Annotated in this window: 50 protein-coding genes; 29 read left to right on the top strand and 21 right to left on the bottom strand. The window is 62.3% G+C overall.

Going from position 1 to position 54,829, the window contains the following annotated elements; genetic code table 11:
- Window positions 1-31: 31 nt before the first annotated feature.
- The 9 genes from msrQ to mrcB form a co-directional block, all read right to left on the bottom strand.
- Complete coding sequence (gene msrQ / locus H7A76_RS29800; RefSeq protein WP_185701821.1) at window positions 32-652, bottom strand: protein-methionine-sulfoxide reductase heme-binding subunit MsrQ; 621 nt, start codon at window positions 650-652, stop codon at window positions 32-34.
- Window positions 652-1,665, bottom strand: coding sequence for a protein-methionine-sulfoxide reductase catalytic subunit MsrP (gene msrP / locus H7A76_RS29795; protein WP_185701820.1), 1,014 nt, complete (start codon window positions 1,663-1,665; stop codon window positions 652-654). The genes msrQ and msrP overlap by 1 nt, the downstream gene beginning before the upstream one ends.
- Before the next feature lie 63 nt (window positions 1,666-1,728).
- A complete protein-coding gene (gene pssA / locus H7A76_RS29790) occupies window positions 1,729-2,586 on the bottom strand; it encodes a CDP-diacylglycerol--serine O-phosphatidyltransferase (protein ID WP_053138721.1) in 858 nt (285 codons plus the stop codon).
- A 146-nt stretch (window positions 2,587-2,732) separates the two neighbouring features.
- The gene (ilvC, locus tag H7A76_RS29785; protein WP_022641000.1) at window positions 2,733-3,749 is read right to left on the bottom strand and encodes a ketol-acid reductoisomerase; all 1,017 of its coding nucleotides are present in this window, start codon (window positions 3,747-3,749) and stop codon (window positions 2,733-2,735) included.
- A gap of 45 nt (window positions 3,750-3,794) precedes the next feature.
- On the bottom strand, window positions 3,795-4,286 hold the full coding sequence (ilvN, locus tag H7A76_RS29780; protein ID WP_011063488.1) for an acetolactate synthase small subunit: 492 nt from the start codon (window positions 4,284-4,286) through the stop codon (window positions 3,795-3,797).
- A gap of 1 nt (window position 4,287) precedes the next feature.
- Window positions 4,288-6,012 (bottom strand): acetolactate synthase 3 large subunit, encoded by a 1,725-nt coding sequence (locus H7A76_RS29775; protein ID WP_185701819.1) that lies wholly within the window; start codon window positions 6,010-6,012, stop codon window positions 4,288-4,290.
- Between the two features lie 577 nt (window positions 6,013-6,589).
- Complete coding sequence (locus H7A76_RS29770) at window positions 6,590-6,925, bottom strand: YqcC family protein (RefSeq protein WP_185701818.1); 336 nt, start codon at window positions 6,923-6,925, stop codon at window positions 6,590-6,592.
- On the bottom strand, window positions 6,925-7,671 hold the full coding sequence (locus H7A76_RS29765; protein ID WP_185701817.1) for a M48 family metallopeptidase: 747 nt from the start codon (window positions 7,669-7,671) through the stop codon (window positions 6,925-6,927). Before H7A76_RS29765 ends, H7A76_RS29770 begins: the two co-directional genes overlap by 1 nt.
- Before the next feature lie 16 nt (window positions 7,672-7,687).
- Window positions 7,688-10,012, bottom strand: a complete 2,325-nt coding sequence (gene mrcB / locus H7A76_RS29760; RefSeq protein WP_185701816.1) for a penicillin-binding protein 1B — start codon at window positions 10,010-10,012, stop codon at window positions 7,688-7,690.
- 115 nt (window positions 10,013-10,127) lie between these two features.
- Between mrcB and H7A76_RS29755 the strand changes: the two genes are divergently transcribed.
- From H7A76_RS29755 to H7A76_RS29740, 4 genes are all read left to right on the top strand, one after another.
- Entirely contained in the window at window positions 10,128-11,684 is a 1,557-nt protein-coding gene (locus H7A76_RS29755; protein WP_185701815.1) for a bifunctional aminoglycoside phosphotransferase/ATP-binding protein, read from the top strand.
- A gap of 93 nt (window positions 11,685-11,777) precedes the next feature.
- A complete protein-coding gene (locus H7A76_RS29750) occupies window positions 11,778-12,122 on the top strand; it encodes a pentapeptide repeat-containing protein (RefSeq protein WP_185701814.1) in 345 nt (114 codons plus the stop codon).
- 221 nt (window positions 12,123-12,343) lie between these two features.
- On the top strand, window positions 12,344-12,616 hold the full coding sequence (locus tag H7A76_RS29745; RefSeq protein ID WP_022641008.1) for a TfoX/Sxy family protein: 273 nt from the start codon (window positions 12,344-12,346) through the stop codon (window positions 12,614-12,616).
- A gap of 13 nt (window positions 12,617-12,629) precedes the next feature.
- Window positions 12,630-13,430 (top strand): Crp/Fnr family transcriptional regulator, encoded by an 801-nt coding sequence (locus H7A76_RS29740; RefSeq protein WP_185701813.1) that lies wholly within the window; start codon window positions 12,630-12,632, stop codon window positions 13,428-13,430.
- Window positions 13,431-13,662: 232 nt separating this feature from the next.
- On the opposite strand, the gene H7A76_RS29735 is transcribed toward H7A76_RS29740, so the two are convergent.
- Genes H7A76_RS29735 through H7A76_RS29720 form a run of 4 tightly spaced genes read right to left on the bottom strand, consistent with a single transcriptional unit; the run spans window position 13,663 to window position 17,225 of the window.
- A complete protein-coding gene (locus H7A76_RS29735; RefSeq protein ID WP_185701812.1) occupies window positions 13,663-14,526 on the bottom strand; it encodes a ChaN family lipoprotein in 864 nt (287 codons plus the stop codon).
- Between the two features lie 22 nt (window positions 14,527-14,548).
- Window positions 14,549-15,316, bottom strand: coding sequence for a heme ABC transporter ATP-binding protein (locus tag H7A76_RS29730; protein WP_185701811.1), 768 nt, complete (start codon window positions 15,314-15,316; stop codon window positions 14,549-14,551).
- Window positions 15,316-16,299, bottom strand: coding sequence for a FecCD family ABC transporter permease (locus tag H7A76_RS29725; protein WP_185701822.1), 984 nt, complete (start codon window positions 16,297-16,299; stop codon window positions 15,316-15,318). Before H7A76_RS29725 ends, H7A76_RS29730 begins: the two co-directional genes overlap by 1 nt.
- A gap of 50 nt (window positions 16,300-16,349) precedes the next feature.
- Window positions 16,350-17,225: a hemin ABC transporter substrate-binding protein gene (locus H7A76_RS29720; RefSeq protein ID WP_185701810.1), complete on the bottom strand. Its 876-nt coding sequence runs from the start codon at window positions 17,223-17,225 to the stop codon at window positions 16,350-16,352.
- Between the two features lie 217 nt (window positions 17,226-17,442).
- Here H7A76_RS29720 and H7A76_RS29715 point away from each other — a divergent pair, with 217 nt between their 5' ends.
- Complete coding sequence (locus tag H7A76_RS29715; RefSeq protein WP_185701809.1) at window positions 17,443-17,760, top strand: Rieske (2Fe-2S) protein; 318 nt, start codon at window positions 17,443-17,445, stop codon at window positions 17,758-17,760.
- Here H7A76_RS29715 and sfsA read toward each other — a convergent pair.
- Complete coding sequence (gene sfsA, locus H7A76_RS29710; RefSeq protein WP_185701808.1) at window positions 17,757-18,464, bottom strand: DNA/RNA nuclease SfsA; 708 nt, start codon at window positions 18,462-18,464, stop codon at window positions 17,757-17,759. The genes H7A76_RS29715 and sfsA overlap by 4 nt on opposite strands.
- On the bottom strand, window positions 18,464-19,636 hold the full coding sequence (locus H7A76_RS29705) for a pyridoxal phosphate-dependent aminotransferase (protein WP_185701807.1): 1,173 nt from the start codon (window positions 19,634-19,636) through the stop codon (window positions 18,464-18,466). Before H7A76_RS29705 ends, sfsA begins: the two co-directional genes overlap by 1 nt.
- Window positions 19,637-19,972: 336 nt before the next feature.
- Here H7A76_RS29705 and dksA point away from each other — a divergent pair, with 336 nt between their 5' ends.
- From dksA to H7A76_RS29630, 15 genes are all read left to right on the top strand, one after another.
- The gene (gene dksA / locus H7A76_RS29700; protein ID WP_011063504.1) at window positions 19,973-20,413 is read left to right on the top strand and encodes an RNA polymerase-binding protein DksA; all 441 of its coding nucleotides are present in this window, start codon (window positions 19,973-19,975) and stop codon (window positions 20,411-20,413) included.
- A gap of 154 nt (window positions 20,414-20,567) precedes the next feature.
- Window positions 20,568-21,455, top strand: coding sequence for a tRNA glutamyl-Q(34) synthetase GluQRS (gene gluQRS, locus H7A76_RS29695; protein ID WP_185701806.1), 888 nt, complete (start codon window positions 20,568-20,570; stop codon window positions 21,453-21,455).
- A gap of 75 nt (window positions 21,456-21,530) precedes the next feature.
- On the top strand, window positions 21,531-21,707 hold the full coding sequence (locus tag H7A76_RS29690) for a hypothetical protein (protein ID WP_003176118.1): 177 nt from the start codon (window positions 21,531-21,533) through the stop codon (window positions 21,705-21,707).
- Window positions 21,691-24,645, top strand: coding sequence for a sensor histidine kinase (locus H7A76_RS29685; RefSeq protein ID WP_185701805.1), 2,955 nt, complete (start codon window positions 21,691-21,693; stop codon window positions 24,643-24,645). Before H7A76_RS29690 ends, H7A76_RS29685 begins: the two co-directional genes overlap by 17 nt.
- Window positions 24,646-24,667: 22 nt before the next feature.
- Window positions 24,668-26,086: a sigma-54 dependent transcriptional regulator gene (locus H7A76_RS29680; protein WP_185701804.1), complete on the top strand. Its 1,419-nt coding sequence runs from the start codon at window positions 24,668-24,670 to the stop codon at window positions 26,084-26,086.
- 735 nt (window positions 26,087-26,821) lie between these two features.
- Window positions 26,822-28,219: a polynucleotide adenylyltransferase PcnB gene (locus tag H7A76_RS29675; RefSeq protein WP_185701803.1), complete on the top strand. Its 1,398-nt coding sequence runs from the start codon at window positions 26,822-26,824 to the stop codon at window positions 28,217-28,219.
- 3 nt (window positions 28,220-28,222) lie between these two features.
- On the top strand, window positions 28,223-28,702 hold the full coding sequence (gene folK / locus H7A76_RS29670) for a 2-amino-4-hydroxy-6-hydroxymethyldihydropteridine diphosphokinase (protein WP_185701802.1): 480 nt from the start codon (window positions 28,223-28,225) through the stop codon (window positions 28,700-28,702).
- Between the two features lie 390 nt (window positions 28,703-29,092).
- Window positions 29,093-29,893: a 3-methyl-2-oxobutanoate hydroxymethyltransferase gene (panB, locus tag H7A76_RS29665; RefSeq protein ID WP_185701801.1), complete on the top strand. Its 801-nt coding sequence runs from the start codon at window positions 29,093-29,095 to the stop codon at window positions 29,891-29,893.
- Complete coding sequence (gene panC / locus H7A76_RS29660; RefSeq protein ID WP_185701800.1) at window positions 29,890-30,750, top strand: pantoate--beta-alanine ligase; 861 nt, start codon at window positions 29,890-29,892, stop codon at window positions 30,748-30,750. The genes panB and panC overlap by 4 nt, the downstream gene beginning before the upstream one ends.
- 106 nt (window positions 30,751-30,856) lie before the next feature.
- On the top strand, window positions 30,857-31,237 hold the full coding sequence (gene panD / locus H7A76_RS29655) for an aspartate 1-decarboxylase (RefSeq protein WP_058433573.1): 381 nt from the start codon (window positions 30,857-30,859) through the stop codon (window positions 31,235-31,237).
- Between the two features lie 231 nt (window positions 31,238-31,468).
- On the top strand, window positions 31,469-33,133 hold the full coding sequence (gene pgi, locus H7A76_RS29650) for a glucose-6-phosphate isomerase (protein WP_185701799.1): 1,665 nt from the start codon (window positions 31,469-31,471) through the stop codon (window positions 33,131-33,133).
- A 131-nt stretch (window positions 33,134-33,264) separates the two neighbouring features.
- On the top strand, window positions 33,265-35,202 hold the full coding sequence (gene acs / locus H7A76_RS29645; protein WP_185701798.1) for an acetate--CoA ligase: 1,938 nt from the start codon (window positions 33,265-33,267) through the stop codon (window positions 35,200-35,202).
- Between the two features lie 51 nt (window positions 35,203-35,253).
- Complete coding sequence (locus tag H7A76_RS29640; protein WP_185701797.1) at window positions 35,254-36,120, top strand: oxygenase MpaB family protein; 867 nt, start codon at window positions 35,254-35,256, stop codon at window positions 36,118-36,120.
- A gap of 254 nt (window positions 36,121-36,374) precedes the next feature.
- Window positions 36,375-37,391, top strand: coding sequence for a class I SAM-dependent rRNA methyltransferase (locus tag H7A76_RS29635; RefSeq protein ID WP_185701796.1), 1,017 nt, complete (start codon window positions 36,375-36,377; stop codon window positions 37,389-37,391).
- 104 nt (window positions 37,392-37,495) lie between these two features.
- Window positions 37,496-40,414, top strand: coding sequence for a DUF748 domain-containing protein (locus H7A76_RS29630; RefSeq protein ID WP_185701795.1), 2,919 nt, complete (start codon window positions 37,496-37,498; stop codon window positions 40,412-40,414).
- A gap of 202 nt (window positions 40,415-40,616) precedes the next feature.
- Here the strand turns inward: H7A76_RS29630 and H7A76_RS29625 are convergent, their stop codons facing one another.
- Together H7A76_RS29625 and H7A76_RS29620 are read right to left on the bottom strand one after the other, a co-directional pair.
- Window positions 40,617-40,973, bottom strand: a complete 357-nt coding sequence (locus tag H7A76_RS29625; RefSeq protein ID WP_185701794.1) for a BON domain-containing protein — start codon at window positions 40,971-40,973, stop codon at window positions 40,617-40,619.
- Window positions 40,974-41,187: 214 nt separating this feature from the next.
- Window positions 41,188-41,604 carry a pilin gene (locus H7A76_RS29620; protein WP_185701793.1) on the bottom strand — a complete coding sequence of 139 codons (417 nt, stop codon included), beginning with the start codon at window positions 41,602-41,604 and terminating at the stop codon, window positions 41,188-41,190.
- Between the two features lie 286 nt (window positions 41,605-41,890).
- Here H7A76_RS29620 and H7A76_RS29615 point away from each other — a divergent pair, with 286 nt between their 5' ends.
- From H7A76_RS29615 to yacG, 4 genes are read left to right on the top strand one after another with little or no spacing between them, the layout of a single operon-like run.
- The gene (locus H7A76_RS29615; protein ID WP_185701792.1) at window positions 41,891-43,108 is read left to right on the top strand and encodes a type II secretion system F family protein; all 1,218 of its coding nucleotides are present in this window, start codon (window positions 41,891-41,893) and stop codon (window positions 43,106-43,108) included.
- Between the two features lie 2 nt (window positions 43,109-43,110).
- On the top strand, window positions 43,111-43,983 hold the full coding sequence (locus H7A76_RS29610) for an A24 family peptidase (RefSeq protein ID WP_185701791.1): 873 nt from the start codon (window positions 43,111-43,113) through the stop codon (window positions 43,981-43,983).
- A complete protein-coding gene (coaE, locus tag H7A76_RS29605) occupies window positions 43,980-44,603 on the top strand; it encodes a dephospho-CoA kinase (protein ID WP_185701790.1) in 624 nt (207 codons plus the stop codon). Before H7A76_RS29610 ends, coaE begins: the two co-directional genes overlap by 4 nt.
- Complete coding sequence (yacG, locus tag H7A76_RS29600) at window positions 44,600-44,803, top strand: DNA gyrase inhibitor YacG (RefSeq protein WP_085597062.1); 204 nt, start codon at window positions 44,600-44,602, stop codon at window positions 44,801-44,803. The genes coaE and yacG overlap by 4 nt, the downstream gene beginning before the upstream one ends.
- A 19-nt stretch (window positions 44,804-44,822) precedes the next feature.
- Here the strand turns inward: yacG and H7A76_RS29595 are convergent, their stop codons facing one another.
- From H7A76_RS29595 to H7A76_RS29585, 3 genes are all read right to left on the bottom strand, one after another.
- Window positions 44,823-45,038, bottom strand: coding sequence for a hypothetical protein (locus tag H7A76_RS29595; RefSeq protein ID WP_185701789.1), 216 nt, complete (start codon window positions 45,036-45,038; stop codon window positions 44,823-44,825).
- Window positions 45,039-45,101: 63 nt separating this feature from the next.
- Window positions 45,102-45,791 (bottom strand): energy-coupling factor ABC transporter permease, encoded by a 690-nt coding sequence (locus H7A76_RS29590; protein WP_185701788.1) that lies wholly within the window; start codon window positions 45,789-45,791, stop codon window positions 45,102-45,104.
- Window positions 45,788-46,255 (bottom strand): FAD/FMN-containing dehydrogenase, encoded by a 468-nt coding sequence (locus H7A76_RS29585; RefSeq protein ID WP_185701787.1) that lies wholly within the window; start codon window positions 46,253-46,255, stop codon window positions 45,788-45,790. The genes H7A76_RS29590 and H7A76_RS29585 overlap by 4 nt, the downstream gene beginning before the upstream one ends.
- A gap of 141 nt (window positions 46,256-46,396) precedes the next feature.
- Here H7A76_RS29585 and H7A76_RS29580 point away from each other — a divergent pair, with 141 nt between their 5' ends.
- The 3 genes from H7A76_RS29580 to H7A76_RS29570 all read left to right on the top strand — a co-directional run bounded on the left by H7A76_RS29580 (window position 46,397) and on the right by H7A76_RS29570 (window position 48,745).
- A complete protein-coding gene (locus tag H7A76_RS29580; protein ID WP_185701786.1) occupies window positions 46,397-47,026 on the top strand; it encodes a DUF1780 domain-containing protein in 630 nt (209 codons plus the stop codon).
- 186 nt (window positions 47,027-47,212) lie between these two features.
- On the top strand, window positions 47,213-47,386 hold the full coding sequence (locus H7A76_RS29575; RefSeq protein WP_022641066.1) for a DUF3094 family protein: 174 nt from the start codon (window positions 47,213-47,215) through the stop codon (window positions 47,384-47,386).
- Between the two features lie 60 nt (window positions 47,387-47,446).
- Window positions 47,447-48,745, top strand: a complete 1,299-nt coding sequence (locus H7A76_RS29570) for an NAD(P)/FAD-dependent oxidoreductase (protein WP_185701785.1) — start codon at window positions 47,447-47,449, stop codon at window positions 48,743-48,745.
- Between the two features lie 85 nt (window positions 48,746-48,830).
- Here the strand turns inward: H7A76_RS29570 and H7A76_RS29565 are convergent, their stop codons facing one another.
- Entirely contained in the window at window positions 48,831-49,460 is a 630-nt protein-coding gene (locus H7A76_RS29565) for a response regulator transcription factor (protein WP_185701784.1), read from the bottom strand.
- Between the two features lie 315 nt (window positions 49,461-49,775).
- On the opposite strand from H7A76_RS29565, the gene H7A76_RS29560 reads away from it, so the two are divergent.
- Window positions 49,776-50,972: an EAL domain-containing protein gene (locus H7A76_RS29560; protein ID WP_185701783.1), complete on the top strand. Its 1,197-nt coding sequence runs from the start codon at window positions 49,776-49,778 to the stop codon at window positions 50,970-50,972.
- A 105-nt stretch (window positions 50,973-51,077) separates the two neighbouring features.
- A complete protein-coding gene (locus tag H7A76_RS29555; RefSeq protein ID WP_185701782.1) occupies window positions 51,078-54,710 on the top strand; it encodes an ATP-binding protein in 3,633 nt (1,210 codons plus the stop codon).
- The last annotated feature ends 119 nt before the right edge of the window (window positions 54,711-54,829 follow it).

The raw sequence follows: 54,829 nt of genomic DNA, 5'->3' as shown, positions 1-54,829 counted from the left end.
TAGACCTGTAGAATCTGCCGTCAAGCATTAATTACGTTTTTCTTGCAGAAGATGCTTTTCCAATCATAAACCGAGGAATACGCCGAGCTACGGAAGGCAGGCGCAACACCATCAATACGGAGCCCAAAGACGCGTAAACGGCCCACTCTTTCAAATCGGCCCGGACAATCCACAACATATGCAGCAATCCGAGCCCAAGGATGAGATAGACCAAGCGATGCAATTTCTTCCAGCGAGCCCCCAACCGTCGTTGGCTATAGCGATTGGATGTTACCGCCAACGACAGCAGAAGGATGAACCCCAAACTACCGACAATGATATAAGGCCGCTTGCGCAGCTCCACGCCAAGTTGCGACCAGTCCAGCCCCAAGATAAAAACGCCATAGGCAGTCAAATGCAGCGTCACATAAGCAAAGCACCATAATCCCAACTGCCGTCGCACAGTTATCCACCCCGACCAACCTGTCAGCTTCTGCAACGGCGTCATGCTCAACGTGAGCAACAGAAACACCAGGGCTCCCCCCCCCAGCCGATCGACCAGGACCTTGCCTGGGTCGGGCCCCAACAGCGAAGCCCAAGCCTCATACAACCAATACAAGGGCCATATCGCGCCAGCAATGAAGACGCCGATGCGCCAGAACGAATGACGCATCAGTAATCCTTCCCCAGATCCATGCCGCTATATAAATAAGCGACCTCTTCTCCATAGCCATTGAACATCTGGGTCTCGCGGACATTCGGACTGAATAGCCCGCTGGGCAGGCGCCGCTCCCGCGCCTGGGTCCAACGGGGATGGTCGACCGTGGGATTCACATTTGCATAAAAGCCGTATTCGTTGGCGGCGATACTCTGCCAGGTCGTCTTGGGCTGCTCACTGACCAAGCTGATGCGCACGATGGACTTAACGCTCTTGAAGCCATACTTCCAGGGCACGACCAACCGCAGCGGTGCGCCGTTCTGGTTCGGCAACTCCCGTCCATACATTCCCACCGCCAGGATCGCCAACGGGTTCATCGCCTCATCGAGCCGCAACCCTTCGACATAAGGCCAATCGATCAAGGCGAACCCGGAACGCTGCCCCGGCATATGCTCGGGATCACGCAAGGTTTCAAAGCGAATGAACTTGGCCTTGCTGGTGGGCTCGACCTGCTGGAGCAGCGCAGAAACGGGAAAGCCGATCCAGGGGATCACCATCGACCAGGCCTCGACACAACGCAGTCGATAGATACGCTCCTCCAACTGGTAAGGCTTGATGAAGTCCTCGAGCGCGTAACGACCCGGCTTGGCCACCTCGCCATCCACTACCACGCTCCACGGCTCAGTCTTCAGAGCTCCCGCATTGGCAGCGGGATCACCTTTATCAGTACCGAATTCGTAGAAGTTGTTGTAGTGGGTCGCATCCTTGAAGGGAGTGATCGCCTCCCCCCGGGCAACCACCGCTTGCCAGCGGGTGGTCGGCAATTTTTCCGTGAACCAGGAAGAAGTCCGTCCCGGGTCGACATCGGCATAGCGCCCCGCCTCCTCCGCCCTGCCCCAACGAGGCAACGCAGCCGCGGCAAGGCCCGCAACGGTGCCACCCAGCAAGGCCCGGCGCGACAGGTAAAAGGATTCGGGAGTGATCTCCGATGCTTTGCAGTCGGAAGACTTGGGGAATTTGAGCAGCATGGCAACTCCGCAGTATTGGAGGACAGATGCACCAATAGACTGCGGAGTATGGGGGAAATTACATCACTCGATGTGATTGCGTCGACGAAGATGCAGCAGGTACTGGATCGGACCGGAAGCCGCATAGGCCAGGAACACCAGCAGCAGCACCCGGGGCGGATCGCTGAACACCACCGCGAAGACCAGGACCACGGCCAGGATGGCCACGAACGGCACCCGCCCTTTGAGGTCGAGATCCTTGAAACTGTTGTACTTGATGTTGCTGACCATCAGCATGCCGGCGGCCGCCACCATCAGGGCCACCAGGAACGACATCTTCGACCCCTGGATACCATAATCACTGAAGGCCCAGACGATGCCTGCCACCACACCCGCCGCCGCCGGACTGGCCAGGCCGATGAAGTAACGCTTGTCGGCAGTTCCTACTTGAGTATTGAAGCGTGCCAGGCGTAGCGCAGCACCGGCTACATAGATGAAGGCGACCATCCAGCCAACCTTGCCCATGTCACCCAATGCCCAGCCAAAGGCCAGCAATGCCGGGGCAACACCGAACGCCACCATGTCCGACAAGGAATCGTACTCGGCCCCGAACGCACTCTGAGTATTGGTCATCCGGGCTACGCGGCCATCCAGGCCATCAAGCACCATGGCAACGAAAATCGCGATGGCGGCAAAAGCGAAATACTTGCTCGCCCCGGCAGCGTCCCCGGCACTCAAGGCACTCTGAGCACTCATGGAACTGATGATGGAATAGAACCCCGCGAACAGGTTCGCAGTGGTGAACAGATTAGGCAGAAGATAGATACCACGATGCCGGACTTTACGGCCTTCAGCGTCATGCCCTTCTTCGACATGCTCATCGATCGGTAGCAGGCTTTCGGCGTCAGAGGCCTGGTTTGGCTCTTCGGGACGTTCGCTCATGGACATTACCTTGCAACGGTGTGAAAAGTTTCGACAGATGCCCTGGGCCACGGTTTGGCCACAAAGGAGCCTGCTTTATACCAGAACCTATCCCCGCAAACGAAAAAACGCGGCCTAAGCCGCGTTTTCCCTGACAAGACTCAAACTTAGTTCTTGGTTTTGTCGACGATCTTGTTGGCAGAGATCCACGGCATCATCGAACGCAGTTGCTCGCCGATGATCTCGATACCGTGAGCAGCGTTGTTACGACGCTTGGCGGTCATGGATGGGTAACCGGTGGCGCCTTCGCTGATGAACATCTTCGCGTATTCGCCGTCCTGGATGCGCTTCAGAGCGTTGCGCATGGCCTGGCGGGACTCAGCGTTGATAACCTCTGGACCTGTCACGTATTCACCGTACTCGGCGTTGTTGGAGATCGAGTAGTTCATGTTGGCGATACCGCCTTCGTACATGAGGTCAACGATCAGCTTCAGCTCGTGCAGGCATTCGAAGTAGGCCATCTCCGGTGCATAGCCAGCTTCGACCAGGGTTTCGAAACCGGCCTTGACCAGCTCCACGGTACCGCCACACAGAACGGCTTGCTCGCCGAACAGGTCGGTTTCGGTCTCGTCCTTGAAGGTGGTTTCGATGATGCCGGTACGGCCACCACCTACACCTGCGGCATAGGACAGCGCGACGTTCTTGGCATTGCCCGAGGCATCCTGATAGATGGCGATCAGGTCAGGAATACCACCGCCCTTGACGAACTCGGAGCGCACGGTATGGCCCGGGGCCTTCGGCGCGATCATGATCACGTCCAGGTCCGCACGCGGAACAACCTGGTTGTAGTGGATCGAAAAACCGTGGGAAAAGGCCAGGGTGGCGCCTTTCTTGATGTTCGGCTCGATTTCGTTCTTGTACAGGGCACCCTGGAACTCGTCTGGAGTCAGGATCATGACCAGGTCGGCAGCGGCGACCGCAGTAGCCACGTCGGCAACTTTCAAGCCATGGGCTTCGGCCTTGGCAACGGTGGCCGAGCCTTTACGCAGGCCGACGGTCACGTCGACGCCGGAGTCTTTCAGGTTGCAAGCTTGAGCGTGACCCTGGGAACCGTAACCGATGATGGCAACCTTCTTGCCCTGGATGATCGACAGGTCGCAGTCTTTATCGTAGAAAACTTTCATGAACTTCCCCTATGTCAGGCCGTTCCGGCCATTCGCTAATTTGAATTAGATGCTCAGTACTTTGTCGCCACGGGCAATCCCGGTGACGCCACTGCGTACGGTTTCCAGAATCGATGCGGTACCGATCGATTGAATGAAGCTGTCGAGCTTGTCGCTGGTACCAGTCAGTTGAACGGTATACACGCTAGCGCTGACATCAACGATCTGCCCACGGTAGATATCGGTGGTGCGCTTGACCTCGGCGCGCTGGGCACCGGTTGCCTTGATCTTGACCAACATCAGCTCACGCTCGATGTGGGCACTTTCCGACAGATCCACCAGCTTGACCACCTCGACCAGCTTGTTCAGGTTCTTGGTGATCTGCTCGATGATCTCGTCATGACCGACGGTAGTCAGGGTCAAACGCGACAAGGTCGGGTCTTCGGTCGGCGCCACAGTCAGGCTTTCGATGTTGTAGTTGCGCTGCGAGAACAGGCCGACAACACGAGACAGGGCGCCCGGTTCGTTTTCCAGAAGCAAGGAGATGATGTGCCGCATATTAAGTACGCTCCGTCTTGCTCAGCCACATATCGCGCATGGAGCCGTCTTTGATCTGCATCGGATAGACGTGCTCGCTGGTATCGACCTGGATATCGAGGAACACCAGGCGATCCTTCATGGCGAACGCTTCCTCCATCTTCGGCTTCAAGTCCTTCAGGTCGGTGATGCGGATACCCACATGACCGTAGGCCTCGACCAATCGGACGAAATCAGGCAGCGATTCCATGTAGGAGTGCGAATGACGGCTGCCATAGCTCATGTCCTGCCATTGGCGAACCATACCCAGCACGCCGTTGTTCAGGTTGACGATCTTGACTGGCAGGTCGTACTGCAGGCAGGTGGACAGCTCCTGGATATTCATCTGGATACTGCCTTCACCCGTGACGCAGGCGACATCATGATCAGGGAAGCTCAACTTGACCCCCATGGCCGCCGGGAAACCGAAGCCCATGGTGCCCAGGCCACCGGAGTTGATCCAGCGGTTGGGTTTGTTGAACTTGTAGTACTGCGCCGCGAACATCTGGTGCTGGCCCACGTCGGAGGTCACAAAGGCGTCGCCCTTGGTCACTTCGCAGAGGGTCTCGATCACGGTCTGTGGCTTGATGATGCTGCCGTCGCCCTTGTCGTAAGGGAACAGGCCGCGATCACCGCGCCACTCGTCGATCTGCTTCCACCAACTGGCGACCGTATCCTTGTTCGGGGTATCGCCGATTTCCTTGAGGGCCGCGACCATTTCGGTCAGGACGCTCTCCACTGGTCCCACGATCGGCACGTCGGCCTTGATGGTCTTGGAAATCGAAGCCGGGTCGATATCGACATGGATGATCTTGGCGTTCGGGCAGAACTTCGGCGCACCGTTGATGACCCGGTCGTCGAAGCGCGCGCCCACGGCCAGGATCACATCGGCATGATGCATGGCCAGGTTGGCGGTATAGCTGCCATGCATGCCGAGCATGCCGACGAACTGCCGATCGGTCCCCGGATAGGCACCCAGGCCCATCAAGGTGTTGGTCACGGGCAGGTTGAGCATCTTGGCCAGTTCGGTCAACGCGGCGGAACCACCGCCGAGAATCACGCCACCGCCGGAATACAGCACGGGACGCTTGGCCGACAGGAGCATCTCCGCCGCCTTGCGAATCTGTCCGGAGTGACCACGAACGGCTGGGCTGTAGGAGCGCAGCTTGGCCTTCTTGGGAAAAACGTATTCGAACTTTTCAGCCGGGTTGGTCATGTCCTTGGGGATATCGACCACCACCGGGCCAGGACGACCCGATTGCGCCAGATAGAAGGCCTTCTTCATGACTTCCGGAATTTCCGAAGCGTGCTTGATCATGAAGCTGTGCTTCACGATCGGCCGGGAGATACCGATCATGTCGGTTTCCTGGAACGCGTCGGTACCGACCATGGTGCTAGGCACCTGGCCAGAAATGACCACCATCGGAATCGAGTCCATGTAGGCGGTGGCAATACCGGTGATGGCATTGGTCGCGCCCGGGCCGGACGTCACCAGTACCACACCGGCCTTGCCGGTGGCACGGGCGTAACCGTCAGCCATATGGGTAGCCGCTTGTTCGTGACGAACCAGGATGTGGGTAACTTCCGGTTCCTTGAACAGGGCATCGTAAACATGAAGGAGAGCACCACCTGGGTACCCGTAGATATATTTGACGCCTTCGTCACGCAAGAAGCGGACGAGCATCTCACCGCCAGATAAAAGCTCCACGTTGTTCACCTCTAAAACGCCAGAATACCGCCCTCAAAAGGGAGCGGGTCTTAATAGGTTTACTTCTCAGCAGAGCATGAGCGACGGTGGTCGCCGACTACGTCAGCACTGACTGAGCAAGCATTGGGAATGCCCCAAAGTGTTGCGGGGTTTTCCCACCCAGCGCGAGGTAACGCGTTGCGGGTGTAGCACTTCGGCGCGGATGTGCACCTCATGATCTGCTGAGCGGGTCTGCTTCTGGCAGTCCCTCTACAGCGGACTTTGGATTCTTCTGTTTCGCCCTCGGCAAGTCAAGCTGTCTATATAGCTAATTCGAACTACGCTCATTAAAACGCAATAAATAGCCCAAAACCAGGGTAAATTTACGCTCCAATTGCGCGTTTTTCCGCAAGAATCTCAGAAATACGAACCTTGACTTTGCCGTTCGAGCACCATCCAAGTCGGACTAGGCAGAGGCTTTGGCTACGGCAGGAACAGAGATCGGGAGCAAGCGACCCAATCATGGGTCGACCCGGCACGGGAATGCACGCAGAAGCGGCGGGCTAGAGGCTGCGAGGAGGTTCCTGGCAGCCTTGTTTCAGCGGGTGGCGGCGATCAGTTGATCGAACTCTTTGAGCAGCACTTGCAACTGCAGATCACGCCCTTGCATCGAGCGATTGGAGAACACCATCTCGGCCATCTCCTGGATCCCGGAAGCATTGGGCAGCGGCAGGTCCTGTTCCAGGATCATCTTCATGCGCGGCAGGAAGATCCATTGCAGCCACTGCTCGAACTCCAGCGTATCCACGGCGAACGGCTGGGTGCTGGCCAGGGCTTCGGCGCTGGGAGACACATCGCCCCATAGCCCCTGAAGCCGCAGTTCACGCTCGATCAGCAGCAACTGTTCGGCGATTTGGGGAAAACGTACGTCCATCACAGCGACACCCGAGCCTTCTGGCGAGCCTGGGCAGCACCCGCGGCATCCCCCTGCTTTTCGCGCGCCTGGGCGATCAATTCCCACAGGCTGGCCTGCAGGTCAGGACGGCCATTGGCGAAGCTCAGGCCGCGGCGGGCGAACTGTTCGGCTTGCGGGGCATCGCCCTGGGCCATGCGCACCTGGGCCAGGCGATACAGCACTTGCGGCTCCCGGGGAGCGACTCGCTGAGCGCGCTCGAGACTGGAAGAAGCGCCGTTCAGGTCGCCACTGGACTGTTGCTGCTGAGCGGTCGTAAGCAAAGCCAGTACCGGTCCATCCAGTTGCTCGTCCGCCGACAGGCCACCGGAACGGGCCGAAGGCATGCCACTTGGAGCGGCTGGCATGTCGTAGCTGCCCTGGTTGCTCGGTGCCGGCTGGTAACTCGAACCATCCACAGGCCCAGGCGTAATGGGGCCGGAAGAAACCGGGCCCGGGGTGATTGGCGAAGTGCTGATCGGGGTCGAAGTGGTCGCGCCACCACCCGGCACCATGACCACCACGCCCGAATCCTGGGGAATGGTCTGGGCTTGGGCCTGCGCTGGACGCTTGATCGTCGTCTGGCGGAAGCCTCCGGAAGCGGAAATCCGCTCATTGTTGGACACTGCGGTACCCGAGTCCACGACGGGAATGGAGCCGCGCTGCACGCTGGCACAACCATTGAGCAACGCCAGAGCTGTAATAGCTGGAACCCACCACTTGTTCACGTCAAATCCTCATCGCTTAGTTCATCCAGCCCTTGACCCAATCCATCACCGACTCGCCACCTGCCGGGCTTTCGCCACCGCAGGAAGCGCCGGGAGGCGGTTCGCTGCCGCGAATATACGGCATCTGCACAGCCCCCGGACAGTTGGCATCGGAGCCCTGTCCGGTGCGTGAATCGACCCAGGCCCGGACCACGTTGTCCGGTTGCGGCATGTCCAGCGGCAGCGGATCGGCCTTGCGCATGAAACTGGTCCAGACCTGCAGGGCGCCGGTGGCTCCCGTGAACGGCGTCTTGCCGTTGTCGTCGCGGCCGAGCCAGATCACCGCCAGCAGGTCCTGGCTGAACCCGGCGAACCAGCTGTCACGGGAATCGTTACTGGTACCGGTCTTGCCGGCGAGCGTCAGGCTGCTGGGCAGCACGCTGTACACCGAACGCCCGGTACCCTCGCGCATCACTCGCTGCATGGCGCTCTGGATCAGGTAGATCGAGCCCGCATCGAAACGCTGTTGGATCTGGAACGGATAACGCTTGAGCGGCTCGCCCTCAGCGGTCAGCACGCTGCGGATCCCGCGCATCGGCGTATTGAAACCGCCATTGGCCAGGGTCTGGTACATGGTGGCCACTTCCATCGGGCTCATGCCCCCCGCGCCCAGCAGCATGGATGGGAATGCCGGGAACTCCCGGGTTACCCCCAGGCGCCCGAGCGTCTTCAAGACATTCGGCACGCCCACTTCCAGGCCGAGCCGGGCCGTGGAAAGGTTGTAGGAATGCGCCAGCCCCTGGTACAGGAAGACCGTGCCATGGCTGCGGCGATCATAGTTCTGTGGCTTCCATACCTGGCCATCCGCGCCCTTGACCGAGAAGGCCTCATCCGAAAGCCAGCTGGTCAGCGTGTATTGGCTGGGTTTCTCCAGGGCCGTGAGATAGACCGCCGGCTTGATCAGCGAACCGATCGGACGCACGGCATCCAGGGCTCGGTTGAACCCGGCGAAGCCGGCCTGGCGACTACCGATCATCGCCTGAACTTCACCGGTTTCCGGGTTGGTCACCACCATCGCCGCCTCGACCTCATCCGAACCCTTGCGTCCGGCCAGGCGCTTGAAGGTGTCGTTGACGGACGCCTCGGCCTTCATCTGCAAGATCGGATCGAAGCTGGTGAAGATCCGTAGTCCTTCCTCGGTCAAGTCTTCGTCACGATAGTCTTCGCGCAGTTGGCGCTTGACCAAATCAAGGAAACCGGGGAACGAGCTGTCTGCCAGGCTGCCACGCTTGGTCACGCCGAGGGGCATCTTCTTCGCGGCCTCGACCTGCTCTGGCGTAGCGACGCCCTGTTGGGCCAGCAGATCGAGCACCAGGTTGCGCCGCTCCAGGGCACGTTCCGGGTAACGCCGCGGGTTGTAATAGGAAGGCCCCTTGACCATGCCCACCAACAGCGCCACTTGATGCAGCTTGAGCTCGGACAGCGGCTGGCTGAAGAAGAACTGGCTGGCCAGGCCGAAACCATGCACCGCGCGCTGGCCATCCTGGCCGACGAACACTTCGTTGAGGTAGGCCTCGAGGATCTCGCGCTTGTCGTAATGCAGTTCCAGCAACAAGGCCATCACCGCCTCGGTGAGCTTGCGCGACAGGCTGCGCTCGTTGGTCAGGAAGAAGTTCTTCACCAATTGCTGGGTCAGGGTACTACCGCCCTGGCGCATCTGGCCCGACGAAGTGTTGACCCAGACCGCCCGGGCGATGGACTTGGGCGAAACCCCGAAGTGCGAGTAGAAGTCCCGGTCCTCGACGGTCACCAGGGTTTCCAGCAAGTACGGCGGAACCTGGTCGATCTTGATCAGGATCCGGTCTTCGAGGTTCTTGGGATACAGGCCGCCAATCAACAGCGGCTCGAGACGCACCACCGCCAGCTTCGCGCCCTTGCTCCCGGACAGTTCGGCCACGTAATCGCCGGAGAAACGTACGCGCACCGGCTGCGCCTGCTCCAGTCCTTCATAGAACTGGAAGCCCCGGGTATTCAAGTCAACGGTATTGCCGCTGACCGAAGCCGCGCCGGGGCCATTGGCAACGCTTTCACGGCGATAGCCCAGGGCGTCGAGTTCCGTGAGGAAATCGTCCTTGCTGAGCTTCTGTCCGACGAACAGCTCCAGCGGACGCGCATAGACCTTGGCCGGGATGGTCCAGCGCTTGCCGGAAAACTTCTCCTGGACCACGGCGTCGAGGTAGACGGCAAAGCCGGCGAGCACCACCAGGCCCACCAGGCTGAGCTTGAGCGCCCAGCCCAGCCAGGGCCGCAGGCCGCCAGAGGTGGTTTTTTTTGCAGAACGGGGGGATCGGGTACGAGTCATGGCGGCGGATTATACGCACTTTGATTCATCATCAACATGCGCCAACCGAGGTTTGCCATGACGCCCGCAGCGGCCATAATGACGCCCTCGATTTTCCGACCCTGAAGGACCGCCTGTGAGCCAGTCACTGATCGCCGCTTTGCAAAACCCAGCTCTGTACCCGCATCCGGTAGACGGATTCCAGGTCATCGAAACCCATATTTCCTGGGTTATCCTCACCGGTCCCTTTGCCTATAAAGTGAAGAAGCCGGTCAACTTCGGTTTCCTGGACTTCACCAGCCTGGAAGCACGCGAGCATTTCTGCGGCGAGGAGCTGCGCCTGAACCAGCGCCTGACCCAGGATCTGTACCTGGAAGTCCTGCCGATTACTGGCAGCGCCGAGACCCCGGAACTGGGCGGTAGCGGCCCAGTGGTCGACTATGTGCTGAAAATGCGCCAGTTCCCCCAGAGCCAGTTGTTGAGCACCCTGCAAGCCAACGGTGAACTCACCACCGCGCACATTGACCAAATGGCCCGGCAGATCGCTCAATTCCACCTCAGCGCTCCCAAGGTTCCCGCCGATCATGAGGCCGGAACCCCGGACAGCGTGATGGCGCCAGTGCGCCAGAACTTCGAGCAGATCCGTCCATTCCTCAGCGAAAAGGCCGATCTGCAGCAACTCGAGGCCCTGCAAGCCTGGGCCGAAACCAGCTTCGAACGCCTCAAGCACCTGCTGGCCCAGCGCAAGAAAGACGGTTTCATTCGTGAATGCCACGGCGACATCCACCTGGGCAATGCCACCCTCATCGAGGGTGAGGTGGTGATCTTCGACTGCATCGAATTCAACGAGCCTTTCCGTTTCACCGATGTGTACGCCGATACCGGCTTCCTGGCCATGGACCTGGAAGACCGTGGCCTGAAGAGCCTGGCGCGGCGCTTCGTCAGTCAGTACCTGGAACTGACCGGCGACTACCAGGGCCTGGAACTGCTCAATTTCTACAAGGCCTACCGCGCCCTGGTGCGGGCCAAGGTCAGCCTGTTCAGCATGCCGGCCGATGCCACCGCCGTGCAGCGTGCTACCACCCTGCGCCAGTACCGCAACTACGCCAACCTGGCGGAAAGCTATAGCACCATTCCATCGCGTTTCCTGGCCATCACCTCCGGTGTCTCGGCAGTAGGCAAGAGCCATGTGGCGATGCGCCTGGTCGATGCCCTGGGCGCCGTTCGGCTGCGCTCCGACGTCGAACGCAAGCGCCTGTTCGGCGAGCAGCAGGGAGCCAACGACCTGCATGCCGGCATCTATAGCAACGAAGCCAGCAACGCGACCTATGACCGCCTGCATGAAATCGCCGAGGTCGTCCTGCGTGCCGGCTTCCCGGTGGTCATCGACGCCACCTACCTCAAGCGTGCCCAGCGTGACGCCGCCGCCAAGGTTGCCGAAGCCACCGGTACGCCATGCCTGATCATCGACTGCAATGCTCCGCAGGCGGTCATCGCCAGTTGGCTCGCCCAGCGTCAGGCCAATCAGGACGATCCGTCGGACGCTACCCTGGCGGTCATCGCCGAGCAACAAGCCACGCGCGAGGCGCTCACGGAAGAGGAACTGCTACGCAGCAAGCGCGTCGAGACCAACGAAAGCGGTAGCCTGGACGTCCTGGTCGCCAACATTCGCCAGCGCCTGCCGGGTCTCTGAGTCAGTATTTCAGCCGTGAAGTGGCAAAGACTTCACGGCTGAAAAACAGTGGCACTATACTGGCGTCATAAATCCATCGCTGGTGACGTCGCCATGAGCCAACCCAAACTTCTCGACACTGCGCTTTATGCTCTGCTGCACAAAGACGACATCACGGGCTTCAACCGTGAGCGCCCCAAGGATCAATCCATCGACATGCGTGGCGGCGACTTCCGCGGTCTCGACCTGCGCGAACTGAACGCCGCCGGCATCGACTTCACCGATGCCTATTTCCGCTCTGCCGACCTGCGCGGCCTGGATCTTCGAAACGCCTCGATGGAAGGCGCAAGCCTCGCCCACGCGCAAATTTCCGGAGCCTATTTCCCCGTGGAGCTGACTGCCGACGAGATCCTCATGTCGGTCAATTTCGGCACCCGCCTGCGTTACAACACCCGCTGAAGCTCCCTTCCGCCTGTCCGGCGCGTCGTCCTGCGTCGGACACTGACCATCCCCGCTCTTCCCCTTCCGTACTGCATCGCGAACTCCCTCGCTCCAATGATGAACTGACCCGCCTTAGAAGCATTTGCGTCGAACCCGACCAACGCACAGCGCGTTTTCTGCTGAGCGCTACACTCCTTTGAGGCTGCCCACTCACCATTCGGCCATCGCCAGGAGGCTTGATGAATGATGAACTGCAACACCTGAAGAACCTCGGCAAGACATCCGCGCAGTGGCTGCATGCAGTGGGCATCCATAGTGCTTCGGACCTGCGTCGCCTGGGAGCGGTGGACGCATACCGGGCCGTACGCACCCGGGGTTTTCGCGCCTCGAAGGTCTTGCTCTATGCCATCGAGGGCGCACTGATGGACATGCACTGGAACGACCTCCCCGCCGAACGCAAGGAAGCCCTGAACAAGCAGCTGGATGCCATTTCCACTCGTCAAAAAAACTGACTGGCACACCTCTATGTATCTATTGGGAGAACAGCCGGCCTACGCCGATGCCTTGATCAATCGCCTGCAGAACATTCCGCCGCAACTGCTCGAAGGCCTGGCGCCCTGCGGCCCGACACTGGAGCTACCGGCCATGGCGGATCTTTCAGGTACCCTGCCCGGCCATCAGATCTACCTGCTGGAAAGTGGCGTGATCCAGGCGAGCGTCGAGGATCGTCCGCTGTTCTACCTGCACGAAGGCGACCTGGTGGGCCTGCGCCGTGGCCTCGAGCAACCCCGCTGGCGGCTTGGCTGCGACGCGCCCTTGCAACTGATTCCGTACCTGAGAGCAGATGTGTTCCGGCACATCCATGCCGATGAACAGCGCTCGGAGTTGCTGCTGCAGTACCTGATCGGCCAGACCGCCCTGCTCTCGGATGCCATTGCCCGCCTGAAACCGCCGGAACTGCGCAGTCACAACGGCTTCAAGCGCGTACAGCAAGGCGAGGTGCTGATTGCCCAGGGCGATGAGGCGGACCATGTCTTCGTGATAATCGAGGGGCATGCCCAGGCCTTCGTCGACGGACACAAGGTCGGCGATGTGCCCAAGGACGAGATCTTCGGCGCCATGTCGGTGTTCACCGGAGAAAAGCGCAGCGCCAGCGTGATCGCCAGCGAACCGACCACCGTCATGCTGATCCCCAGGGATCAATTCCTCAGCCTGACCCAGAGCAATCCGCGAGTGGCCCACAGCCTGATCGAAAGCATGGCCCGGCGCATCGATCTATTGAACCGGGAAGTGATCCGGCTCAAGGCACTCTGCGATCGAGAATAACCCCGAACCCAGAGGCCGATTCAAACGAGCGTTTAGCGAAATATGCAAAAACTGGAAATCACTACGTTGACATCGAAATGAGAATCGTTATGATTAACACAACTGGTCGCGAGATCAGTCGATAACCTGGAAGACCAGTGGTTCGGACTCTCAGATTATCTCCTCATCAGGCTAATCACGGTTATTTGACCCGGCTCTGCCGGGTCTTTTTTTGCCTGCGAAAAGCCTTCGCTCAGCGCCTCAACGGTGCACAGTAATCGCGCTCGGGCCGGGGCGGGGTAAACCAGACCAGGTCGGCGTTGGCCAAGCTCACCGGGTTGCCGCGCTCCGCCAGCATCAACACCAGCACTTCCTGCGGATGCCCGAGGTCAGCCAAGTGCAAGGGCACGCCCAGATCCTTGCGGGCATGGAACGCACCAGCAAACAACCAGGCGGGAGCCGGTGCCGCCAGCAGGCGCTCGGCCATGCGCAGATCACGCTGCTGCTGTACGGCCAGCATCGCCGGTACCTGGCTTTGTGGCAGCAGACCGCAATGGGATTCGCGAATCTGCGCAGCCAAGGCCGTGATTACCCTATCGTCGTTGACCCGGGTGCCGGACAAGGATGGCGCCTTGGCATAGATCTCACGCACTTCCTGGCGATCCAGGTTGGCGCAGAGCAGCGGATAAGGCTGCTTCAAGGCATACCCCACTAACGGGCCATAGAGGCTCCAGTCCCAACCCGGCTGCCAGGCCAGCGCAGCAGGCAGGTCATCGGGTACACGCCCTGCTCCAACCGCCACCTTGCTGGCATCGACCCGGGACTGCTGATCGGGGTTGAGCATTTCCAGCAGCAAGCTGCCCTGGGGCCGTTGCACGGCCATCGAACGCAGCAACCACAACTGTACGGCGTGGTGCTCGGGGTTGTCGTGCTGCTCGCCGACGATCACCCGTGGTGCCTGGCCCAACAGCACCATCAGTTCCTCGGGAGCAAGTATTCGACCATTGCGCAGGTCGACGATGCTGCCCACAGGCGTCGCCACGGGAGGCGACAGGATCGGGGCCGAGGTCTGGCAGCCCGCCAGTGACAACACCAGCAGAAGTAGCAACGAACGCATCGGAACGCCTCCAGGTTGCCCGTCAGCGGGCGATGATCAACGGATGCCCGCGCTCCGGATGCTCCTGCACCAGCACCTCCAGGCCAAATACCGTCTTAAGCGGTTCGGCACGCAGCACGGCGGCCGGAACGCCCATGGAATGCGGTCGTCCACCTTCGAGCAACAGCACCCGGTCACAATAACGAGCGGCCAGGTTCAGGTCATGGAGGATGACCAGCACCGCCACGCCACGATCGGCGAACGCGCGGATGGCCTGCAAGGTGACGTGCTGGTGCAACGGATCGAGGGCCGAGGTAGGTTCGTCGAGCAACAGGATGTGCCCTGGCTCGCCCGGCCACAATTGCGCCAGGACCCTGGCCAGGTGCACCCGCTGGCGCTCCCCGCCCGACAGGGCCAGGTAGCTGCGCCCTCCAAGATGCGCGACATCGGCTGCCTCCAGGGCTGCGGTCACTATCTCCTGGTCACGCAGCAGACCACTCTGGTGAGGCAGGCGCCCCAGGCCCACCACCTCTTCGACCCGGAAGGCGAAATCCAGGCTCGATGCCTGCGGCAACACCGCCAGGCGCCGGGCACGCTGGACACCGTCCCACTGCGCCAGCTCGCGCTCGTCCAGCAATACCCGCCCCTGATGAGGCGCCAGCTCACCGCTCAAGGCGCCAAGCAGGCTGCTCTTGCCCGCGCCATTGGGCCCCAGCACTCCCAGCACTTCACCGGGCGCCAGCCGCAGGTCGATACCGGCCAGCACATCCTTGCCGCCGCGCCGTATATGCAGGTTCTCAGCTCGCAACATCAGGCGCGCCCTCGCAGCAACAGATATAGAAAGAAGGGGGCGCCGAGAAAGGCGGTGACAATCCCGATGGGCAGCTCCGCCGGAGCCAATGCCAGGCGCGCGACCAGATCGGCCAGCAGCAACAGGCTGGCCCCCGCGAGGATAGACGCAGGCAGCAAGATCCGATGGTCCGGCCCCGCCAGCAGGCGCACCAGGTGCGGCACCACCAGGCCGACGAAACCGATCATCCCCGCCGCCGCGACGGCAGCCCCCACGCCCAGGGCAGTGCAGAACACCAGCTCACGCTTGAGCCCTTCGACATCGACCCCCAGGTGCTTGGCTTCCGACTCTCCCAGCAATAGGGCGTTCAGGGCCTGGGCCCGGCGCGGCAACCACAGTGCGACGGCCAGGGTCACCAGCAACAACGGCCACAGGCGCTGATAGCTGGCACCGTTGAGGCTGCCCAGGTTCCAGAAGGTCAAGGTGCGCAAGGTGGCGTCATCGGCCAGGTAGGTGAACAGCCCCACCGCGGAACCGGCCAGGGCGGTCAGGGCGATCCCCGCCAGGAGCATGGTCGCCACGTGAGTCTGGCCATTGCGGCGGCCCAGGCGATAGACCAGCGCCGTCACCCCCAGGCCGCCAAGGAAGGCACACAACGACAGGAGATAAGGACCGACGACCTCCGGCAAGCCTCCGAACATCGAGCCACCGACAATGGCGACGGCCGCGCCCAGCGCCGCGCCGCTGGAGACGCCCACCAGCCCGGGGTCGGCCAGGGGATTGCGGAACAGGCCCTGCATGGCCACGCCGGACAAGGCCAGGACACCTCCGACCGCCAGGCCGAGCAAGGTCCGGGGCAGGCGGATCTGGCCAAGAATCAGCTCCGCCTGCTCCAGGCCCTGCCCGTCGATCGGCAGGCCGAGCATCCGCAGGGCCGCACGCAAGGTATCGAACAGCGGCAGGCTCACCGGCCCCAGGGCCAGGGACAGCCAGGTGGTCACCAGGCAAAGGCACCCGAGGCCGAGAAACAGCGTGCGCGGTTGGACCAGGCGCCTCATTGGGCCGGCTTGGCCTGTGGATAAAAGGTCGCCGACAGTTGCTTCAGGCTGTCAGGCAGGCGTGGGCCGAGCCCCCCCACCAGGAGGGTCGGGTCCAACTCCACCACTCGTCCGGCCTTGACCGCCCTGGTGGCCGCCAGTGCCGGGTTTTCCTTGAACAGCGCGGCGCGCGCCGCTTCACCGCTCAGGCTGCGATCGGAGAACACCAGCACGTCCGGGCTCAGTCCCGCCAGGGACTCCACCGAGAACGGCCTGTAGCCGCTGTGGGTCGCCAGGTTACGCCCGCCAGCCTGTTGCAGCAGCCAGTCTGCCGCGGTGTCCTTGCCAGCGATCAAAGGCTTGCCGCCGGCATGTCCGAGTACCAGCAAGACGCCAGGCGCGGGTTGTTGGGCCTGGGCCTGGGCGATCCAGGCCCGTTGCTGGTCCAGTCGCTGCTGATAACGCTGGAACAGCTGCCCGGCCTGCTCTTCACGCCCGAGTAGCTGCCCCAGGTGTTGCAGGGTGTCCTGCAAGGTGGGCAGGTCCGCCTGAGCGGAAAACATCTCGACCCGGACGCCCGAACTGCGAATCTGCGAGATCACCGGCGGCGGCCCCATTTCCTCGGTTCCCACCAGCACCTGGGGCCGCAGGCTCAAGACGCCTTCCGCCGACAGCTGGCGCTGGTAGCCAATGCTGGGCAGCGCCTTGAGCGAAGCCGGATGCTGGCTGGTAGTGTCGACACCGACCAGCTTCGACTCCGCGCCCAGGGCACTCACCCACTCGGACAAGGCGCCCCCGGCACTGACCCAACGCTGCGGCAACTCCTCGGCGGCGGCCCAGTGGCTCACCAGCAATCCGGCACAGAGCGCAAAGGCGCTGGCAGTCAGGCGCATAGAACGTTTCCTTTATAGAAGTGGGGCCCGGGAAGCGGCTGTCCATGTGACACGCCTGGCTGGCCAGGCATCGAAATGAGCAAGCGCCCCTTAGCGAGCGAGATGGCCATTTGATAATTGTTTTCATTTGACCGTCAAGCGCCGGCGCATTCGCTCCTGTAACCGCAGCAAACCCGTGACAGGCCGCTGCCAGGGCCTTCGGAGCCAGAGGATGAGCATGAAATTTCTTTGCACCGGCAGCGACCTGCCCGAGGCCGGCAGCCGGGGATTCCAGATCGGGGACGTGAAGCTCCTGGCCGTACGCCGTAACCGCCAGGCTTATGTCTACAGCAACCGCTGTCCACATCGCGGGGTCCCCCTGGAGTGGCAACCCGACCAGTTCCTGGACCCCAGCCGCAGCCTGATCCAGTGCGCCACCCATGGCGCACTGTTCCTGATCGAAAATGGCGAATGCGTGGCCGGCCCCTGCGCCGGCCAGTTCTTGCAAGCCATCGACTGCCGCGAGGACAGCCAGGGGATCTGGGTCGATCTCTAGAGCAGCACCTCGAGGCGCCGGTCGATGCAGACTTGCTCGGCCGTCAGGCTGACGCCATAGGCCAGCACCTCGACCCCGGCCGCCACTGCCTCGCGCAGCGCCGCGGCATAACCCGGATCGATTTCCTCGGCCGGGCGCACCGCGTCGATGCCCGACAGGTTGACGCAATACAACTGCACCGCCCGGACACCGTCGCGAGCCAGGGTCGCCAGCTCCCTCAGGTGCTTGGCGCCACGCTGGGTCACCGCGTCGGGAAAGGCCGCGACCGACGAACCATCGAAGCCCAGGGTGACGCTCTTGACCTCGACGAAGGCCGAGCCATGGAGGTAGTCGAGGCGAAAATCGACACGGCTGTTTTCCTGCCCATAGGCCACCTCGCGCTTGAGCCCGGTGAAACCGCGCAACTCCTCGATCACCCCGGCCTGCAACGCTTGCTCCACCAGGCGGTTGGCCCGCCCGGTATTCACGCAGGCCAACCGCCCCTGCGGGGTTTCACTGATTTCCCAGGTCCCCGCAAGCTTGCGCTTGGGGTCGTTGGAGCGGCTGAACCATACCTGTCCGCCTTCGACCATGCAGTTGAGCATCGAGCCGGTATTGGGACAATGGATGGTCATCTGCTCGCCGTCGAGCGTCTCGATATCGGCCAGGAAGCGCTTGTAGCGGCGCAGCAGGCGCCCCTCTTCCAGCGGAGGATCGAAACGCATCAGCCTTGCCAGCTCTGCAGGCCACGGGCGATTCGCTCCACCGCTTCCTGCAGGCGCTCCAGGCTCTGGGTGTAGGCGAAACGCACATGGTGCCCGGCCTGGTAACGCCCGAAGTCCAGGCCTGGGGTGAAGGCCAGGTGTTCGGTCTCCAGGAAGTGCCGGCAAAAGGCGAAGGCATCGCCACCAAAGGCACTGATATCGGCATACAGGTAGAACGCGCCTTCTGGCTCCACGGCGATGCCGAAGCCCAGCTCACGCAGCGCCGGTAGCAGGAAGTCGCGACGCCGCCCGAACTCGGCGCGCCGTTGTTCCAGGATGTCGATGGTCGCGGGCTCGAAACAGGCCAGGGCGGCATGCTGGGCCACGCTGGGGGCGCTGATGTAGAGGTTCTGCGCCAGCTTCTCCAGCTCACCGATGGCAGCCTCTGGCGCTACCAGCCAGCCCAGGCGCCAGCCGGTCATGCCGAAATACTTGGAAAAACTATTCAGGACGAAAGCGCTGTCATCCACCTCCAGGACGCTGGCCGCATCGGTGCCGTAGGTCAGGCCGTGGTAGATCTCATCCACCACCAGATGCCCGTTGCGCGCCTTGACCGCGGCGGACAGGCCCGCCAATTCGTCGCGGCTGAGCACGGTGCCGGTGGGGTTCGCCGGGGACGCCACCAGGGCGCCGACGCTGTCCTGGTCCCAGTAGCGCTCCACCAGGTCCGGAGTCAGCTGGTAACGCACATCGGGGCCGACCGGGACCAGTTGCGCGGCGCCTTCCACCAGGCGCAGGAAATGCCGGTTGCAAGGATAGCCGGGGTCCGCCAGCAACCAGTGCTTGCCGGGGTCCACCAGCAGGCTGCTGGCCAGCAGCAGGGCACCGGAACCACCGGGAGTGATCATGATCCGCTCGGGATCGATGTCCAGGCCATAACGCTGCCGGTAGAAACCGGAGATCGCCATGCGCAGCTCGGGAATGCCACGAGCCGCGGTGTAGCGGGTCTTGCCGGCACCCAGGGCCGCCTGGCCGGCCTGGACGATCGGTGCTGCGGTGGTGAAGTCCGGTTCGCCGATCTCCAGGTGGATCACATCGTGTCCGGCGGCTTGCAGTTCGTTGGCCCGGGCCAGCAAGGCCATGACATGGAAAGGTTCGATAGCGCGACTGCGCGCACTGTAGGGCAGAGCCATTGGCCTTCCTTCATCCAAGGGGAGCAAAAACCCGATTCTACCCATGCTCTCAAGATAGGGAGAACCCAGGCTTGCCCAAGCGCCTTGTTCCTGGCTTAGCACGTAATCAACGGAACCCGCAGCATTGGCTAAAATCAATGATTGAACGCGGCAGCCAGAGAGCCCTGTAGGACTTTTCCTACCCCTGTAGACCAGGCAGGACAGGGGTTCGACAACCGGGAGTAGCGCGCTCTGATTTGATCTGGTAAGTTCGCCGGCTTGCAGTCGCAGGGCCGGCAACTGTCGGAGATGGAGCAATCCTGCGCAATGGATTACAAGAGTAGAGGCGGTCCATTCATGCCCACCCAAGCAAAGCAACAGATTCAATCGATCAGCGGTTTTGAACCTTATGTTGAGACTGCGGGCGAAGAGTACATGGGCAAGCCCATGCGCGAGCACTTCACCAAGATCCTGAACAAGTGGAAGCAGGACTTGATGCAGGAAGTCGACCGCACTGTTGATCACATGAAGGACGAGGCAGCCAACTTCCCCGACCCGGCCGACCGTGCCAGCCAGGAAGAAGAATTCAGCCTCGAACTGCGCGCCCGCGACCGTGAGCGCAAGCTGATCAAGAAGATCGACAAGACCCTGCAACTGATCGAAGACGAAGAATACGGCTGGTGCGAATCCTGCGGCGTCGAGATCGGTATCCGGCGCCTGGAAGCCCGCCCTACCGCCGACATGTGCGTAGACTGCAAGACCCTGGCGGAAATCAAGGAAAAACAGGTCGGCAAGTAAGCGCCAACCTGGCCCAGAAACGGAGCGTACATACGCTCCGTTTTCGTTTCTGCACTCTCCTTTCGCCTCCCCCCGCACGAGCGATCCCGCTCGCGATGGTGCTCCCCGCCGGCTCCATCGCCATCGTGGGGCCAGACCAAGTAACATCCGCACCATGACTGCCTCTCCCTACATCGGGCGCTTCGCCCCCACGCCCAGCGGCTACCTGCACTTCGGCTCGCTGGTCGCTGCCCTCGCCTCCTACCTGGATGCCCGCGCCGTCGGCGGTCGCTGGCTGCTGCGCATGGAAGACCTGGACCCACCCCGCGAAGAGCCGGGCGCCCAGGCGGCGATCCTCAAGGCCCTGGAAAGCTACGGCTTCGAATGGGACGGCGAAATGATCCGCCAGAGCGAACGCCACGACGCCTACGCCCAGGTCCTGGATCGCCTGTTCAACCAGGGGCTGGCCTACGCCTGCACCTGTTCGCGCAAGCAACTGGAGCCCTACCAGGGCATCTACCCGGGGCTGTGCCGCAACCTTGGGCACGCCCGGGATGACGCGGCGATCCGCCTGCGGGTACCGGAACTCGAATACCACTTCATCGACCGGGTCCAGGGCCAGTTCCGCCAGCACCTGGGCCGGGAGGTGGGAGACTTCGTGATTCGCCGTCGCGACGGGCTCTATGCCTACCAGCTGGCCGTGGTGCTCGACGATGCCTGGCAGGGGATCACCGATATCGTGCGCGGCGCCGACCTGCTGGACTCCACCCCGCGCCAACTCTATCTGCAGGAACTCCTGGGCCTGCCCCAGCCGCGCTACCTGCACGTACCGCTGATCACCCAGCCCGACGGCCACAAGCTCGGTAAATCCTATCGTTCGCCGCCATTGGCCGAGGACCGGGCGCCACCACTGCTCCTGCGCGCCCTGCGGGCCCTGGGGCAGAATCCGCCAGCCGAACTGGACGGCGCCAGCGTGGCCGAGATCATGCGGTGGGGAACCCACCACTGGGACGCAACGCTGATTCCGCGCACACTGAACGTGCCGGAAGCGCAATTGACCTGACGCCACTTGCAGCCTGGCACCCATCCGTTACCATCGCCGCACGTTTTCGGGCACGCACAATAAAGAGAGGCCGGGATGTACATCTATCGCTTGGTCCTGCTCCTGGTAGTGGGGATCTATCTGTTTTCCCCCGCCATCATGGATTGGTGGATCGATGCTACTGGCGCCTGGTATCGCCCGTACCTGCTCTGGCTGATTCTGATCGTCGTGACCTTCATCCTGCAGAGTCAAAAAGATGCCGATGAGCTTTAGCCTGACCCAGATGATCCTGATCAGCGCCGCCTACCTGCTGGTGCTGTTCGGGGTGGCCTGGATCAGCGAGCGTGGCATGATCCCGCGCTCGATCATCCGCCACCCGCTGACCTACACCCTGTCGCTGGGGGTCTATGCCAGTGCCTGGGCGTTCTACGGCACCGTGGGCCTGGCCTACCAGTACGGCTACGGCTTCCTCTCCAGCTACCTGGGAGTGTCCGGGGCCTTCCTGTTGGCGCCGGTGCTGCTCTACCCGATCCTGAAGATCACCCGCACCTACCAACTGTCGTCACTGGCCGACCTGTTCGCCTTCCGCTTCCGCAGCACCTGGGCCGGAGCCCTGACCACCATCTTCATGCTGCTCGGGGTCCTGCCGCTGCTGGCCCTGCAGATCCAGGCGGTGGCCGACTCCATCGGCATCCTGACCCACGAACCGGTACAGCATCGGGTGGCCCTGAGCTTCTGTGCGCTGATCACCCTGTTCACTATCTTCTTCGGCTCGCGGCACATCGCCACCCGGGAAAAACACGAGGGCCTGGTGTTCGCCATCGCCTTCGAGTCGGTGATCAAGCTGATCGCCATCGGTGGCGTCGGCCTGTATGCGCTGTATGGGGTGTTCGACGGACCGCAGCAGCTGGAGCTCTGGCTGTTGCAGAACCAGACGGCCCTCGCCGCCCTGCACACGCCATTGCAGGAAGGTCCGTGGCGCACGTTGCTGCTGGTGTTCTTCGCCTCGGCGATCGTCATGCCGCACATGTACCACATGACCTTCACCGAGAACCTCAACCCCCGGGCGCTGGTCAGCGCCAGCTGGGGATTGCCGCTGTTCCTGCTGTTGATGAGCCTGGCGGTGCCATTGATCCTCTGGGCCGGCCTCAAGCTCGGCGCCACTACCAACCCCGAGTACTTCACCCTGGGCATCGGTATCGCCGCCGACAATCCCGCTCTGGCGCTGATGGCCTATGTCGGCGGGCTATCGGCCGCCAGCGGCCTGATCATCGTCACTACGCTGGCGCTGTCGGGGATGGCCCTGAACCACTTGGTACTGCCGCTTTACCAACCGCCAGCGGAAGGCAACATCTATCGCTGGCTGAAGTGGACCCGACGGGCCCTGATCGTCGCCATCATCATGGCCGGCTACGCCTTCTACCTGCTGCTGGGGGCCGAGCAAGACCTGGCCAACCTGGGGATCGTGGCCTTCGTCGCCACCTTGCAGTTCCTCCCCGGGGTGCTCTCGGTCCTGTACTGGCCGACCGCCAACCGCCGTGGCTTCATCGCCGGCCTGCTGGCGGGCATCCTGGTCTGGATGGTGACCATGCTGCTGCCGCTGGTGGGCAACCTGCAGGGCTTCTACATTCCCCTGCTGAACATGATCTACGTCCTCGACGACACCAGTTGGCACATGGCGGCCATCGCTTCGCTGGCAGCCAACGTCCTGATGTTCACCTTGATCTCGCTATTCACCAACGCCAGCTCAGAGGAGGCCAGTGCCGCCGAAGCTTGCGCGGTGGACAACGTACGCCGGCCGCAGCGCCGGGAGCTGCATGCGGCCTCGCCCCAGGAATTCGCCACCCAGCTGGCCAAGCCACTGGGGGCCAAGGCCGCGCAGAAGGAAGTGGAACAGGCCCTGCGCGACCTCTACCTGCCCTTCGACGAACGCCGCCCCTATGCGCTGCGACGCCTGCGGGACCGCATCGAGGCCAACCTGTCCGGGCTGATGGGCCCTAGCGTGGCCCAGGATATGGTGGAGACCTTCCTGCCCTACAAGGCCGGCGGCGAGAACTACGTGACCGAGGACATCCACTTCATCGAAAGCCGGCTCGAGGACTACCACTCGCGCCTCACCGGCCTGGCCGCCGAGCTCGACGCCCTGCGTCGCTACCACCGGCAGACCCTGCAAGAGCTGCCGATGGGCGTCTGCTCCCTGGCCAAGGACCAGGAGATCCTGATGTGGAACAAGGCCATGGAGGAACTCACCGGGATTCCCGCCCAGCACGTAGTGGGGTCGCGCCTGGGTACCATCGCCAACCCGTGGAGGGACCTGCTCCAGGGCTTCATCGACCTGCCCGACGAGCACTTGCACAAGCAGCATCTGGCCCTGGACGGCCAGACTCGCTGGCTGAACCTGCACAAGGCGGCCATCGACGAGCCCTTGGCGCCGGGCAACAGCGGCCTGGTGCTGCTGGTGGAGGACCTGACCGAGACCCAGACCCTGGAAGACAAGTTGGTGCACTCCGAGCGCCTGGCCAGTATCGGCCGCCTGGCCGCCGGGGTCGCCCATGAAATCGGCAACCCGGTCACCGGTATCGCCTGCCTGGCGCAGAACCTGCGCGAGGAACGCGAGGAAGATGGCGAACTGACCGAGATCAGCGAGCAGATTCTGGAGCAGACCAAGCGCATCTCGCGCATTGTCCAGTCGCTGATGAGTTTCGCCCATGCCGGCAGCCACCAGCACAACGACGAAGCCGTATGCCTGGCCGAAGTGGCCCAGGACGCCATCGGCCTGCTGGCACTGAACCGGCGAAATTTCGAGGTGCAGTTCTTCAATTTATGCGATCCCGACCACTGGGTGGATGGCGATCCCCAACGCCTGGCCCAGGTACTGATCAACCTGCTGTCCAACGCTCGCGACGCCTCCCCTGCCGGGAGCGCGGTACGCGTCAAGAGCGAGGCTTTCGAGCATACGGTCGACCTGATCGTGGAAGACGAAGGCAGCGGCATTCCCAAGAACATCATGGACCGATTGTTCGAACCGTTTTTCACCACCAAGGACCCAGGGGAAGGCACCGGTCTGGGCCTTGCACTGGTCTATTCCATCGTTGAAGAGCATTATGGACAAATCACCATCGACAGCCCGGCCGATCCACAGAGCCAGCGCGGCACCCGTATTCGAGTGACCTTACCGCGCCATGTCGAAGCGACGTCCGCTGTGAACTGAGACCGTCGAGAGAATTGAATCAATGCCGCATATTCTGATCGTCGAAGACGAAACCATCATCCGCTCCGCCTTGCGACGCCTGCTGGAACGCAACCAGTATCAGGTCAGCGAAGCCGGTTCGGTGCAGGAAGCACAGGAACGCTTCAGTATTCCCACGTTCGACCTGATCGTCAGCGACCTGCGCCTGCCAGGCGCCCCGGGCACCGAGCTGATCAAGCTTGGCCAGGGCAAGCCGGTGCTGATCATGACCAGCTACGCCAGCCTGCGCTCGGCCGTGGACTCGATGAAAATGGGCGCGGTGGACTACATCGCCAAGCCATTCGACCACGACGAGATGCTCCAGGCCGTAGCGCGTATCCTGCGTGATCGGCAGAGCGCCGACCAGGCGCCGGCCGAGCGACCAGCCGGCAAGGCCGCCAGTCCCGACAAGAGCGCGGCCGGCAACGGCGAGATCGGCATCATCGGCTCCTGCGCGCCCATGCAGGACCTGTACGGCAAGATCCGCAAGGTCGCGCCCACCGATTCCAATGTCTTGATCCAGGGCGAGTCCGGAACCGGCAAGGAACTGGTGGCGCGGGCGCTGCACAACCTGTCCAAGCGGGCCAAGGCACCGATGATTTCGGTGAACTGTGCGGCCATTCCGGAAACCCTGATCGAATCCGAACTGTTCGGCCATGAAAAAGGCGCATTCACCGGCGCCAGTGCCGGACGTGCCGGCCTGGTTGAGGCGGCCGACGGCGGCACGCTGTTCCTCGACGAAATTGGCGAGCTGCCGCTGGAAGCCCAGGCGCGCTTGCTGCGGGTCTTGCAGGAAGGCGAGATCCGCCGCGTGGGTTCGGTACAGTCGCAGAAAGTCGACGTCCGCCTGATCGCCGCGACCCACCGCGACCTCAAGAGCCTGTCGAAGATCGGCCAGTTCCGTGAAGACTTGTATTACCGCCTGCATGTGATCGCATTGAAGCTGCCGGCCTTGCGTGAGCGCGGCGCCGACGTCAACGAGATCGCCAACGCCTTCCTCGCCCGCCAGAGTGCGCGTATCGGCCGCACGGACCTGAAGTTCGCCGCCGATGCCGAACAAGCGATCCGCCATTATTCCTGGCCCGGTAACGTGCGTGAGCTGGAGAACGCCGTCGAGCGCGCGGTGATCCTGTGCGAAAGCCCGGAAATCTCCGCGGACCTGCTGGGCATCGACATCGAGCTGAGCGACCTGGAAGACGAGGACTTCGACAGCCTGGCACCGCAATCGGCGCCAACCAGCCATGAGCCCACCGAAGACCTCTCCCTGGAAGACTACTTCCAGCACTTCGTCCTCGAGCACCAGGACCACATGACCGAGACCGAGCTGGCGCGCAAGCTGGGCGTTAGCCGCAAATGCCTGTGGGAACGCCGCCAGCGCCTGGGCATCCCCCGGCGCAAGAGCGGGGTGACCAGCGAAAACTGACACGTGTGGCGGCCTGGTGGGGTAACAACGGGTTTGTGAAAAAAACTGTTACCCCTGTAAGTGGACGTAACAGAAGCCGGGGCTAAAGGTAACGAAGCCCCGGTTTTTTTTGCCTTGAGAAAAGCCGTATATCCCGCCTAACCCCTTGTTTTAGTGGGCTTTGCAAAAGTTGGCACGGCACCTGCTATATGTTTGGTACAAGAACAATAACAAGCAATGCACAAGACAATAAAAATAAGACGAATCGACTCACGCATAACAAAAACAACACGGCGGAGGCGCAGCTAACTGATTCTTTTGAAGAGGCGTTGTATTGGGGGCTTGCCCCACAACCAGGCTGAGAACAACAAAAACTGCCCTAAAGCAGAGCCTGAACTGGTTGGATCGAAAGATCATTGCAACTCAGCGATCAAAGCAATCCGTTTGCTCTTGGCTCCCGATTGGGAGGGTCACGCTGGGCAAACCAGGTGACAAGGGCGTTAAACAAAAACAAGAAGCCCGAAACCAATAATAAAAATAGAGCACGCAACTATTCTGGGGGAGCTTCGGCTCCCCTTGTGGTTCCTGGCGTTCAGCCATCGCTTCACTTCCATCCCTACTACTCATCCTGATGGGATGTCCTGTGCATAAGTCGCGGCAGCTTCCTACACCATCCTTCGACTAAATGCTAGAATCCCCGCCCATCATGCGGTCATTCTTCGTTTTGGCCGAACATTCCTTCAAACAGTGCATCCCATGCTGAAGAAGCTGTTCCAGTCATTCCGTTCTCCCTTGCGTCGTACGCAACATAAACGCAGCACCCCTGAAGTGCTCAACAGCAGCCAGCATTCGCTGCAGCGCGCCCAGTTCAGCCGGTATGCGGTCAATATCGTCGAACGCCTGCAGAACGCCGGCTACCAGGCCTACCTGGTGGGTGGCTGCGTGCGCGACATGCTGCTCAACATCTCTCCCAAGGATTTCGACGTCGCCACCAGCGCCACGCCGGAACAGGTCCGGGCCGAGTTCCGCAATGCGCGGATCATTGGCCGGCGGTTCAAGCTGGTGCACATCCACTTCGGCCGCGAAATCATCGAGGTGGCGACCTTCCGCGCCAATCACCCGCAGAACGAAGACGAAGAGGACAGCAACCAATCCTCGCGCAACGAAAGCGGGCGAATCCTGCGGGACAACGTCTACGGCACCCTGGAGGATGACGCGCAACGCCGCGACTTCACCATCAATGCCCTGTACTACGACCCGGTCAGCGAACGCATCCTCGACTATGCCAATGGCGTCCACGACATTCGCAACAACCTGGTGCGCCTGATCGGCGATCCGCGCAAGCGCTACCAGGAAGATCCGGTGCGCATGCTGCGAGCGGTGCGTTTCGCCGCCAAGCTGAACTTCGGGATCGAGAAGCACACCGCCGCGCCGATCCGCGAACTGGCGCCGATGCTGCGGGAAATCCCCTCGGCACGCCTGTTCGAGGAAGTGCTCAAGCTGTTCCTCTCCGGCCATGCCGCCGACACCTTCGAGATGCTGGTGGACCTGCAACTGTTCGATCCGCTGTTCCCGGCCAGCGCCGAAGCCCTGGAATACAACCCGACCTACACCCATACGCTGATCAGCGAGGCACTGGCCAATACCGATCTGCGGATCAAGCAGAACAAACCGGTGACCCCGGCCTTCCTGTTCGCGGCCCTGCTCTGGCCAGCCCTGCCGGCCCGGGTCCTGCACCTGCAGGAGCGCGGCATGCCGCCGATCCCGGCCATGCAGGAGGCCGCCCACGAACTGATCGCCGAACAGTGCCAGCGCATCGCCATCCCCAAGCGTTTCACCATGCCGATCCGCGAGATCTGGGACATGCAGGAGCGCCTGCCGCGCCGCAGTGGCAAGCGGGCCGACCAGTTGCTGGACAACCCACGCTTTCGCGCCGGCTACGACTTCCTGCTGCTACGCGAAAGCGCCGGCGAACAAACCGACGGCCTCGGTGAATGGTGGACCGACTACCAGGACGCCAATGATGCCGAACGTCGCGACATGATCCGTGACCTCAGCGGCAAGGACGATGCCAGTGGCGCGCCACGCAAACGCCGGCGCAGCGGTGGTGCCAAGCGCAAGCGGGCCGGCAGTGCCGGCGCGTCGGGCGAATAACCGATGGAGCGCATCTATATCGGCCTGGGCAGCAACCTGGCCGATCCCGAGGAGCAACTGCGCAGCGCCATCGAGGCCCTGGGGAAAATCCCCGAAAGCCTTCTGCATGGTGTCTCGGCGTTCTACCAGAGCGATTCGCTGCTGCCCGGCCAACCGCGCTTCACCAACGCCGTGGCGGCGCTGGACAGCACCCTCGAGCCGCTGCAATTGCTCGATGCGCTGCAAGCCATCGAGCAACAGCAAGGCCGGGAGCGCCACGAACGCTGGGGACCAAGGACCCTGGACCTGGACATCCTGCTGTTTGGCGAGCGACTGATCGACGAACCCCGCCTCAAAGTCCCGCACTATCATATGCAGGCCCGCCCCTTCGTCCTCTATCCCCTGGCGGAGCTGGCTCCGGCCGACCTGCAGTTGGCCGATGGCCGCAGCCTGCGGGAACTGCTCGCCGCCTGCCCATTTGTCGGCCTGGAACGCCAGGCCTGACAGCTGAAACGCATCAGTAACGGCGGTAACACTACCGCCGTAACAATGCGGTAACACATCTAATTGACTTCCAGAGTTCTCCTCACGACTATAGGCGTCCCGTTGCCGCCATCACGGCGTTAAAGGGCGCAATTCAAGTGAAGCTTGTTCGCGGCGAACCCGGGAAACGCCAGGCAGAGGCAGTGATGCAAGGGCGGAATACCCGCCGGCACGCGAGTTCTTTCAACCATGGCAAGCTGTACAAGACGCCCGAGGGGGCGTCTCCGGGATCGTTCAAATCGCTTGGAAGCAGGCTGTATAAGCACGACAAAAGACCGTGCGCCTGAACAACGAAGAATCACGCGCGTTACTCGCAGTAGTTTCCAAAGCGCCTGAATGAGGACCCCTTTCATGCCAGACATCACCCTGACCACCCTGCAAAGCCTCAAGCAGAAAGGTGAGAAAATCACCATGCTGACCTGCTATGACGCCACCTTCGCCCACACCTGCAACGAAGCCGGCATCGAAGTCCTGTTGGTCGGCGATTCCCTGGGCATGGTCTTGCAAGGGCACGACAGCACATTGCCAGTCACCATCGACGACATGGCCTACCATGTCGCAGCGGTGAAACGCGGCAACAGCGGGGCCCTGATCCTCGCCGACCTGCCTTTCATGTCCTACGCCACCACTGAACAGGCCCTGAGCAGTTCGGCGCAACTGATGCAGGCCGGTGCGCATATGGTCAAGATCGAAGGCGCGGCCTGGCTGGCCGAGCCGGTACGCCTGCTGAACGAGCGCGGCGTGCCGGTCTGCGTGCACATGGGGCTGACCCCACAGACCGTGAACGTCCTGGGCGGCTACAAGGTCCAGGGACGCAACGAGAGCCAGGCCCGGCAGATGCGTGCCGATGCCATCGCCCTGGAGCAGGCCGGTGCGGCCATGCTGCTGCTCGAATGCGTGCCCAGCGAGCTGGCGGCGGAAATCACCCAGGCGGTGAAGATCCCGGTGATCGGCATCGGCGCCGGCAGCGCCACCGATGGCCAGGTGCTGGTGCTCCACGACATGCTGGGCCTGTCCCTCACCGGACGCTCCCCCAAGTTCGTGAAGAACTTCATGGCCGGCAAGGACAGCATCCAGGCGGCGCTGAGCGCCTACGTGCAGGAAGTCAAGGCCGTCACCTTTCCTGGCGTCGAACACGGGTTCTGCGCATGAATACTGTCAAGACCGTGCGTGAATTGCGCGCCGCGGTTGCTCGCGCTCGCAGCGAAGGCAAGCGTATCGGCTTCGTGCCGACCATGGGTAACCTGCACAGCGGGCACGCTGCACTGGTAGCCAAGGCCGCCCAGCGAGTGGACTTCGTGGTCGCGAGCATCTTCGTCAACCCGCTGCAGTTCGGCGCCGGCGAAGACCTGGACAAATATCCCCGCACCCTCGCCGCCGACCAGGAAAAACTGCTCCAGGCCGGCTGCCACCTGCTGTTCGCGCCCAGTGTCGAGGAAATGTACCCCGACGGCATGGCCGGACAGACCCGGGTCAGCGTCCCCCAGTTGTCCGAAGGCCTGTGCGGCGGCAGCCGCCCCGGGCACTTCGAAGGGGTAGCCACGGTGGTCAGCAAGCTGTTCAACATGGTGCAACCCGACCTCGCGGTGTTCGGCCAGAAGGACTACCAGCAGCTGGCCGTCATCCGCGCCCTGGTGCATGACCTGAACATGCCGATCCAGATCATCGGCGAACCCACGGTGCGGGCCGAGGATGGCCTGGCGTTGTCCTCGCGCAACGGCTACCTGAGCGCAGAACAGCGGGCCATTGCGCCGGTGCTGTATCGCAGCCTGAGCCAGATCGCCGCGTCCATTCGCAGTGGCGCGCGCGACTATCCGCAGTTGCTGGCCGAACAGCAGCGCCTGCTGGAGGCCGCCGGCCTGCGCCAGGATTACCTGGAAATCCGCCACGCCCGGAACCTGCGCCCGGCCACCGCCGAGGACCGAGACCTGGTGATCCTGGTGGCGGCCTACCTGGGTACTACCCGCCTGATCGACAACCTGCACCTGGACCTCGACGCGCCGGCCTGATCAGCCGATTGCCCGAACCCCAACCTTCGGGCAAACTGCCGCCCGCCGGGGCCTGCAGCCAAAACTGCAGGCCCCTTTTCGAGGATCCGACCAAGGGAAACCCCCCATGCACGCCATCATGCTCAAGGCCAAGCTGCATCGCGCAGAAGTCACCCACGCCGTGCTTGATTACGAAGGCTCTTGCGCCATCGACGGCGACTGGCTGGACCTCTCCGGCATTCGCGAGTACGAGCAGATCCAGATCTACAACGTCGACAATGGCGAGCGCTTCACCACCTACGCCATCCGCGGCGAATCCGGTTCGCGCATGATCTCGGTGAACGGCGCGGCCGCACACAAGGCCAAGGTCGGCGATCGGGTGATCATCTGCGCCTACGCCCACTACAGCGAAGCCGAATTGCTCAACTTCAAGCCCCGCATGCTGTACATGGCCCCCGGCAACGAGCTGAGCCACACCAGCCACGCGATTCCGGTTCAGGTCGCCTGACCCCTTAGTTTCTTCACACCGCAAGCCCATGCCGCGCGGTCGGTGCAAAATAGTACCGACCGCAAGTCGCAGAAGGCCGAGACAGGAGCCCAGGCTGGAGTTACTGTTGTCGCCCCGGGTGATTAATCGAATCAGCACAGGGCCGAACGCACCAAGTCCGTGAATCCAGAATGGACGTTCCGGGCTTTTCAGTGTCCAAAAGGCAGTTCAAGCAAAAGGAAAACCGCAGCGATGGCGTACTACCGCACTCCTCACGACGTTACCGCTCTGCCCGCCTGGCAAGCGTTGAAAGAACACCGCCAAGCCATGCAGGATTTCAGCATGCGCGAGGCGTTCAATGCCGACCCTCAGCGCTTCAGCCAGTTCACCCTGAGCAGCTGCGGGCTGTTTCTCGACTATTCCAAGAACCTGATCACTGGTCAGACTCGCGACCTGCTGGTCAACCTGGCCAAGGAAGTCGGGCTGGCCGACGCGATCAAGTCGATGATGACCGGCGAACTGGTCAACGCTTCCGAAGGCCGTCCGGCCCTGCACACCGCCCTGCGCCGCCCGGTAGGCGACAAGCTGTCGGTCAATGGCGTGAACGTCATGCCGGAAGTGCACAAGGTGCTGAACCAGATCACCGAACTGGTGGGCCGCATCCACGACGGCCTGTGGCGCGGCTATACCGAGAAGCCCATCACCGACGTGGTGAACATCGGTATCGGCGGCTCCTTCCTAGGCCCGGAACTGGTCTCCGAAGCCCTGCTGTCGTACACCCACAAAGGCGTGCGCTGCCACTACCTGGCCAATATCGACGGCAGCGAATTCCATGAGCTTTCGGCGAAGATCCGTGCAGAAACCACGCTGTTCATCGTCTCGTCGAAATCCTTCAATACCCTCGAGACCCTGAAGAACGCCCAGGCCGCACGCGCCTGGTACCTGGCCCAGGGCGGCTCCGAGGCCGAACTGCACCGCCACTTCATCGCGGTGTCGAGCAACAACGCCGCCGCCGTGGCCTTCGGTATCCGCGAAGAGAACATCTTCCCGATGTGGGACTGGGTCGGCGGGCGCTACTCGCTGTGGTCCGCCATCGGCCTGCCGATCGCCCTGGCCATCGGCATGTCCAACTTCAAGGAACTGCTGTCCGGCGCCTACACCATGGACCAGCACTTCCAGAGCGCTCCGTTCGAGCAGAACATGCCGGTGCTGCTGGCGCTGCTGGGCGTGTGGTACGGCAACTTCTGGGGCGCGCAGAGCCACGCGATCCTGCCGTACGACCACTACCTGCGCAACATCACCAAGCACCTGCAGCAGCTGGATATGGAATCCAACGGCAAGAGCGTGCGCCAGGACGGCACCCCTGTGGGCACCGATACCGGCCCGGTGATCTGGGGCGGCGTGGGCTGCAACGGCCAGCACGCCTACCACCAGTTGCTGCACCAGGGCACCCAGCTGATCCCGGCCGACTTCATCGTGCCGATCGTCAGCTTCAACCCGGTGGCCGACCACCACCAGTGGCTGTACGCCAACTGCCTGTCCCAGAGCCAGGCGCTGATGCTCGGCAAGACCCGCGCCGAAGCCGAGAGCGAACTGCGCAGCAAGGGCCTGAACGAAGCCGAGGTGCAACGGCTCGCACCGCACAAGGTGATCCCAGGCAACCGGCCGAGCAACACCCTGGTGGTCGAGCGCATCAGCCCACGGCGTCTTGGCGCGCTGGTGGCACTGTACGAGCACAAGGTGTTCGTGCAAAGCGTGATCTGGGGCATCAACGCCTTCGACCAATGGGGCGTGGAGCTGGGCAAGGAGCTGGGCAAGGGCGTCTACGGCCGCCTGGTGGGCAGTGACGAAACCAGCGCCGAGGATGCCTCGACCCAGGGGCTGATCAATTACTTCCGCGGTCGTCATCGCGGCTGATCGCCTGCATCCGCGGGGGCCGGCTCGCCGGCTCCCGCTCGCCGGCTCCCGTTCGGGCCCTGGCCCTTGAACCTTGCCCTCACATGCGCGCACCCTTGAGTCTTGTCGCCAAACAAGCACAAGGAGCCGTCATGTTCGATATCAGCATTTTTCCGAAAGCCGATGCCGTCCGCCAGGCAGCCCAACTGAGCCAGGACGACTACCTCCATCTCTATCGCCAGTCCATCGAGCAGCCAGAACTGTTCTGGGCCGGGCAAGCCAAGCGTTTTTTGCACTGGAGCCACCCCTGGGCCGAGGTGCGTCGCCATGACAGCCGCACCGGCCAGGCCAGCTGGTTTGGCGGCGGCCAGCTCAATGTCAGCTACAACTGCATCGACCGCCACCTGGAAACACGCGGTGACCAGACCGCGATCATCTGGGAAGGCGACGATCCCGCCGAGTCCCTGCGCATCACCTATCGCACCTTGCACCAACAAGTCTGCCGCCTGGCCAACCTGCTCAAGAGCCGTGGCGTGAAGAAAGGCGACCGGGTGTGCATCTACATGCCGATGATCCCCGAGGCCGTCTACGCCATGCTCGCCTGCACGCGCATCGGTGCCGTGCATTCGGTGGTGTTCGCCGGCTTCTCCCCGGAGGCGCTGCGCGACCGGATCCTCAATGCCGATTGCCACACCCTGATCACCGCCGACGAAGGCCTGCGCGGCGGCAAGCGGGTGCCACTGAAAAACAATGTCGACAAGGCGTTGCTCAACTGCCCGGATGTCAGCAACGTGATCATGGTGCAGCGCACCGGCGCCGCGGTGAACTGGGTCGACGGCCGCGACATTCACTATGAACAGGCCATGGCCGCCAGCAGCGACCAGTGCGCGCCCGAGCCGATGGACGCCGAGGATCCGCTGTTCATCCTCTACACCTCAGGCAGCACCGGCAAACCCAAGGGCGTGCTGCATACCACCGGCGGCTACCTGCTGCACGTGGCCATGACCTTCAAGTACGTCATGGACTACCGCGACGGCGAGGTTTTCTGGTGCACCGCCGATGTCGGCTGGGTCACCGGCCACAGCTACATCCTCTACGGCCCGCTGGCCAACGGCGCCACCACGCTGATCTTCGAAGGAGTCCCCAACCACCCCAGCACTTCGCGCTTCTGGGAAGTGGTGGACAAGCATCGGGTGAACATCTTCTACACCGCGCCCACCGCCTTGCGTGCATTGATGCGCGAAGGTGCCGGACCGTTGCGCAACAGTTCGCGCGCCAGCCTGCGCCTGCTCGGCAGCGTCGGTGAGCCGATCAATCCGCAGGCCTGGGAATGGTATTTCAACGAGGTGGGCGAACAGCGCTGCCCCATCATCGATACCTGGTGGCAGACCGAGACCGGCGGCATCATGCTCAGCCCGCTGGCCAGCACCCGACAGATCAAGCCCGGTTGCGCCATGACGCCGATGTTCGGCGTGCAACCGGTGTTACTGGATGACCAGGGCCAGGAGATCCAGGGCGCCGGCAGCGGCATCCTGGTGCTCAAGGGCAGTTGGCCCGGGCAGATCCGTACCGTCTATGGCGATCCGCAGCGCATGGTCGAGACCTACTTCGCGCCTTACCCGGGCTACTACTTCACCGGTGACGGCGCCCGACGCGATGAAGACGGCAGCTACTGGATCACCGGGCGCATCGATGACGTGATCAACGTCTCCGGACACCGCATCGGTACCGCGGAGGTGGAGAGCGCCCTGGTGCTCCACGACAGCATCGCCGAAGCCGCCGTGGTGGGTTACCCCCATGACCTCAAGGGCCAGGGCATCTATGCCTTCGTCACGCCGATGCAGGGGATAGAGCCCGACGCTGCCCTCAAGCAGGAACTCCTGGCCCTGGTCAGCCGCGAGATCGGCAGCTTCGCCAAGCCGGAGCTGATCCAGTGGGCACCGGTCCTGCCCAAGACTCGCTCGGGCAAGATCATGCGGCGTATCCTGCGCAAGATAGCCTGCAACGAGCTGGACAGCCTGGGCGATACCTCGACCCTGGCCGACCCTGGCGTGGTGCAGGGCCTGATCGACCAACGCTTGAACCGCTGAAAGCGACGCGGCCTGGGCCGCGCCATTGTTTCCCTATCGTAGCGAGCCGTCATGGAGTTCATCCGCAGCCGTATCGAAAGCCAGGTCATGAGCCTCACCGGCCTGTCCCTGGGCCAGCTCGACCTGGAAAACCCCAAGGGCGATCCCGGTCTATTCGGTCCAGGGGCCGTTTGCTGGCAAGTGCATGCCGACTTCAGCAGCATGCTGATCGGCGGCATCAGCGCCCTGTTGCTGCAAGCCCTGCATCCCCTGGCGCTGGCCGGGGTGTGGGACCACTCCAACTTTCGCCAGGACCTGATCGGCCGCCTGCGCCGCACCGGGCAGTTCATTTCCGGGACCACCTTCGGCTCGCGCCAGGACGCCCAATGGCTGATCGAGAAAGTCCGTGGCATCCACCTGCACATCACCGGCACCGCCCCCGATGGCCGGCCCTACGCGGCCAGCGATCCAGACCTGCTGACCTGGGTCCACGTAGCTGAGGTCAGCAGTTTCCTGGCGGCCCACCTGCGCTACTTCAATCCGCGCTTGCCAGGTGCCGACCAGGATCGCTACTACGATGAAATCGCCTTGGTGGCCGAGCGCCTGGGCGCCCGGGATGTACCCCGTTCACGACAGGCTGTGGCCGATTACCTGCAAGCCATGCGCCCGCAATTGTTGTGCGACCAGCGCAGCCGCGAAGTCTTGCGCCTGCTGCGGGCCGCGCCAGCCCCCAGCCGCCTGGCCAAGCCCTTGGGTTCATTGATGATGCAAGCCGGGATCGACCTGCTGCCGGACTGGGCCGGCGAGCTGCTGGGGGTCGAGCAGAGCCCGCTGCAACGCCAACTGATCCGCGCCAGCATCAGGCGCAGCGCGCCGCTGCTGCGCTGGGCGGTACGCGACAGCTCGGCCCATCGCGCCAGGCGACGCATGGGCCTGTAGAAACCGACCGACCAAGGGCAACGTCAACGACCTGGCCATCGAGCGCTAACCCCGTACACCCATAGGAGCGAGGCTCGCCCGCGAGACAAACGTCATGACACCGCCGTGCATCAGGCACAGCGCGTGTTCGTAGAAGATTTATCGCGGGCAAGCCTCGCTCCTACAGACAACGGAAGCCCCTCACCGCGCGCCCGCCTACAAGCACTAAACGAAGCTGGTAAACTGCCCCGCCCAATCATTCGCAAGGCGCCCGCATGTCTTCCTTGAACCAGGCGCTGCGCGCCGCCCTCGATCATCGCCAGGACCTGCTCGCCGAGCTGCACCAGCAAGGCACCGATTGCTATCGCCTGTTCCATGGCAGCCAGGAGGGCTCCGGCGGCCTGACCGTCGACCGCTACGGCCCGCAGTTGCTGGTGCAGAGCTTTCACCAACCGCTGGAACGCGATGCCTTGCTGCAACTGCAGGAAATCGTCGACCAGCGACTGCAACTGCCCACCCTGCTGGTCTACAACGATCGCTCCCAGGGCAACTCGCGCATTGCCCGCGAGGATTCGGTATACCGCGCCGAAGACGCTGCCCTGCAAGACCTGGTCGGGCATGAATGGGGCCTGAACTATCGGGTCCGTGGACGCCACGCCGGGCAAGACCCGCTGCTGTTCCTGGACCTGCGCAACGCCCGCGGCTGGGTCAAGCGCCACAGCGCCGGCAAGCGCGTGCTCAACCTTTTCGCCTACACCTGCGGTGTGGGCCTTTGCGCCGCGGCCGGCGGTGCCCGGGAGGTCTGCAACCTGGACTTCGCCGAAGGCAACCTGGCGGTCGGCCGGGAGAACGGCCAGCTCAACCCGCAACTGCCAGCGATGCAATTCGTGCAGTCGGACTACTTCCCGGCGATCCGCCAGTTGGCGGGCTTGCCGATCAGCCAGCGGCGAGGCCAGAAGCTACCCAGCTATCCGCGCCTGGAACAGCGCCAGTACGACCTGGTGCTGCTGGACCCACCCGCCTGGGCCAAGAGCGCCTTCGGCACCGTCGACCTGCTGCGCGACTACCAGAGCCTGCTCAAGCCCGCCCTGCTGGCCACCGCCGAGGATGGGGTGCTGATCTGCTGTAACAACCTGGCCAAGGTCTCGCTGCAGGACTGGCGCGAGCAGGTGCTGCGTTGCGCCGAGAAAGCCGGGCGCCCGGTACGCGACTGCCAGGTGCTGAAACCGGCTGCGGATTTTCCCTCCCTGGATGGCCAGCCACCACTGAAAACCCTGATCCTGCAACTCTAAGGACAGCTACAAAATCTGAACAATCCTGAAAACAGGGCTGGTTTCGGAACCGTAAACGCGTGCCATACTCCAAGGCACATTTGATTCAAAAGATGAAGCCTCGCATGACCAAAGGATTGATTCGCGCTATCGGCGCCTTGTTGACCGCTCTGGCCCTTTACAGTCTGCTGGGTTTCCTGATCCTGCCAGGCGTCGCCCTGCGCGTGGCCAACCAACAGCTGGCCAACTACGCCACCACGCCGGCCCATATCCAGCGCATCGAACTCAACCCCTTCAGCCTGGAGCTGACCGTCTGGGGCCTGAACATCGGCGAGCCGGGCAAGGAACAGATCGCCTTCGAGCGCCTCTACGCCAACCTGCAACTGGATAGCCTGTGGACCCGGGCACTGCATCTGGCGGACGTCGAGCTGGACCGGCCCAAGACCCAGATCCTGTTCGACAAGGACGGCCAGCTCAACCTGCTGGGCCTGTTCAAGCTGCCCGCCAGCGAACCTACCCCCAGCGATCCCGAGGCCAAGCCGTTTCCGGTCCGCATCGAGCGCATCAAGCTGGCCGGCGGCTACGTGCATTTCCAGGACCTGCGCCCCAGCGAACCGATCGAGTTCCTCTACGACAAGCTCGAGTTCGAGCTGAAGAACCTCAGCACCCTGCCCGACGACAGCGCCGACATGACCCTGGTGGCCACCGGCCCCGAAGGTGGGCAGATCGACTGGAGCGGTAACTTCAGCATGACCCCGCTGACCTCCGAAGGCACCTTGAAAGTCACCGGCGGCAAGATGAAGGCCTGGTGGCCCTACGTCCGCGATGCGGTGCCGCTGGTACTGGAAGATGGCCTGCTGAACCTCGATACCCACTACAAGTTCAGCCTGGCCAAGGGCACCGAACTGCTACTGGACAACGCTTCGCTCAGCGTCGCGCCATTCGCCATCAAGGCCCCGGATGGCCGCCCGCTGGCGCGCCTGGAACGCCTGGATCTCAGCGAGACCACGGTGGACCTGGCCAAGCAGCAAGTGGTGGTCGGCAAGATCCGCAGCCAGAAGCTCGAGACCTGGGCCGCCCGCGAGGCCGATGGCCAGCTGGACTGGCAGAAGCTGTTCGCCAGCCAACCGCCCAAGCCGGCCCCCAAGCATGAACCGGCCACCGCCGAAGCGCCCAAGGAGCCGGCGGCACCGAGCAAGCCCTGGCAGGTACTGCTCAAGGACGTCGAGCTGCGCAACTACCAGGTGCACCTGGCAGACCGCCAGGTCAAGCCGGCAGTGGCCCTGGAAGTCGGGCCGCTGAACCTGGACCTGAAGAATTTCGACAGCCTCAACCAGTCGCCCTTCACCCTCAAGCTCGACACCGGGCTGGGCAAGCAAGGCCGGATCAATGCCAGCGGCGAGGTCAACCTCAACCCCATCACCGCCAAGCTCAAGGTCCAGACCAAGGACATCGATCTGCGCGTCGCCCAGTCCTACATCAGCCCCTTCATCCGTCTGGAATTGCGTAGCGGCATGCTCGGCAGCGACCTGGCGGTGGACCTGAGCAAAGTCGAGCCACTGGCCTTCAGCATCACCGGGCGGGCCAACGTGGATCAACTGCACACCCTCGACACCCTCAAGAGCCGCGATTTCGTGAAGTGGCAGCAGGTGGTGGTCGAGGGCCTGAACTACCAGCATGGCGACAGCCTGAGCATTAGCCGCATCAACCTGATGCAGCCCTATGCCCGCTTCATCATCAACGATGACCGCACCACCAACGTCGACGACCTGCTGATCCCGCAACCGCCGAGCAGCTCTGGCAAGCCCGCGGCCAAGCCGACCGCCGGTTCGAGCAAGCCACTGGGCATCCGCATCGGCGAAATCGCCATCAACGACGGTTCGGCCAATTTCGCCGACCTGACCCTGACCCCCAACTTCGCCACCGCCGTCCAGCAGCTCAACGGCAGGATCGGCACCATCGACAGCCGCCAGGCCAAGCCGGCGGACGTCGACGTCAAGGGCAAGGTCGACCGCTATGCGCCGGTGACCATCAAGGGCAGCGTCAATCCTTTCGACCCGATGGCGGCCCTGGACATCGCCACCAGCTTCAAACGAGTCGAACTGACCACCCTCACCCCCTACTCCGGCAAGTTCGCGGGCTTCCGCATTCGCAAGGGCCGGCTCAACCTCGACCTGCACTACATGATCACCAAGGGCCAACTCAAGGCCGAGAACAAGTTGGTGGTCGAGCAGTTGCAACTGGGGGAAAAGGTCGACAGCCCGGACGCCGTGGATCTGCCGATCCGTCTTGCGGTGGCCCTGCTCAAGGACACCGACGGCAAGATCTCCATCGAGTTGCCCATCTCCGGCGACCTGAACAACCCGCAGTTCAGCGTCATGCCGATCGTCTGGCAGACCCTGCGCAACCTGGTGCTGCGTGCGGCCCAGGCGCCGTTCAAGTTCATCGGCGGCCTGATCACCGGCGGTGGCTCGGAGGACCTGGGCAGCGTCAGTTTCGCCCCCGGCTCCAGCGAATTGAGCAAGGAATCCGAATCGGCCCTTACCACCCTGGCCAAGGCCCTCCAGGAGCGCCCGACCCTGCGCCTGGAGATCGAGGGCACCAGTGCCAAGAGCAGCGATGGACCACTGATCGCCGAACAGCGCCTGGAACGCGAATACCAATACAACTACTACAAGATCCTCCAGCGTCGCGGCGACAAGGTCCCGGCACAGGCATCCTTGTTGAAGGTCCCAGAAGATGAGAAGGCGCCACTGCTGGAGGGTATCTACCGCACCCGCCTGAAGCAGCAGCCGCCAGCAGAATGGAGCCAGCTCAGCCGTGACGAACGCAGCGCCAAGCTGCGCGAGGGCCTGATCCAGTTCTGGAGCGGCAGCGAAGTATTGCTGCGCCAGCTGGGCCAGGAGCGGGCCAGCAGCATCAAGGACTTCCTGGTGGACAAGGCCCAGCTGGCCGATGACCGGGTCTACTTCATCGATGCCAACCTGGGCGAAGCCGAAAGCAACGGCAACGTCATCACCCCGATGCACCTGGACAGCGAATAATCAGGTTTGCGCCGGGCCCACGCCCGGCGCCCTTCGCTTAAGCCACAGCGACATTGAATCCCGCCCAAATAGAACAGGCCCCGACACAAGTGCCGGGGCCTGTAATGATCACGTCCTTGTGATCTTCCGCATGAACCCTTGGAGGAAGCGGCAGATCAAGTGCCCGCCACATCCTCCACCTGTCCAGGCAAAAGGCTGGGTCTTACTCGGCCTTCAGGCCGTCAGCGGAGACTGCCTTCACGCCCTTGATCTTCTTGGTGATCGCCACCGCGGTGGCTTTCTGCGCCTCGGTAATGGCCACGGTGGACGACAGCGAAACTACGCCCTTGTTGGTCTCGACCTTGATATCGGTACCAGGAATGCCTTTCTCGGTGACCAGATCGCTTTTCACTTTGGTGGTGATCCAAGTGTCGGAGGTGGCCTCTTTGGCCTTGGTCACTTCACCGGCGGCCACGACCATCGGCGACTGAGTGCCTTGGGCGGGCTGCGCAAGGGCTGCGTTGGCCATGGTCAGGGTCAAAGCGGTAGCGGTTGCAGCAGCGATAGCGAACTTCTTCATACGAGTAACTCCTGTTTTTCTGGAAAGCCTGCGCCGTGTCCTGGCCGCAGGGTTGTCAGAGATATTGCAGGGGCTGTGCCAAATTCATAACTACAAAAATAACTATTAAAATCAATAAGTTATATAAATATGAAAAAATCAGGACCATGCAAAATGCATGATATTCCCTCTCCCTGCATGCAAGTTGCGAGTTTTGCCGGGGGCTGGCCAGGGCTCACGCCCCCTCGGTCGCGCAGCCCTTGGGAGCATAGTCGGCCTCCACCGTGGTGATGCAGTTCCAACCGGTGGTTGCCGAGCGAATCAGGGTCAGGCTCTTGTCCAGCACCGGGCCCGGGGCGTTGAGGATGGTGCAGCCGATACTCCCCTCCCCCGTGGCGGCCGTGCCGCTCGCGGTCATCCGGCAATGGGCTGTCTGGGCCGTGCCTCCGGCCAGTGCCAGGGTCGGGTCGGTGCCCTGGCCCAGCAGATCCTCGACACCGGCCTTGAGCGCCGAGACCTCCGCCAGCGCTGCAATGACCTTGGCTCGCGCTTGATACTGGGCATACAGCGGCATCGCCACCATGGCGAGCACGCCAATGATCGCTACCACCACCAGCAATTCGATCAGGGTGAAACCAGACTGTCGTTTCATGGGTCGCCTCCTGGCTTGAACGAAAGTTACAAGAAAGGCCACAAGGGCCATCAGCTTCGAAGCACGCCCTGTGCCAGGGAACAGAACCCATGAAATACGCGACCTGTGGACCAGACAGACCAGGCCCGGGGAATCAACAGTCGCATTAACTGACAAATCTGGTCAGCACCTGACACTACCCGGCAGTTCACCACGGCTAGGCTTGGCTAGGCGTGGACACGTCCTGCCGCTGGTTCTGCGGCACGGCGACGTCCGCCTCGACCTGCGTCTGCTCAAGGACCGAACCATGACGGTACAACCACCCGCCACCCGCACCTATGTCTGGCAGGGCACCGATAACCAGGGCCACACCCTGCAAGGCGAACTGGCTGCCACCAGCCCGGCATTGGCCAGGGCCCGCCTGCGCCGACAGGGCATAGTTCCGAGCCGGATCCGGCGCAAGCCCCACGGCCTGCCGCGCCTGGGACAGCGGATCAGGCCCCGGGACATCGCCCTGTTCGCCCGGCAACTGGCGACCTTGTGCCAGGCCGGCGTACCCCTGCTGCAATCCCTGGACATAATCGCCGAAAGCTTCGAACAGCCGCCTATGCACCAACTGCTGGCCAGCCTCAAGCGCGATATCGAGGCTGGCTCCAGCCTGGCCAGCGCATTGCGCCGGCACCCGCGCCATTTCGACCCGCTGTACTGCAACCTGGTGGAAGCCGGTGAACAGGCCGGGGCCCTGGACACCCTGCTGGACCGGGTCGCCACCTACCAGGAACAGAGCGAACGCCTCAAGGCCCGGTTGTACAAGGCCATGGTCTATCCCCTGGCGGTGATCGGAGTGGCGATCCTCGTCAGCAGCATCCTGCTGCTCAAGGTCATCCCGCAATTCCAGAGTCTGTTCGCCGGTTTCAACGCCGAACTCCCGCTGCTGACCCGCTGGGTCATCGGCCTCTCGCACTTTCTTCAGGAACATGGCGCAAGCCTGCTGACTGCCGGCCTGGGGCTGGGTTTCGGCGCGCGCATGGCCTATCGCCGCTCGCCCCGCCTGCGCGATGCCCTGGATATCATCCTGCTGCGCCTCCCCTTGACCGGCACTTTGTTGAACAAGGCCGCCGTGGCCCGCCTGGCCCGGACCCTGGCCACCACCTTCGCCGCCGGCGTGCCGCTGGTACAGGCGCTGGAGTCGGTGGCGGGAGCCAGCGGCAACAACGTGCATCGCCGGGCGGTGGAACGGATCCGGGTACAAGTCGCCAGCGGCATGCAATTGAACTTCGCCATGCGCGCCAGCGGCGTCTTCCCCGGGATGGCGATCCAGATGACCGCCATCGGCGAAGAATCCGGGACCCTCGATCATTTGCTGGAAAAAATCGCCATGCATTATGAGAACGAGGTGGACAACCTGGTGGACAGCCTGACCAGCCTCATGGAGCCTTTGATCATGGTGGTGCTGGGCAGTATCGTCGGAGCCCTGGTGCTGGCCATGTACCTGCCCATCTTTCAACTCGGTACAGCGATCTGAACATGTCCTTGACTGAAGTCTTGAGCCTTTACCCCCTGGCGTTCGTGCTGGCGTCCCTGGTATTGGGATTGATCGTCGGCAGCTTCCTCAACGTGCTGGCCTGGCGCCTGCCGCGGATGCTCGAGCGCGATTGGCGGGCCCAGGCCCATGAAATCCTGGGGCTGCCCACGGAGCCCGTGGCCGCGCCCTACAACCTGTTGCTCCCCCACTCCCACTGCCCGCATTGCGCACAGCCCATAAGCCCCCGGCATAACGTCCCGTTGCTCGGCTACCTGTGGCTGGGCGGCCGCTGTGCCCACTGCAAGGCTCGGATCAGCGTGCGCTACCCGCTGGTCGAATTGGCCTGCGGTGTGCTTTCAGCGTTCGTGGCCTGGCATTTCGGCTTCGGCTGGACGGCCGGTCTGCTGTTGTTGTTGAGCTGGGGCCTGCTGGGCATGAGCCTGATCGATGCCGAGCACCAGTTGCTGCCTGATGTGCTGGTGTTGCCACTACTGTGGCTGGGCTTGATCGTCAACAGCTTCGGCCTGCTGGCGAACCTGGAGGACGCCCTCTGGGGTGCGGTGGCCGGTTATCTATTGCTGTGGTCGGTGTTCTGGCTGTTCAAGCTGCTGACTGGCAAGGACGGCATGGGCCATGGCGACTTCAAGCTGCTGGCAATGCTAGGGGCCTGGGGCGGCTGGCAGGTCCTGCCGCTGACCTTGCTGCTGGCCTCCCTGGCCGGTGCGCTGATTGGCAGCCTATTATTGCGCCTGCGCCAGGCCAAGGGCTCGACACCGATCCCCTTCGGCCCCTTTCTGGCCATTGCCGGCTGGATTGCCTTGCTCTGGGGTGGTCAAATAACCGACTTCTATTTGCAGTTTGTCGGTTTCCAATGACTCGCTCCGTTAACACCCCCTGGATCCTCGGCCTCACCGGCGGGATCGGTAGCGGCAAGAGCGCCGCTGCCCAGCACTTCATCGACCTGGGTATCCATGTGATCGATGCCGATCATGCCGCCCGCTGGGTGGTAGAGCCCGGACGCCCGGCCCTGGAACAGATCGCCCGGCATTTTGGCGAGGGCGTGCTGCAGGCTGACGGCCAACTGGACCGTGCCGCCCTGCGCAAGCTGATCTTCGAGGACCCACAACAGCGACGCTGGCTGGAGGCCCTGCTGCATCCGCTGATCGCCGAGGAAATCGCCAGCCACCTGGCCCGGGCGCAATCGCCCTATGCCATCCTGGTTTCGCCGTTGCTGGTGGAATCGGGACAGGCCCGGATGACCCAGCGCATCCTGGTGATCGATGCGCCCCAACCGTTACAGATCGAACGCACCCTGTTGCGCGACCGGGTCAGCGAACAGCAGGTCCAGGCGATTCTCCAGGCCCAGGCCAGCCGCGAGGAGCGCCTACGACATGCCGACGACGTCCTGGTCAACGACCGCGACCGTGCCTGGCTGCACAGCGAAGTCGAACGCCTGCATCACTTTTACCTAACCTTGCGTGGAGGCCAGCCATGAGCCAACCCTTGACCGTCGAATGCCCGACCTGTGGCGCCCCTGTGGAATGGACCCCGGCCAACGTCAACCGACCGTTCTGTTCCGATCGTTGCAAACTGATCGACCTGGGAGCCTGGGCGGCGGAGGAGCACAAGATCCCGGTGAGCCCGGACGCCGAGGACGACCTGTTCTCCGAAGAACTGCCGCCCCGCGCCCACTGAAGATTCGCGTGAAGGCCGATCAGGGCCGCATGAAGCTGTAGTCCTGATCGTCGTCGAGGTTTTCCGCGAGGAACTGCAATTCATCCGCCAGGTCCTCGATGCTGCGCACATGCTTGCTCTGCTGTACCACCGCGCTGAGCAGCGCCCGCAGGCTCAGCCCGGGCTCAAAGCCCTCCTGCAGGGCGTTTTGCAGGCTGTCGCGTACTTCCTGCCGGGCCCACTGATAGACACTCATGACCGCACTCCTGGAATTTTTGCCGAGCATGCAGCGCGGCCAGGCGTGCGCAATTGATATGGATCAAGGGCGCGGATCCTCGTCTTTCCAGGGCGCCGAGAGGTAACGGGTGCGGTTGAAAGTCTCCAGCCACTCGGGGCAGAACACCACCAGCGCACTGACCAGCATGCCGTTGATGAAGGCCTCGGGAAAGATGATCAGCCACAGGTAGCCGATGAAGTCTTCCAGCCATTCGGGCATGGCGAAACGCTCGTCGAACCACAAGAGGCCCAATCCGCACAGCAGGCACAACAATGCCGAGAGCGCGGCGGCAAAAAAACCCGAGCAGAAAATATAGACGAACAGGTTGCGCGGCTGGGCCCGCTCCACCAGCCAGGCGCAGGTCTCGGTCACTGCCACCGGCAGCAGCACCAGCAATATCCCGTTGACACCCAGGGCCGCCAGGTCCTGGCGTCCCAACACCAGCAATCCCAACTGCGCGACCAGGCCCCCGATCATGGCCAGGGGCCAATCCAGCAACAAGGTCACCGCGGTCATGCCGATGAAGTGATAGGACACGCCGGTATCGAAATCCCGCCGGACCAACCACAACAGGAACAGAGCGAAGACCGTGCCGAACAGCAGGTGCTGGCGGCGACTGTCGGTGAACAGCTCGACCCAGGGCGCTCGCCATATGGCCCAGAGCAGCAGCGGCACATACAGCAGCCACCCCAGGACCAGCGTCTGCGGCGCCAGCAGGGCCGCGCTGATCATGGCCGGGATTGCTCCAGGGCCGCAGCTAGCTGCTCGGCACTGGCGTATTCATGGCGCTCGACCAGTTGCCCATCCCGCAATTGCAGCCACAGCACCTTGTCCTCGCTTGCCGGGTAGCGCGGCGCCACTCGCCCCTCACGATCGAGCATCACCCGGTAGGGATAGTCGCGCATGGCCGGTACGGCGAACATCCTGGCGATCAGCGCGGGCATGCGCTGGATATCGGCGACAAAGACGCCACCCCGCTCCTGCAGATAGCCCTTGGGCTGGTCCTTGAGCGCCGCGTTCACCAGCTTGGCCGCGTCCATGCTGCGCGCCACCAGCAGGATCCGGGCCTGGCCGTCGAGGCTGTAGGCCTCGTCGAACTGGTCCAGCAGGGTCCAGGGCGCCAACCGCTCCCCGATCTCGAGGGCCTGGGCCCACAACGGCAACAGGACCAGCAACAACATTGACCAGCGCTTCACGGCACACTCCTTATCGTTCGACGGGACGCGCAACAGTCTACACCGCCCCTGGGCAGGCTCCAGCTTGGGCGATCCAGGGCCCGGGGGCTTTTTCCGCGCGGCTGGTTCTTAAGGTCACATTTGGGCGCTAAGCTTGAGGGTATGGATGACTCAGATTTCTTGCGCCTGCTAACCATCCAGGCCGAGCAAGCCAATGCGTTCCTGTCCAATGCCCGCAAATGGGAGCGCGAGCGTTGGGTCTGCCAGCGCCTGCTGCAGGGCTTGAACATTCCCTACCGCAATGAAGAATTCTCCGCCCCTGGGCAAGAGCCGCCGGACGTGCTGTTTCGCGAGGCCAGCTTCGAGGTGTTCTTCGTCCTCGACGAGGGACGTCGGCTCAACGATGAATGGCGCGACGAACTGCAACGTCGGCGCAGCGCATTTTCCCTGAGCCAGTTGGTGCGGCGTGAAGCCAAGCCCAAGCGCATCCCGGCCAACGAGCTACTGCTGCGGCTGGGACCGACCTTGCGCAAGAAGGCCCGCAATTATCAGGAGCGCGGAATGAACCTGGGGGAGCTGGATATCATTGCCTTTGCCGCCCTCAAGCGCGAAGTGCTGGACCTCAATAGCCATTTCCCGCCGCCTACCGAATACCTGCGCCAAGGCTGGCGCTCGTTATCCCTGGTAGGGCCGACCTTCGCCCGGGTACTGTTCGCCCACCCGGATGCTCCGGAGTTCCTGCGCAGCAACCTGGGACGCAGCATCGTCTTCGATGTCGGTATCAGTTTGTGAGGCTCGTCAATCCACCATCGGTGGGCATGGCGCAATCCTCCCCGCAATGGTAAAAAGCGCTCATGCTTGCCGGCCCCGGGGTGCCATGGATCTCCACATGGCAGCATGTGATGCTCCTTTTCATGCCGGATTACACTGCGCTGTAACATTCCTCTCTGTTGCGACGTCTAGCCGACGAGGCCTTTTATGAGCAGCCGCCTGAACCCCGACGACCAACGCCATGTCGAAGAATACCTGCACCTGCCCCAGCACCGAGTCGAGCGCCGGCCCTTCCGGCCGTGGATGCTCCTCGTGGTGGTGGTCGTGGTGACCGTGGCCCTCGGCTTGTTGAGCCGTCTTATCAGTTACCTGACGCTATGAGCCGCATCGCGCTCGCTCGGTCGACTGTCCCGATTTCTTTTAGCCTTGCGAGATATCCCCATGAACCATCGTATTGTCATCGTCGGCGGCGGCGCCGGCGGCCTGGAGTTGGCGACCCGCCTGGGTAAGACCCTGGGCAAACGCGGTACGGCCAGCATAACGCTGGTCGACGCCAACCTGACCCATATCTGGAAACCCTTGCTGCACGAAGTGGCTGCCGGATCGCTGAACTCCTCCGCGGACGAACTCAACTACGTTGCCCAAGCAAAATGGAACCACTTCGAGTTCCAGCTGGGCCGCATGAGTGGGCTCGACCGAGAGCAGAAAAAAATCCAGCTGGCGGCCACCTATGACGAAGAAGGGGCCGAGCTGCTGCCTGCTCGTGAACTCGGCTACGACACCCTGGTGCTCGCAGTGGGCAGTACCACCAACGACTTCGGCACCCAGGGCGCGGCCCAGCATTGCCTGTTCCTCGACACACGCAAACAGGCCGAGCGCTTCCATCAACAATTGCTCAACCACTACTTGCGAGCCCACGCCGGACAGAGCGAGGAGCTGGAGCAGATCAGCGTGGCCATCGTCGGCGCCGGCGCCACGGGTGTCGAGCTGGCGGCCGAACTGCACAATGCCGCCCACGAATTGGCAGCCTACGGCCTGGACCGGATCCGCCCGGAGAACATGCACATCACTCTGATCGAAGCCGGTCCGAGAGTCCTGCCAGCCCTGCCCGAACGCATCAGCGGACCGGTGCACAAGACCCTGGAGAAACTCGGGGTGCGGGTCATGACCAACGCCTCGGTCAGCGAAGTGACCGCCCAAAGCCTGCTCACCGCCGACGGCCAGGTCATTCCTGCCAGCCTCAAGGTGTGGGCTGCGGGGATTCGCGCCCCGGGTTTCCTCAAGGACATCGATGGCCTGGAGACCAACCGCATCAACCAGCTTCAGGTGTTGCCGACCCTTCAGACCTCCCGCGATCCGAACATCTTCGCCTTCGGCGATTGCGCCGCCTGCCCGCAACCTGGCAGTGATCGCAACGTTCCACCACGGGCCCAGGCGGCGCACCAACAAGCATCGTTGCTGGCCAAGTCGTTGAAGCTGCGCCTGGAAGGCAAAGAGTTGCCAACCTACAAGTACACCGACTACGGCTCGCTGATCTCGCTCTCGCGCTTCTCGGCGGTCGGCAACCTGATGGGCAACCTCACCGGCAGCGTGATGCTCGAGGGCTGGTTGGCGCGGATGTTCTACATCTCGTTGTATCGCATGCACCAGATGGCCCTGTACGGAATGTTCCGCACGGCGATGATGATGCTTGGTAGCCGGATCGGACGCGGTACAGATCCGCGCCTGAAGCTGCATTGATCGCCTGGGCCCCGCTATGCAATAGCGGGGCCCAAGTCATCGAGATGGCGCAAATGCACCGGCAGAGCCAGCCCGCAATTTCTCGTCAGGGAATCAACGCATTGCGCTTGGCGAACTCCGCCAGGCTGACCTGGGAACCCAGCCCTAGTTTCTGCAACAGGCGGGTCTTGTAGGTACTTACCGTCTTGTTGCTCAAGAACAGTTTTTCTCCGATAGCCTTGTTCGAATGCCCCTGTGCCAGGTGCTGCAGGACGATCATTTCCCGATCGGTCAGCAAGCCGATCTGCTCGGCCTCGGAACGCTGCTCCACCGTCGAGGCGGACACATCCAGAGCCAGCGACGGGTAGAAGGTGTAGCCTGCCAGTACAGCATTCAGGGCAACCACCAGGTTGCCCAGGTCCTCTTCCTTGTTGACGAATCCCCGGGCTCCCAGCTGGATGCAACGCCGGCAGAAACCTTCCACCGACTGCGAGGTGAGCACCAGCACTTCGGTGGGCAGGCCCAGGGCCTTGATACGCGACAGCACCTTGAGGCCATCGAGCTTGGGAATCCCGATATCGAGGATCACAGCGTCGGGCACATGCTCACGAACCAGCTCCAACGCATCCAGGCCATTATCTGTCTCGGCCACCACGCGCATGTTGTGCTTTTCCAACAACACCTTGACGGCAAGCCGCACGACAGGATGGTCATCCACTATCAATACGCTATGCATATTGTCATTTCACCTTAAGAACTCAAACGTCGGTCAACCATGACCATTGGAAAATACGCCATCGCACTTTGCTCAAGCGCCATTGACTACCGCGCGAAACCATGGCTTCGCGTGAGAAACCTCTTGCTGGTTCAGCGGAAAATTCAGGTTCCAGTCAAATAACCGGCGATACAAGGGATTAAGGAGCAGGTCCTACGGAATCAGATAATTCAATTATCCTTGAGGAAAATTCCTACAAACCATAGAGATACAGCTAGTGGACCCTGCTCTGGAATCTTAAGCAAGATGCTTGGCGATCAATGACTCGAGCCGGCAATGCAACATTTGAACGTCCTGGTTCTGGATGACGAACCACTCCAACGACTGATCACCATCGCTGCCTTGAACAAGGCTATGCCCGGACAGGTGCACGAAGCCGGTAATGGCGACGAGGCCCTGGCCCTGCTGAGCAGTTGCGAAAAAATCGATATCGTCATCTGCGACCTGAAGATGCCCGGCATGGACGGCCTGGCTTTCCTGCGCCATGCCAGCCAGAGCGGCAAGCTGCGTTCAGTGATCCTGTGCAGTCAGGCCGATCCGATCCTGCGGCAAACCACCATCGCCATGATCAAGCGCCTGGGCCTGCACTTTCTCGGCGATCTGGGCAAACCGTTCCGTCTGGAACGTCTGGTAGCTATGCTGACGCGCCACCAGAGCTGGCGCCACGGCGGCCCCCTGTCCCAGCCCCTGGCCAGGTCCGGCCTGCCGACATTGGCCGAAGTGGTTCGCGGGTTGGACAACGGCGAGTTCGAGCCCTATTACCAGCCCAGGGTAGCGCTCGAGGACGCCTCGCTGCTCGGCGTGGAGTCCCTGGCACGCTGGAATCATCCCAGGCTGGGTGTACTCCCGCCATCGCACTTCCTGCCACTCATGGAACAGCACAAGCTCCTGGACCGCCTGTTCTGGCAACTGCTCGAACAAGGGCTGGCGCTGCGCAGGAACCTTGCCGGCCAGGACCGCCCCCTGGACTTTTCCTTTAACCTGCATCCGGCGCAACTGTCCTGCCAGGCCTTGAGCGGTGCTATCGCCAACTGGCTCACGCGGTTCCAGGCACCAGCCGCCAGCATCATCTTCGAAATCACCGAAACCAGCCTGATCACCGCACCCGCCTGCAGCCTGGAGAATCTGGTGCGCTTGCGCTTGATGGGTTGTGGCCTGGCCATGGATGACTTCGGTGCTGGCCACTCTTCATTGCAGCGCCTGTGCGAACTGCCCTTCAGCCAGATCAAGCTCGACGGTACCTTCGTGCGCAAGATGAAGTACCAACCCAGGAGCTGCGCAATCATCAGTTACACAGTGGCCCTTGCTCGCTCACTGGGCATGTCACTGATCATTGAGGGGGTCGAGAATATCGAACAGCAAATGCGCCTGCGGGACCTCGGGTGCCAAGCCGCCCAAGGATTCCTGTTCGCGCGACCGATGCCCGAACATCATTTCATAGCCTATTGCCGCGCAGATCCGCCGCCAGGATGACTCAATCGATCGCTCACCAGCCTCCCACGTCCCTGTTCCACATGCCGATGCCGTCCCCTCCAGTCCATCGACCACTTCCTGGCCCCCTATTTTTCTGAAGCAATCATGCATTCCCGACTTTTCTTGCTTTTCATCTGTTTGGCGATCATGGGGCCCCAACCGGCCGTAGCCCAGGTTATCCCCCATACGCTGTACAGCACCGCACGCCTAGACCACCACGAGCTCGCGCTCGAGGACGAGGATTGGCACTGGCTACGGCACAAGTTGGAATTGAAGATCGGAGCGGTCGCACAAGAGTCGGCGCCTTTCAGCGTCAGCTATAACGATGGCCGCTACGAAGGCATCACCGCCGACATCAGCGCCCTGCTCGGGCAGTTGCTGGGAGTGCGTATCAAGCTCCTGCCCTTCCAGACCCACGAAGAGGCCGAGCAGGCGCTGCAAGCCGGCACTATCGATTTCATGGGCAGCTACAACTCCGGGCACCCCGATGCCAGTATCAGGCGCACTCGGCCGTTCGCCGAAGGGCGCCTGGCATTGTTCAAGCGCAGCGATGAACTGCGCACCCCGCCCCGGGATCTTGCCGGTCTGCGGGTGGCCGTACCCGAACAACACGCCGCTGAACTGCGAACCCACTTCCCCCTCGCCCAGTTGCTGGTACAGACCAGCCATGAGAACGCTATAGCCGCGACCGCCTTCGGCGATGCCGACGTTTATGTCGACGACGTGCTCAGCGCCTACTTCCAGATCAACCGTTCCTATTACGGTTTTCTGCGGTTCGAGCGTTTCGCCGACCATCCCAAGGGCGACTACGGCTTCGCACTCAAGGGCAATAACGAACGCCTGCAACGGATCCTGGACCAGAGCATCGAGGCCATCGGCCAGGAAAAACTCGTCGTGCTGAGCCGACGCTGGGTGGGCAGTGGTTTTTTGCCGACGGACGAGCGCATCCCCCTGACAGCCCAGGAAGCTCGCTGGATCGAGCGTAATCCAGTGCTGCGCCTGGTGATCAACGATGACTTGGCGCCCGTTGCCTTCTTCGATGCCAATGGCGTGTTCGCCGGGGTCGCAGCGGAACTGCTAGAGGTGATTTCCCAGCGCACGGGCCTGCAATTCCAGGTGACGGCACGCAACGGTGGGTATCCGGAGCAGATCGAAGCCTTGCGCCAGTCCGAGGCGGACCTCGCCATCATGACCGCTAGCGCACAGCGCGAGGAAAATCTGCGTTTCACCCGTCCGTTCCTGGCCAGCCCCTTCGTGCTGATTACCCAGGCTGACAAGACCGGCAAAGCCAAGTCGCCTGGCAACCTGGCAGGCAAGCGCCTGGCCATTCCCACCGGGCATGTCATGCTGCAGCAAGTACGCGAGCTCTACCCGGACACCGAGCTGATAGAAACCCAGACCGCCCTGGACAGCCTGAACAAGGTCTACTCAGGCGATGCCGACGCCACCGTGATGTCGCTGCCCACCTCGCGCTACTACATCGTCCGCCTGTTCCAGAACAGGCTAGCCATCGCCGACCTGATCCATACCAGCCAAAAGACCGCGAACTTCGCCTTGCGCCGGGAAGATTCGGAATTGCAGTCGATCCTCGACAAGGCCCTGCTCAGCCTTCCGGCAGACGATCTCAACGCCATGGCCAACCACTGGCGTTCACCACCGGGCATGAGCAGCGAAACCTGGCGCGACTACACCATCGTCATTGCCGAGATCGTCACCGGGGCCTCGTTGCTGCTACTGCTGTCATTGATCTGGGGCTTGTACCTGCAACGTCGGGTCAGGGTCGAGAAAACCCTCAACGACCAGTTGCGCTTCATCGAAACCCTGACCGAGAACATGCCGCCGGTGCTCTACATACGAGACATCGACGGCGCCATGCTGTCGTGCAATCGCAGCTACCTGCGTAGCGTCGGCTTGAGTGCCGAACAGGTGCTGAACAAGACCGTGCGGGAGTTGCCCGAGGCTCATTTCGCTGCGGAGCCAGGGCTACACCAGCGATATCTGCAGGCGATCACCGATGGTCAGACCCTCACCTCGGAGGAGATCGTTCGCTTGCAGGGCAAGGAGGTCTGGATCGAGCACTGGATCCAGCCGTTCCAGGACAGCCACGGCGTCACCAAAGGCGTGATCTGCGGTTGGCTGGATATCACCAAACATCGCCACCTGGTCCAGGAGCTGAAAGAGGCCAAGAACCTCGCCGACGAGGCCAGTCGGGCCAAGACCACCTTCCTGGCGACCATGAGCCATGAAATCCGCACGCCGATGAACGCAGTCATCAGCATTCTGGAGCTGGAGCTCAAGCGCGCCAACAGCGACCAGATCGAGCGTTCCAGCATCGAAATCGCCTACAGCTCGGCCAAGAGCCTGTTGGAGCTGATTGGCGATATTCTCGACATCGCCCGGATCGAATCCGGTCGCCTGAGCCTTTCGCCCAAGCGTGCCAACCTACGGGAGTTGGTGGAGTCCGTCGCCCGGGTATTCGAGGGGCTGGCCCGACAAAAATGCCTGAACCTGGTGCTGGAAATCGACTCCAGCATCAACGGCGACGTGCTGGTGGACGGTATGCGCTTCAAGCAGGTCCTGTCCAACCTGGTCAGCAATGCCATCAAGTTCACCGAATCCGGCTTCATCAAGGTGACCATCGGTGCCGACCTCCTGGAAAACTCGGCGCTGAAGGTCAAGCTCAGCGTGGAAGATACCGGGATCGGCATCTCTCCAGCCAATCAGCTGCGCCTGTTCCAGCCGTTTTCCCAGGTGGAGCGCAACGTGCAGCATACCGAGGGCACGGGCCTGGGCTTGGTGATCTGCCGGAGCCTGTGCGAAATGATGGGTGGGCACATCTCGCTGAGCAGTTCACTGGGGCAAGGTACCCGTGTCGACGTGGAGCTGCTCCTGCAAGCGCTGGAACGCGTGGAAGCTCCTGAGCGCCCTCCGCAACCCAAGACTCGCCCGATGTACCGCTTGCAGGTCCTGATCGTGGACGATCATGCGGTGAACCGCCAGGTCCTGCAGCAGCAGCTGTGCTTCCTCGGGCATGACGTGGTAGAGGCGGAAAACGGCCTGAATGCCTTGAACATCTGGCGCGAACGGGGATTCGACATGATCATCACCGACTATCACATGCCCATCATGAATGGTGCCGAGCTGGCCCGCGCCATCCGCCGCTATGAGCGGGACAGCGTCAGCCCGCCGGTGATGATCATCGGCCTGACCGCCGATGCCCAACCTGAGGAAGTGGAGCGTTGTGTCCAGGCCGGAATGAACGATTGCCTGGTCAAGCCTATCGGCCTGGACGAATTGGAGCTGCGCTTGTTGTCCATCGGCGATACCGATGATAGCGAGGCTGAGCTGCTTCCCTCCCCGGGCGATGCGCCTAAGCCCAATGCCTTCGACCTGGAATCCCTGCAAAGCCTGGTGGGCAGCGAGCCGAAAATGCTTCGCCACATACTGAGCGAGCTGATCGTCAACAATCGCACCGATCAACAAGCGCTCACGACCTGCCTGCAAAAACAGGCGACAGTCGAACTTGCAGAACTGGCTCATCGCATCAAAGGGGCAGCGCGAGTGATCAAGGGAGAGCTATTGGTGGAACGTTGCCGCCAACTGGAGCAGGCCTGCCTCAATCATGTGCCGCTGGAGGAAATCGCTGAGTATGTGGAACAGGTGCAACTGGCCATGACGGCCCTGGAACATGGCTTGCTGGACCAGCCGGACATCTGGGAAGGCTCGCAAGACCTATGATCAATGGCGGCCCAGCCCAGGCAGGGCTGGGGACATTTCCAAGGACAAACGAAAAAGGGCACCTCATTGAGGTGCCCTTCTTCGTGAATATGGTCGGGGTAAGGGGATTCGAACTCCTG

The sequence above is a fragment of the Pseudomonas sp. MSSRFD41 genome, assembly GCF_014230245.1.
GTDB classification, from domain to species: domain Bacteria; phylum Pseudomonadota; class Gammaproteobacteria; order Pseudomonadales; family Pseudomonadaceae; genus Aquipseudomonas; species Aquipseudomonas piscis.
The sequence above is the reverse complement of the archived record's forward strand: the minus strand, read 5'-3'. Positions and strand labels throughout refer to the sequence as shown.

Excerpts from the sequence above, each read along its gene's own strand:
- H7A76_RS29720 (WP_185701810.1), bottom strand. The coding sequence starts at position 17,225 with ATGCGCCTGACTGCCAGCGCCTTTGCGCTCTGTGCCGGATTGCTGGTG.
- panD (WP_058433573.1), top strand. The coding sequence starts at position 30,857 with ATGCACGCCATCATGCTCAAGGCCAAGCTGCATCGCGCAGAAGTCACC.
- H7A76_RS29570 (WP_185701785.1), top strand. The coding sequence starts at position 47,447 with ATGAACCATCGTATTGTCATCGTCGGCGGCGGCGCCGGCGGCCTGGAG.
- panB (WP_185701801.1), top strand. The coding sequence starts at position 29,093 with ATGCCAGACATCACCCTGACCACCCTGCAAAGCCTCAAGCAGAAAGGT.
- H7A76_RS29635 (WP_185701796.1), top strand. The coding sequence starts at position 36,375 with ATGTCTTCCTTGAACCAGGCGCTGCGCGCCGCCCTCGATCATCGCCAG.
- folK (WP_185701802.1), top strand. The coding sequence starts at position 28,223 with ATGGAGCGCATCTATATCGGCCTGGGCAGCAACCTGGCCGATCCCGAG.
- gluQRS (WP_185701806.1), top strand. The coding sequence starts at position 20,568 with ATGACTGCCTCTCCCTACATCGGGCGCTTCGCCCCCACGCCCAGCGGC.
- yacG (WP_085597062.1), top strand. The coding sequence starts at position 44,600 with ATGAGCCAACCCTTGACCGTCGAATGCCCGACCTGTGGCGCCCCTGTG.
- H7A76_RS29595 (WP_185701789.1), bottom strand. The coding sequence starts at position 45,038 with ATGAGTGTCTATCAGTGGGCCCGGCAGGAAGTACGCGACAGCCTGCAA.
- pgi (WP_185701799.1), top strand. The coding sequence starts at position 31,469 with ATGGCGTACTACCGCACTCCTCACGACGTTACCGCTCTGCCCGCCTGG.
- H7A76_RS29620 (WP_185701793.1), bottom strand. The coding sequence starts at position 41,604 with ATGAAACGACAGTCTGGTTTCACCCTGATCGAATTGCTGGTGGTGGTA.
- H7A76_RS29680 (WP_185701804.1), top strand. The coding sequence starts at position 24,668 with ATGCCGCATATTCTGATCGTCGAAGACGAAACCATCATCCGCTCCGCC.
- dksA (WP_011063504.1), top strand. The coding sequence starts at position 19,973 with ATGCCCACCCAAGCAAAGCAACAGATTCAATCGATCAGCGGTTTTGAA.
- H7A76_RS29745 (WP_022641008.1), top strand. The coding sequence starts at position 12,344 with ATGAATGATGAACTGCAACACCTGAAGAACCTCGGCAAGACATCCGCG.
- ilvC (WP_022641000.1), bottom strand. The coding sequence starts at position 3,749 with ATGAAAGTTTTCTACGATAAAGACTGCGACCTGTCGATCATCCAGGGC.
- msrQ (WP_185701821.1), bottom strand. The coding sequence starts at position 652 with ATGCGTCATTCGTTCTGGCGCATCGGCGTCTTCATTGCTGGCGCGATA.
- H7A76_RS29630 (WP_185701795.1), top strand. The coding sequence starts at position 37,496 with ATGACCAAAGGATTGATTCGCGCTATCGGCGCCTTGTTGACCGCTCTG.
- H7A76_RS29580 (WP_185701786.1), top strand. The coding sequence starts at position 46,397 with ATGGATGACTCAGATTTCTTGCGCCTGCTAACCATCCAGGCCGAGCAA.
- coaE (WP_185701790.1), top strand. The coding sequence starts at position 43,980 with ATGACTCGCTCCGTTAACACCCCCTGGATCCTCGGCCTCACCGGCGGG.
- H7A76_RS29615 (WP_185701792.1), top strand. The coding sequence starts at position 41,891 with ATGACGGTACAACCACCCGCCACCCGCACCTATGTCTGGCAGGGCACC.
- pssA (WP_053138721.1), bottom strand. The coding sequence starts at position 2,586 with ATGAGCGAACGTCCCGAAGAGCCAAACCAGGCCTCTGACGCCGAAAGC.
- H7A76_RS29565 (WP_185701784.1), bottom strand. The coding sequence starts at position 49,460 with ATGCATAGCGTATTGATAGTGGATGACCATCCTGTCGTGCGGCTTGCC.
- H7A76_RS29735 (WP_185701812.1), bottom strand. The coding sequence starts at position 14,526 with ATGCGTTCGTTGCTACTTCTGCTGGTGTTGTCACTGGCGGGCTGCCAG.
- H7A76_RS29625 (WP_185701794.1), bottom strand. The coding sequence starts at position 40,973 with ATGAAGAAGTTCGCTATCGCTGCTGCAACCGCTACCGCTTTGACCCTG.
- mrcB (WP_185701816.1), bottom strand. The coding sequence starts at position 10,012 with ATGACTCGTACCCGATCCCCCCGTTCTGCAAAAAAAACCACCTCTGGC.
- H7A76_RS29560 (WP_185701783.1), top strand. The coding sequence starts at position 49,776 with ATGCAACATTTGAACGTCCTGGTTCTGGATGACGAACCACTCCAACGA.
- H7A76_RS29675 (WP_185701803.1), top strand. The coding sequence starts at position 26,822 with ATGCTGAAGAAGCTGTTCCAGTCATTCCGTTCTCCCTTGCGTCGTACG.
- H7A76_RS29715 (WP_185701809.1), top strand. The coding sequence starts at position 17,443 with ATGAAATTTCTTTGCACCGGCAGCGACCTGCCCGAGGCCGGCAGCCGG.
- acs (WP_185701798.1), top strand. The coding sequence starts at position 33,265 with ATGTTCGATATCAGCATTTTTCCGAAAGCCGATGCCGTCCGCCAGGCA.
- H7A76_RS29730 (WP_185701811.1), bottom strand. The coding sequence starts at position 15,316 with ATGTTGCGAGCTGAGAACCTGCATATACGGCGCGGCGGCAAGGATGTG.
- H7A76_RS29610 (WP_185701791.1), top strand. The coding sequence starts at position 43,111 with ATGTCCTTGACTGAAGTCTTGAGCCTTTACCCCCTGGCGTTCGTGCTG.
- sfsA (WP_185701808.1), bottom strand. The coding sequence starts at position 18,464 with ATGCGTTTCGATCCTCCGCTGGAAGAGGGGCGCCTGCTGCGCCGCTAC.
- panC (WP_185701800.1), top strand. The coding sequence starts at position 29,890 with ATGAATACTGTCAAGACCGTGCGTGAATTGCGCGCCGCGGTTGCTCGC.
- H7A76_RS29740 (WP_185701813.1), top strand. The coding sequence starts at position 12,630 with ATGTATCTATTGGGAGAACAGCCGGCCTACGCCGATGCCTTGATCAAT.
- H7A76_RS29685 (WP_185701805.1), top strand. The coding sequence starts at position 21,691 with ATGCCGATGAGCTTTAGCCTGACCCAGATGATCCTGATCAGCGCCGCC.
- H7A76_RS29590 (WP_185701788.1), bottom strand. The coding sequence starts at position 45,791 with ATGATCAGCGCGGCCCTGCTGGCGCCGCAGACGCTGGTCCTGGGGTGG.
- H7A76_RS29575 (WP_022641066.1), top strand. The coding sequence starts at position 47,213 with ATGAGCAGCCGCCTGAACCCCGACGACCAACGCCATGTCGAAGAATAC.
- H7A76_RS29690 (WP_003176118.1), top strand. The coding sequence starts at position 21,531 with ATGTACATCTATCGCTTGGTCCTGCTCCTGGTAGTGGGGATCTATCTG.
- H7A76_RS29770 (WP_185701818.1), bottom strand. The coding sequence starts at position 6,925 with ATGGACGTACGTTTTCCCCAAATCGCCGAACAGTTGCTGCTGATCGAG.
- H7A76_RS29705 (WP_185701807.1), bottom strand. The coding sequence starts at position 19,636 with ATGGCTCTGCCCTACAGTGCGCGCAGTCGCGCTATCGAACCTTTCCAT.
- msrP (WP_185701820.1), bottom strand. The coding sequence starts at position 1,665 with ATGCTGCTCAAATTCCCCAAGTCTTCCGACTGCAAAGCATCGGAGATC.
- H7A76_RS29640 (WP_185701797.1), top strand. The coding sequence starts at position 35,254 with ATGGAGTTCATCCGCAGCCGTATCGAAAGCCAGGTCATGAGCCTCACC.
- H7A76_RS29555 (WP_185701782.1), top strand. The coding sequence starts at position 51,078 with ATGCATTCCCGACTTTTCTTGCTTTTCATCTGTTTGGCGATCATGGGG.
- H7A76_RS29750 (WP_185701814.1), top strand. The coding sequence starts at position 11,778 with ATGAGCCAACCCAAACTTCTCGACACTGCGCTTTATGCTCTGCTGCAC.
- ilvN (WP_011063488.1), bottom strand. The coding sequence starts at position 4,286 with ATGCGGCACATCATCTCCTTGCTTCTGGAAAACGAACCGGGCGCCCTG.